The organism is Aquirufa avitistagni (assembly GCF_042715545.1).
Taxonomy (GTDB): Bacteria; Bacteroidota; Bacteroidia; order Cytophagales; family Spirosomataceae; genus Aquirufa; species Aquirufa avitistagni.
Genome location: NZ_JBBKXZ010000002.1, coordinates 461372 through 519042, shown reverse-complemented (window position 1 = coordinate 519042; position 57671 = coordinate 461372). Strand labels below are relative to the sequence as shown.

Genomic DNA, 57671 nt, shown 5'->3' with positions numbered 1-57671 from the left:
CTGGCGTGCCGTCTTTATCGGTGTCAGGAATGCCGAGTGGTTTTCTTTCCAAAAAATCCGCTAGTCCATTTCCATTGGTATCCGTGATGTCATCCAAACGGCCGTCCGTATTCAAATCTACACCCCCGCGGAAGTTTTCTGTCGCCTCGTTGGTATCTGGAATTCCATCGCCGTCGGAGTCTAAATCACGTAGGTTAGGTATACCGTCGTTATCTGTGTCATACAGCAATTCGGTTCTGTCTAGAATCCCGTCATTATCCGTATCCAAATCTAGGTAGTTGGCATCGCCATCGCCATCCGTATCTACGTTACGTTCCGTCGAATCAAGTAAGCCATCGCCATCTGAATCGGTATCGACGTAATTCGCTAATCCGTCCCCATCAAAATCAGTACAAGTAGCTGAGCTGCCAAAGCATTCCATCGAGTTTGGAATACCATCGCTATCATTGTCTGCTACAGCAAAGAAGTTCGTATAGGCTCTCGTGCCAATCGTAGGAATTACGCCAGCAATACCGCCCACGGCATAATTCAGTGGGTTGGTGTCTACGCCGTTTGGCCTGCCGTCGCCGTCGCAGTCCCAAGCAAGCCAGGCAGCGCTGACATTCGCTCTAACCTGGGAAGCTGGCACGTAGTCGCAAGGTTCGTAAGGGTTTGTGTTGTCGATTAACTCCTGGGTATCGGTGACACCGTCGCCGTCCGTGTCAACAATCACAATTGCATTCGAAGCCGTACTAGCAGCTCCTGTACCTTGGGAGTTGGTCGCTGTGACTGTGAAGGTATAATTCGTGTTAAAGCTTAATCCCGAAACCGTGATTGGGCTTGAAGTGCCACTAGACGTCAGGCCTCCAGGAGAAGATGTAACCGTGTAGCCCGTAATCGCTGAGCCGCCGTTGTTGGCAGGGGCTGTGAAGGAAACCAAAGCGCTAGTTTGGTTGGTGATCGAAGCAGAAACACTAGTGGGGGTGGCGGGAACAGTGGCAACAATGTTGAAAGTCGCATTCTTTGTCCCTGAATAGAAGCCTAAACCCGTAATGCTAACTGTTGCAATCCCCGAATTTGTATTATTAGAGTAAGCTACGGAATAATCAGTACCAAGTGCCAAGATTGTTGGGCCGTCCTTGACTACAATCGAAGGAGACAAAGCTGATCCCGTATAATTTTGGTTTGCGATGGGATCAATCATCAGCCTGTTGACAGTAGGACTTGAAGTCATGACTCTATTGCCGACTCCGCTTCTCGAAATGGCTACAAAAATACTATTTCCATAAGTAATCCCACTCCATTGATTATCTAAAGCGGATGTCCGTGTGGACCAAGTTATCCCATCTGGGCTAGTCATTACTCGATTACCTGTACCCGTGAGAGCGACAGCAACAAATAACCCATTTCCATACGAGACGCCGTACCAAGCATTATCTGCAGATGAAGTTCGAGCAGTCCAAGTAATCCCATCGGGGCTAGTCATGACACGATCTCCTGTTCCTGTAGAAGAGACAGCAACAAATAATCCATTATTATAAATTACACTTCTCCAATCATTATTCGAAGCTGATACTTGAGAAGTCCAAGTTATCCCATCAGGACTTGTCATGACTCGATTTCCTATTCCGCTTGTGGAGACTGCTACAAATCTCTCTTGCCCAGTAGGCCCCCCATAGGTTACACTTTGCCACTCATTATCCGCAGCTGATACTTGAGCAGTCCAAGTTATCCCATCAGGACTTGTCATGACTCGATTTCCTGTACCTGTTATAGCGACAGCAACAAATAATCCATTTCCATAGGTTACACTTTGCCAGGCATTATTTCCAGCTGGTGTTTGAGAAGTCCAGGTAATTCCATCTGGGCTAGTGCTAACCTTGTTTACTCCTAAGGATACGAATACCCCATTCCCATAGGTAACGCCTCTACCAACATCTAACATTTGAGTAGTCCAAGTGATGCCATCTGGACTGGTCATTGCTCGATTAGCTCCTCCATCAGTAGATACAGCAACAAATAACCCACTTCCATACGTTACACTATTCCAAGTATTATCTGCTGCTGAAGTTTGAGCAGTCCAGTTTATTTGGGCAATACTTTGAAAGGAAAATAAGAAACAAGAAAATGAAAACAGCATTTTACCTAACAAAGAAATTAGGCACTTTTTAAAGTGAGGGGAGTATAATAGATGCATGTGAAATATTTTCAGAACTGATTAATTGATTAAAATTAAAGCCATCATTCTAAAAATCCTAATTAATAAATGGTCTGGCTTGCCATAACCACTTAATAAACAATAGTTTACACGCATAAAACAAAAAAAAGACGCGAATAGATCGCGTCTCATTTGTTTTGTATAGTCGCAATACGTTGCGTCTTAATATAAATAGACGCGAGGTATCGCGTCTCTACTGTATATTACTTTCCGAACGAGTAACGCAACGCAATCTCATGCGACTGCACACTCACGCGGCTCAATTGGGACGTTGGCATCTCGAATACATAGCCTAAATAGATATTCTTAGTTCCTTGGATACCTGCACGTATTCCCCAGCTGTCTTGATTACGGTAGTTGGCACCAATGTCAAACCTCCCCGCCAAGTTCACTAACAAGTTCGCATCCCAGCTCAAAGGTACACCTGATGCCGTACGTACTAAAGCACTTGGGTAGATTGTTACGTTTTGGTTCGCCTTAATCTTTGTTCCCACCATTCCGTAGAAATAGGCTGCATCTTTAAAGCCGCTGCCTAAGTCATACTTCAATAAACGAGGTTGTGATACACTCACAAAGAAGCCGTCTCCTTTAGCAATCTTTAAGCCCCAACCGGTATTGAATTTCATCGCGGAGCGATTCACGAAGGTTGGGTCACCTTGATGCACTAAATTCGTCTCATCAAAGTTCAAGGCTAAATTCGCTAGTCCCGCACGGATACCTCCTGAGAATGACCACTCTTCGGATAGTTTGGTGTGGTAGGCATAGTCTGCACTGAAGGTCGTGATCTTCATCGGGCCTGCTTGGTCTAGCATGGCATTCACGCCTAGTCCGCTTTGCGCGCCGTACTTGAAGTTTCCTGAAAACACGTAGGTCTTCGGTGCTCCTTCGATGCCAAGCCATTGTTGGCGATTCATCAAGGTCACATCACTCGTGGCAGTGCTTCCTGAATGTGCCGGTGAAAGAACTTGTGGGTTGAAACGGTACATCGAATAACCTGCTTCCAGCTGGCCATACGTAGTTGTTGCTGCCAATACAAGCAGGGATACAAGAGCCACAAGGCCCTTGCTCCACTTGAATTGATCTACTCTCTGTTTAAAATCTATGTTGTTTTTCATGTCTGTGTTGCTTTTGATTTGCGTGATAAAACGTCAAATTATTTATCTAAACGGTTGATGTATAAATACGATTTCAAATTCGTTTTACGGCCTTTGTAATCGATAATATAGTAATAGGTACCATCTGGTAGATCACCACCGTTCCAATCATTTAAATAGTTTTCTTTCTCGTAAACCAAATTACCCATACGGTTGTACACATACAAGGTATATGGTGGAGGTGTCGCTAATAAACCAGGAATGATTAAGAAATCATTTCTACCATCGCCGTTAGGTGAAATTCCTTGAGGTGCAAACACAGGACATGCATCCGCATCTATACGGTTTGGAATACCATCGCCATCGCAATCTGCTAAACCACCTAGGTTAATGTTGTCTTCATTTAAATCTGACGTGCCATCATTATCCGCGTCAACATCCCGGAAGTCAAAAATACCATCTTTGTCCGTATCTAAAGGTGATTTTGGATCGTTTCCAGCCTCTAATTTATCTGTGTAGCTATCGTTATCTGAATCCAAATCACGGTAATCTGGTGTTCTGTCTACGTCTGTGTCAACTGGATTTTTACCATCTTTACCAGCCTCAATCGAGTCTGGAATACCATCGCCATCCGAATCTGTATCACGGTAATCCGCAAGGCCATCTCCATCCGTGTCAACTGGCTTCGTTAATGTGATTGCTTCAACAGCATCTGGAATTGTATCATTATCTGAATCTAATTCGCGGAAATCAAAGATTCCATCCGCATCTGCATCAGCAGGTTTTGTTGGATCAGTCCCTACTTCAATTCTATCCGTCAAGCCATCGCCATCTGAATCCAAATCACGGAAGTCGGCAACGCCATCCTTATCTGTATCCACTGGGTTCACGGCATCTCTACCAGCCTCGATCGTATCGGAAATACTATCACCATCTGAATCCAAATCGCGGAAATCGAAGATTCCATCAGCATCTGTATCAACTGGAGCCTTCGCATCTTTTCCGGCTTCAACCGCATCAGAGATGCCATCATTATCTGAATCTAAATCTTTCGTATCTGGGGTGCCATCTTTATCTGTATCTACCGGATTTTGAGGATTAGCTCCCGCCTCAATTGAATCAGGGATACCATCATTGTCAATATCAATGTCACGGTAATCTGGATCACCGTCATTGTCTGTATCAACAGGTTTTGTCGGATCGGGACCTGCTTCTACTGCATCTGGCACCGTATCATTATCTGAATCCTTATCACGGAAGTCAAAAATGCCATCTCCATCCGAATCTAATGGCTTTGTTGCGTCTTTACCTGCTTCAAATGCATCTGGAATTTTATCTCCATCTGAATCCAAATCACGGTAATCTGGCGAATCATCTCCATCTGTATCCACTGGCTTCGTAGGATCAGCACCTGCTTCAATCGCATCTGAGATTCCATCACCATCAGAATCTAAATCTTCATAATCAGCACCTATTTCTGAACCATCATTATCTGTGTTAACTGGAGTTCCACATGTAACGGCCTCCACAGCATCTGGAATGGTGTCACCATCCGAATCCAAATCACGGAAGTTAGCAATGCCATCTTTATCTCCATCGCGACCTGATTCAATCGCATCTGGAATACAGTCGGCATCTGAATCTAAATCCAAGAAATCTGGTGTACCATCTTTATCTGTATCGATTGGTGCAGGAGAATTGAATTGCTTCCGGTCATCAAAACCATCCGCATTGGCATCTTGTAGGGTATTACAAGCAGCACATTTGTCAGCTCCCTCCCACGAATCTACAATACCATCTCCATCGGAGTCCGCGTCTAAGTAATTTGGCACACGGTCGCCATCGTTATCATTTGTTCCTTCATACCCATCAGCAACCCAGTCTCCATCAGCATCCAAATCACGATAGTTGGCAATATTATCACCATCCGGATCTCCTGCTCCTTCCACTGAATCTAAAATACCGTCGCCATCTGCATCACGGTCTAAGTAATCTGGCTGTCCATCGCGATCTGTATCTGGCACACCAAAAGGTAAACCACCTGCACGTGGGTCAATTCCATCGCCTAGTCCATTGGCATTAGCATCTGAAGTAGCTCCATCCAAAAGACCATCTCCGTTTCGGTCAAAACTTGCGCGGAAATTTTCCATTCCTTCGATAACGTCAAAAATACCGTCACCATCTGAATCTAAGTCTCTATAATTAGGGACTCCATCACCATCCATATCGCCTACTTTCTCGCGAATGTCTGTAATTCCATCATTATCTGAATCTAAATCTAAATAATCCGCATCCCCATCGCGATCCGAATCAACTGCCTTTTCAAAACTATCGTTGATGCCATCTTGATCTGAATCAATATCGAACATATTTAAGACCCCATCAAAATCGAAATCTGCATTGTTTGTCCCTCCGTTAGTCTCTAATAAGTTAGAAATACCATCCCGATCACAGTCTTCTGCTTTCCAAGCATCGCTTACCAGTGATATATTTTGAGAACTTAACTTAAAATCACAACCACTGTTAACGTTAGTTCCATCGATTACCTCTTGTGTGAACATCACACCATCGCCATCATAATCCGTATCAAAAACGACGTTATCAAAACGATGGTTAAATCGCGCACCCGAAGGAATGGTAATAATGACGCGATCAACATTCTTAAACGCATTGCTGAACGTTTCAGATGGACTATCTGGGTTAGGATATTTGGTTAATGAGCCCGAAGCAATATCTGCAATGGATACTTGAGCTACTTGAACGCCGGCTCTGAAAGCCGTAAATTGTAAAACGGTACCAAATCCAGCACTATTCTTTGGAACAAATTCTAGCGATTTAAAATCAAATTGTGCGCCATAGCGATCAACAATCGTTAATGTGTCTGGAGCTCCACTCGAAGCAGAGACAATATCTAACACATCAAGATTAGGCGAAGGTGCCGTTGCAAATGTCATAGCATTGGCACTGTTGAATCTAAAAGTGTAATTTCGATTTCCAACCCCACCATAGGCATGGAATTCAGAACCAGGAACTGAGATGAACTTGCCATCGAATAAGATTTTGCCTTGTGCAAAACCATTTTGCCCACTAAAAAGGCCAAGGATTAGCAAGAAACAAGATAGTACTTGCCCTATTTTAAATCGCTTCATAAAATATTGTTTAAGAGTAGGTCGCTAAATTATAAAATAAAAATGAAAACAAAGTGATAATAATCAGGTTGTTAGCGATAATATCTAGTAAGTGGTTGATAATTACCACTTAATAAACGATATGGCAAAAAAATTATACGCTATTTTTGATGTAAAGTTGGTGTAAAGGCGGATTAAGCAATTTTAAACATATAGATTAGACTTAGTATGATTCCCGGTAGGTGAGACTTAGCCTGCCAATTGAGATCTGAATTAGGCTATCCCACAACAAACCATATTCGAACTTGTAAATTTATTCGAAGTGGCTTATCCAAGCTATTCCATCATTCAGTACTTTTACACTACTTCTGACAAACTCTAAAATGAAACATAGTATCATCGTTTGCTTGTTGTTGACTTTAACCTCACATGCCTGGGGACAAAAAGTCATTCGCGGGCCCTATTTACAAATGGCGGGGCCCTCCACGATGACGATTCGCTTTCGAACCGACGGCCCCGTGAATGCGGAAGTAGGCATTGGTACGGATGCTAAAACATTCAATCGAACAAAAAAAACGGGGACCGCAAGTACAGAACACACCATTCTGATCGACTCCCTCACAGCGAGCAGAACCTATTATTATCGAGTTAGAACCGGCACGAATACACTAGGCGATTCCACGTACTTCTTTAAAACGGCTCCAGCCGTAGGTTCTTCTGAAAAATTTCGTTTTTGGTCCTTAGGGGATATGTTCCCCGGAGTGGTCCAAGAGCGCGTGTATGAAGCCTTTTTAAAATATAATGGTGCCAACTATACGAATTTCCTAATGACCGTAGGCGACAATACCTACAACGGTGGTGCAGATGGCGGCTTCCAAAGCAACTTCTTTGATGTGTATCAAAAAGGAACTTTTATGCGCCAAAGTGCCCTTTTTATGGGCATTGGCAATCATGATTACGGTGGATATCCACATGTACAGGACCTCCCCGACATGGGCTATTATCAAATATTTAACCTGCCAGCAAAAGGGGAATTAGGCGGAATTCCATCTGGGTCTGAGGCATACTATTCATTTGACTACGGGAGTACTCACTTCATTAGTCTCGATTCTTTTGCCCGGGGACGCGATGGGAAATTACTCACGGATCCAGGTTCTGAGCAACTAGAATGGCTAATCAAAGATCTGCAAAACACCAAGCAACGCTGGAAGATTGTCTATTTCCACCATCCTCCCTATACGAAAGGCACCTATGATTCAGATGTGTGGGCAAACCTAACACAACCGCGATTAGTTGTCACTCCAATACTGGAAAAATATGGTGTAGATGTCGTTTTAAATGGCCATAGCCACGTGTATGAGCGCTCAAAGCCAATCAAAGGGTTTACTGGAGTTGCTTCCGAATTTAATCCCGCTGTTCATTTTACGCAGACAAGTTCCGGGAAATATAATGCAACGGCCAACTCGTGTCCATACCTATTTACGACCAATCAAGCCTCTAATGGCGTTATTTACGTAGTAAATGGAGTAGGTGGAGCTACGGGTGCCATGCGTGCCAATGCGCCACATCCGGTGATGGAGACGAGCCAACCGGGCATCGGGGGATCCATGATTTTTGAAATTGAGGGCGGACGGCTCGATGCCAAATTCCTAACGGAGAATGGAGCTATCACGGATCAATTTACCATTTTCAAAGATTTAAACGTGACCGATCCTGCCGCAGTCACAGTAAACTACCAAGGTTTGGTGAGCTTAACTGCTCCATGGCAAGGCGAATATATTTGGAATACAGGGGAAAAAACGCGGGTTATCCAGAAGAACCCGATAGAGACCCAAAAATTCACCGTTAAAGACCCTCAAAATTGCTTTCAAACAAACTATCAGGTAAATGTATTGCCCCCTTTGGGCATCAATGAGCTCCCTGATGACGCCTTTGAAAATCTAAAAATCTATGATTTCAACGGGCGATTACTGCGTGAAATTAAATCACCTGGAAAGTTGAGTCAAGTTAATTTGACTGACCTGCCCGCCGGACGTTACATACTTCATCTTCAGATAAACGGACATGACCAAATTATTAAGTTGGCTCGCTAGTTTCCTCCTATTATCCCTCCACACATTCGCTCAAGACACCACGCAACATCGGGTCGAAGGGCGAGTGAACGCGCCAGATCAGCTGTCAAAACCGTATGTAATTTTAATTTCAGCGGATGGATTTCGTTCAGATTTTGCGGATAAATATGATGCCGAGTTTTTAAAGTCCAAGCGGTCTTTGGGGGTTTTTGCCCCATCGATGATTCCTTCATATCCTACGTTGACATTTCCAAATCACTACACGCTTGTGACAGGATTATATCCGGCGCATCATGGGCTTGTAAATAATCGGTATTATGACCCGACGTCACGGCAAGAATACAGTATGGGGAATAAGAAAATGGTGAGTGAGGGGAAATGGTATGGCGGTACTCCATTGTGGGTTTTGGCAGAAAAACAAGGTATGCTCGCCGCGAGTAATTTTTGGGTAGCATCCGAAGCCGACATTCAAGGGGTGCGCCCGAGCTATTATTATGTCTACAATGAGGTCACCCCGATTGAGCAACGTATCCAATCGGTAAAGGACTGGCTAAGTCTTCCCGAAACAAAACGACCACATTTCATCACGTTTTATTTGCCTGAAGTAGACCATGATGCGCATGCATTTGGGCCGGAAGATCCACGCGTTAAGAAATCAGTGCAATTTGTAGATCAGGCCATTCGTGATTTGCAAGCGGCTTTAGATCCACTAAAATTACCGATCAATTATGTGTTTGTTTCGGATCATGGGATGCTGACGGTCGACAATAAAAATACCATGGGTCTTCCGGCTGAGATAGATACGGCGGCCTTTCGCGTTCCCTCAGGGGATGCCTTATTGCAGGTCCATGCCAAAGACCCTTCGCGCATCACTTCCACCTATGAAGCATTGAAAAAAAATCAAAATTTTGATACCTATCTAATGTCGGAGACGCCGGAACATTGGCATTTCCGCCCAACGGATGATCGTTACAATCGCTTAGGCGCCATCTTGCTCGTGCCTAAACTTCCGCGTGTTTTCAACTTAAGTCGCTATCCAACTAATCAAGGGAAACATGGTTTTGATACGCGACTACCCGAGATGCAAGCGAGTTTTCAGGCTTGGGGTCCGGCACTCAAAATAGGGAAGCGGATTCCGCCGTTTGAAAATGTGGATATTTATCCGCTTGTGGCTCAGATGTTAGGGCTTGTGTATGATCCTTCGTCGATCGATGGCCGTTTAGATACGTGGAAAAAGGTGTTAAACCTTACCTTTGCCAATCCTCCAAGGTTTGGCAAAGGTAGGGGGGAGAAGTGACTTTTCCAGCCTAAAAACTGATAAAAAACTGGCCTACAAAATAGGCTTTACCGTCTCTACATCCACCGAAATTCCCTTCGCCGAAACAACCTTAAATTCCTCTGTAGGGAAATAAATCGTCGTCATAGCCGTTAGCCCACCATCCGCAAACATTTCCGCAGACGCCACATCCGTGATCACTTGAAAATCTATAGTAGCCGATTGGCTGATTCTAGGCGCATAATCGCGACTCGAAAACTTCGAACTGAATGAAAAATCTCCAGACTGCCTACGGTCTACAAAATAACGATTAGTTGATTTTTCGTATCCCATGGTTACCTGCTCACCTTTGGCATTCGCTAGAACGATGGAAAAATCCTGAACCGCTTGCCCCTTTGCGGAAATACGCAACAAGGCGGAAGAAGCTTTCATTGATTTCCCCGCGGCTAACTTTATCGCAGACTCTACTGGTAAATCGATGGGCGTCGAGCTGATAAAATATTTTCCATTGATATTTTTTAAGGCCAAATCACGCGGCAAGGTATTGGCACTGCGCCATGACTTCGTAGGCACGACCGTGGCATAATCCCAGTTTGACATCCAACCTAAAAAAACTCTCCGCTTACCCGTTTCATGAAAAGTCACACCCGCATAATTATCCCGACCAAAATCAATCCAGCGCGTTTCCTCATCCTGTGGCACAAACTGATGCCCATCAAAATCCCCCACAAAATACTGTGTACCCGAACCGCCGTTCGGGGCACCCGGGTTTATGCTCACCAACAAAACCCATTTTTCCTTACCGTCTACTTCCATCGAAAATAAATCTGGACACTCCCAAACGCCGCCGTGCGCACCAAAACCTGCCCCAAAATCACTTTCCCGCGTCCAGGTTTTCAAGTCCTTCGATGAATAAAATGTCTCGCGGTCTTGCGTTGCCAAAGCCATAATCCACTTATTCCCTGGAGCATACCATGACACATTCGGATCTCGAAAATCTGCAATTCCGGGATTTTTCAACACAGGATTCCCGGCATATTTAGTCCACACATATCCATGATCGTTACTAAAGGCAATGCTTTGATTTTCGCGATCAATACGTCCCGCTTTTTCCCATTCCATGTTGTGCGATGTGAAAATAGCCACAACAGCATCTTTGCCAAAACCAGCCGTATTTTGACGGTCAACCACAGCAGAACCCGAAAAAATCAATCCAAGTGAATCCGGATACAAAGCAATCGGCTGGTGTTTCCATCGCAACAAATCCGTGCTTGTCGCGTGCCCCCAATGCATAGGCCCCCAAACGGTACCTTGGGGATAGTGTTGATAATACAAGTGATACGTCCCATTTTCATAGAACAAGCCATTGGGATCATTCATCCACATACTCGGCGGAGTAAAATGAAGGCGCGGGCGATGCTGTTCCTGCGCGAATGTGGAATAAGCCAGTAGGCAAAAAAGGACGATTTTTTTCATAAAAAAAGGGTGGCCCATGTGCTATGAGTCCACCCGTCAAAAATAAAGAATTTATTATAAGCTTTTCAAATACTGGATGCTCATCGGAACATATTCCAATTCTTTCTCACTTTCATCCTCAATAAAGCAATGCTCGATGCCATTTTTCTTGGCCAATTTGATAATGGCTTTCCAATTCCCCTGACCTGTTCCTACCGGAACATCATTTTCTGCAGGTGTACCACCAGTCAAATTCCCTACCACCCCTTTACGCAAATCTTTTACGTGCATTAATTTCCAGCGGTTTGGATATTTTTTCAATAATTTCACCGGCATATCCGCGCCACCGCCATGCATCGTCCAAAGCACATCCATTTCAAAAGAAACATACTCCGGATTTGTGTTTTTGATGATGTAATCCATCAAAGTCCCATCCTCATAAGCATGAAACTCATAACCGTGATCATGGTAGCAAAACGTAATGCCATTCTCCTTGAACACTTTTCCCGCTGAATTAAAAAGCGCTACCGCCTTTTGCGCATCCTCCAAGGTGAAGTCGGTGCCTTTATGCGGAATCCACGCACACATAACAAATTTTGACCCCAGGATTTTGGCACGTTCTACCGCTGCTTGTGGGTTCGCAAGTTCATTATAATCTACTCCTGTAGATGGAATGCTGATGCCACGATCCGCACATAATTGCTTGAATTGTTCTGGGGTATAGCCTTTAGTCGCACCACCTTCCAGCTCCGTAATTCCCATGTTTTTGATGATGTCTAACGTTTTTTCCGTGCTCGTTGGGAAGTGCTTTCGAAAGGTATATGCCTGAACACCAATCGGATAGGTGTATAATTTTTGCGCCAAAGTAGGCAAGCTGACCACTAGGGCCAAGAGCAACATGTTGATTTTCATAGTCGTTGGTTTTTTGTAAAAATGCGTGTTTTTTTTGAGAATCAAACCACGGCCTCCCCTGAATTTTAGTATTTTTGTCGCATGGAGAAACCGTATATCGCCGACCAAATTTTCGAAAAATGCACTTCGCTTGCCTATGGTGAATATGAACATTGCACTTTCCGTTCGTGCAATCTGGAAGGTGCCGATTTAAAGAATTTCCAGTTTGTGGATTGTCGGTTTGAGGACTGCAATCTGTCTTTGGCCAAGCTCAGCGGTACTTCTTTGCAGCAGGTGACATTTGAAGGATGCAAAATGCAAGGACTCCATTTTGAAGCATGCAACCCATTTTTATTGGAATACCAATTCACCCAATGTGTCTTGAACTTATCTTCTTTTTATCAAACGAAGAGTAAAAAAACAAGCTTCCAGAACTGCATCCTCCACGAAGTGGACTTTACCGAAGCCGATTTTTCTGAAGCGAATTTCGACGCATGTGATTTAGCTGGAGCGCTGTTTGATCGGACGGTATTGGAGAAGGCCGACTTCCGTTCGGCAATTAATTATACCATTTCCCCGGCATTGAATCGATTAAAAAAAGCCAAATTTTCACAGGATGGTTTGGCAGGTTTATTGAGCGACATCGGGATTGAGATTTCCTAGTTGATATTTTTAGGCCAAGCTATTTGATTTTATTTTTTTCCATTTAGCTTTGTTATGCCTCTGCCGATTGACAATACCGTGCGAGGACTTGCTAAACCTATGAAAAAACTAGTACTACTCTGCCTGCTGGGCATGGCTTTGCCGCGTGTTTACGCCCAAAAAATCGAACAAGCCGGCTTCATTTACGAAAACGCACCCTTCCCTTCTAGCCATGCATCTACACTCGTGGAAACACCTGATGGAATTGCTGCTGCCTGGTTTGGTGGCACACATGAGCGCCATCCCGATGTGGGCATTTGGTTTAGTTATTTTCGAAATGGCACGTGGACAAAACCGGTAGAAGTCGCAAACGGCATACAGGGGAACGGGAAACGCTATCCACTTTGGAACCCTGTATTATTCCAAATGCCGGGCAAAGAACTCATTTTGTTTTACAAAGACGGCCCCGCGCCAGACGCATGGTGGGGCATGTTAAAGCGGTCAACGGATGGCGGGAAAAGCTGGTCGGCAGCTGAACGCCTGCCCAAAGACATCTTTGGCCCAATCAAAAATAAACCAGAATTATTAGCCGATGGCACCCTATTATGTCCTTCAAGTTCTGAGGATAATAACTGGCGTATACACATGGAATTCACCAAAGACGGCGGGAAAACGTGGTCGCGCACAGCCGCATTAAATGATGGCGTTACGACTTCCGCCATCCAACCAAGTATTTTGAAATTGCCAAACGGCAAACTTCAGCTAGTTTGCAGGTCCGAAAATGACTTCATCCTCCAAAGCACCTCGGATGACAACGGCAAAAGCTGGTCGGCCTTAGCGCCAACCACCCTGCCCAATCCAAACTCGGGAATCGATGCAGTAACCTTACGCGATGGCCGACATATCATCGTCTATAACAACACGAAAAAAGGCCGCAGCCCGCTAAATGTGGCGATTTCCTCGGATGGACAAACCTGGAAAGATATCGCAGTTTTGGAAAATGAGCCGGGTGGCGAATTCTCCTATCCAGTCGTTATTGAAGCTTCTGACGGTAAGGTCCACATCACCTATACGTGGAAAAGAAAGAAAATTAAGCACGTCATCATGACCTTATAAAATGTCAAATCTGGACCTTGCGATTATTGGAATTTACCTCCTCAGCATGATTGGGGTGGGGATATATTTCTCACGAAAAAACAAAAGTTCAGAACAATTTACGACGGCTTCTGGCCAGATTCCTGGTTGGGCCCTCGGATTAAGCTTTTATGCCACATTTTTGAGTGCGATTACCTTTCTGGGCGACCCGGGAAAATCGTTTGGAAGCAACTGGAGTCCCTTCGTATTTAGTCTTTCGATCCCCTTAGCCGCCATTGTAGCCACCAAACTTTTCGTTCCATTTTACCGAAATGGAGAGGCGATTAGTGCCTATTCGCATCTAGAGGAACGTTTCGGGGCTTGGGCCCGGACGTATGCGATGGTGTGTTTTATCATGACGCAGTTGGCCCGCATGGGAACCATTTTCTATGGCCTCGCGCTGACAATTAACGCACTAACAGGCATTCAGATGGAGGGCATTATTTTGGTTTCGGGCTTGGTCATTATTTGTTATACGGTTTTGGGCGGCATGGAAGCGGTAATTTGGACCGAAGTAATTCAGGCGATTTTAAAAACTTTAGGGGCGCTTTTAATTCTAGCTATCATTACGAGTCAAATAAGTTTTTCTGATGTGCTTGCGATTGGGCAACGCGATACGAAATTCAGTTTGGGGAGCTTCTCACCAGACGTAACAACGAGTTCATTCTGGGTGATTTTGAGCTATGGATTTTTCATTAATTTGACCAATTTCGGTATAGACCAAAACTACATTCAGCGTTACCATACTGCTAAGAATACTCAGGATGCGGCCAAAAGCATTTGGCTTTGCGTATTGTATTACATCCCTGTTTCATTTTTGTTTTTCTTTATCGGCACCGCATTATACGCCTACTACGACATAAATCCAGCGCTCATTTTGGAGCTAAAACAGCAGGTGGCTTTGGAAAAAAATATGGGTATTGAGACGCTGAAAGTCACCGACTACGCCGATCGGGTATTGCCTTATTTCATGAAAACCCAAATTCCAAAAGGCCTACTTGGGCTGTTGCTTGCCGCACTTTTGTCTGCCGGAATGAGTACAATGAGTTCAGGGATGAACAGCTCCGCGACCGTATTTTTGAAGGATATTTACTTGCGTTATGTTCGGCCAGATTTGGCACCACAAAAACAGTTGCGTGTGTTACTCATTTCCACGGTGGTCATGGGATGCTTAGGCATTGTTTTTGGTATTAGCATGATTGGCGTGAAAAGCTTGTTGGATGTTTGGTGGAAATTGTCGGGCATCTTTGCTGGCGGTATGCTGGGCATATTTTTACTCGGCTTTTTAGCCAAACATGTATCCAATACCGCAGCTAAAATAGCGGCAATAGGCGGGGTTTTGGTGATTGCTTGGATGTCATTTAAAGAACTGCTTCCTGCCGATTTTCAAAGTCCACTCGATGCCAAATTAACGGTAGTCGTGGGCACATGTACCATCGTAGGCTTAGGTGTTTTCGTACAATTTTGGTTGAAAAAAAGATGAATATTCCAAAAGGATTTATACCTGTGATGCTAACGCCATTTACGCCCGAAATGGCAGTAAATGTTCCTTGTTTGCGGCAATTGACTGAGTTTTATCTCGACAATGGAGCCGTAGGGCTTTTTGCCAATTGCTTGTCGAGCGAGATGTATGAACTAAGTTCAGCAGAACGCTTATTGGTCATCGATACGGTAGTAAAACAAGCGGCAGGCCGGGTACCTGTTGTCGCCACAGGAACACTGGGTGGTAGTATTGAGGAGATGGCTGAATTTTCGAAGCAGGTATATGCGCTGGGCGTGGATGCCGTGATCATTTTAAATAATCAATTTGTTTCTGCCGAGGAGTCCGATGCGGAATTTTTAGCCCGTGTCCATGCCTGGTTGGCCTTAACTCCTGGAATTCCATTTGGCATATATGAATGTCCGGTACCATACAAACGCTTGATTAGCTTGCCGGTTTTGGAGGATTTATTGGCGACAGGCCGCCTGTGTTATCACAAGGATACCTCGCTTTCGCTCACGGATGTTCAAGCGAAAATAAATGCGGGGAAAGGACATGTTTTTGGATTATATGATGCGTATATAGAACATGCGACGGCCTCGTTGCAAGCGGGTTCCATGGGCCTCTCGTGCATACAAGGTAATTTTTTCCCAGATCTCATTGTCGAATTATGTCGCGCACCTGAACAGGGAAATCACATCCAAAAATTTATGTGTAAACATATGCAGCTGATGCACGATGTATATCCGATAAGTGCCAAATACGTATTGGCTAATATGGGATTTCCGATCGGGCTAGAGACGCGACGATTGGTAGGTGAGTTGACCCCCGAAATTCGTTCAAAACTGGATAAATTAATAGAGGAACGAAAAAATCTATTGGATTGATAGACTTTTATTTTTACTTTAAAGTGTTATTTAGTTTGTTGATGAAGTATAGTCTAAAAAACGCTGTCTGAAATTCGGATAGCGTTTTTATTTTTTCAGCAAATCCCGAACGATTTTCAAGTGATGTTCAGTATGAATCCACAAAAATTTGATGGTTTTGTCACGATTTAAATCACCAAAATATGGGTGTGGGAAAAACTGATTTGGCGCTACGCTCATGAGATTAATGATGGCCAAACTTGCCCGTTCTAGCGCTTCTTGCAGATCCATATCTGGAGTAGGCTCAACAGCTTTAGGAGCTTTTGCTTTTCCACGAGGAATATTTTTAGTGAGGAAAATAATGAATTTGGTCCAAGAAAATCTTGGCTTATAATTTACCGGGTCTGATTTCGCTATTGCTGAAGTGACTTGGTTAATGACTAAGATATTGTGGGCGAGATGCCAGCCAGCAGACGCATGGGAAATGCCCGAATTTTGGGTTTCTGCCATCGGAATCATGGATTCCATTTCAGCTAATTGTTGTGCAAGTTTTTGGATCATAAGCGCATTTGAAAGAATAATCCGTGATTTGATTTTTCGGATTTCTTTGGCCCATAGGCGTCAAAGTTAGAACCTAGCCCAAGGGTAAATTTATCAAACGTCAGTCCTACTCGGAGGCTTGTTCCGCTTCGCGCATGGACATCATTTTTAATATCTTGTACGAATAAACCTTGCAAGCGGGTATACAACCGTAATTTATCGGATAATTTTGGTTTGTATTCTGCGAGCGCCACAGTTTCTAGGGCAGGTCCGGGTTTGAAATTATACGTAGGAAAAATCACGATTAGGTAATCTGGACTGGCCTTCAGAAACTGAAAACCGACAGTTGGCACAAACCCTAATTTATAATGCCATTGTAACCCTGATGCAGCATAAAACCCTTTTCCAAGGCCATAGGTGATTGAATTATTGAGCACCATCTCGGTTTCGGATGGCGTATTTTGATAGTCGGCAGCACCCACCGTCACATTGAAAAAATTGAATTTCCCAGCTGCGTCGATAGGCCGATTGATGATAATAAGTAGGTTGGCGCGATTATTACCAGCCATCACTTCGACGGGCAGTGGAGCTTTTTGGCCTAATGCAGGGAATAGGAAGCAGGTGCAAACAAATAGGAATAGGAAATTTTTCATGGCCACAAACTTACAAAAAGGTCAATTGGCAATGCGCTTTTGCGACCAAAACGCAAAAATCGCCGCTGTAATAAACATGATGAGGCTATAAACGACGGCGGGGATGGTCATGGTCCCGTTGTGTAAAATGCTGAGGGCGATGTAAATCGCGAGAGAACCATTGTGAATTCCCACTTCCATGGAGATGGCGATGGCTTGCTTTGGCGGGAGTTTGAACAGGAGTGGGAGGCCATATCCGATACCAAGACAGCCTAGGTTAAAGAGTAGCGCGGCTCCTCCTACAATCCCAAAATCTTCCCATAAATGATCGATTTCTTTGAGGCCGGCTAAGATGATTAGTAGTGCCAAAAACGCCCCAGAGGCCATTTTTACATACTTTTCAGCTTGCAGTGCCCTTGCAGGGAAATAAAATTTTAGGGCCATACCGATGCCAATGGGCGTGACGATGAGGATAAAAACTTCGAGTAATTTTTGGAATTGAAGCGGAACATAGGCGTCTGCTTGCATGAAATAGGCCATCGAAAAATTAACGATTACTCCGATGGAGATGATGGATAAAAGACTATTGAGTGCGGTGAGTGAGACGTTTAGTGCCACGTCGCCATTAGCCATGTGGCTATAAAGATTCGCGGATGGCCCACCGGGTGCTGCGGCTAAAAGCATGAGTCCCACGGCTAGTTCTGGAGGGAGATTTGTTACAAGGGCAATCCCAAAACAGAATGCGGGCAGGACGATCATTTGGGTAATTAGGCCAACGATCATCGCTTTCGGATAAACAAAAATTCGCTTGAAATCGGCTAATGTGAGCGATAGACCTAGGCCAATCATAATTATGGCGATGGCTAAGGGCAAAAGGACGAGGGATAGAAAACTTGCTTGCATGCGGAAAATTTTGAACCTTGCTGGAAAATAAGTTAAAATTTGATTGCTATCCTAAAATTCGTGGCACGTCTTGCTTTGTGGATTTTCTGTCCGCGGGTTCGGATTGAGGGTGCGGAGTTGATGGCGGCTCGGGGAACCCTGCTGATCGTAGCTAATCATCCCGATTCATTTTTAGATGCTGTGATTTTGGGTGCATATTATCCGCGGAAGCTTCATTTTTTGGCTCGCGGGGACGTGTTTCGAAAACCACTTTATGGATTTTTATTACGATCGATCGGGATGATCCCGATTCATCGGGCACGAGAGGGGCGTGAGCATTTACATTTAAATGAGGGTACATTTCAGGAATCGGTCGAAGTGCTTCGTCGGGGCGATGGTTTATTGATATTTATTGAGGGGATCTGTTTATTAACCCACGAAATTCAACCCTTCAAAAAAGGGGCAACCCGAATATTGGAGTCGGCCCAAGCCGCGGGCATTCAGCCCATGGTACATGTGGTGGGATTAGGGTATTCGGACTTTAGGGCATTCGGGAAAGTGATTCATGTGGCAATTGAGTCGTTTTCGGAGCAAGCGGTTTTTGATCATGCGCGGCATCGTTTGGATTTTAATGCGGCGGTTCGGGAGCAAATGGTTCGTTTGGTTCGCGTGCCTGATGAGGTAGTGGTCCTTCGAAAAGGGCTGTTTTACTACTTAAACTTGCCTTTTTTTCGCTTAGTCAGCGATTATGTGTGGAGTCGTACGGCGGGAACCGTTTTTTATGATTCGGTGCTATTTGGGGTATTGCTGTTTACGTATCCAATATATTTGGTTGTACTTTCAGTTCTTTTCCATGGGCTTTTTGGCATCCCGATGGCCGTGACGATGCTGGCACTTCCGGTGGGATTTCGTTTGACTAATATGCGAGTGGTTAAAAAATAATCAATAAACGCATGAAATAGGTTTGCGTATAGGGCCCATTCCCCCTTACCTTTGCCAAACCTTGGAGGATTGGCAAAGGTAGGAAAAGAAGGGTTCGCTGACATGCGAAAATTAGCTAATTTTGACATTGCAAAATTAATCAACATGACTAAAAAGTACGATTTCCTGATTGTGGGCGCTGGATTTTTTGGCAGTATTTGTGCCCGGGAATTAACGAATCAAGGATATTCATGTTTGGTCATTGAGAAGCGCGAACACATTGGCGGTAATTGCTATACCGAAAAACGGGATGATATTCACTTACATGTGTATGGTGCGCACATTTTCCACACGTCAAATGAGCGCGTTTGGAAATGGATTAATCAATACGCGACTTTTAATCATTACACGAATCGGCCGATTGCGAATTACAAAGGGGAGCTATTCGCGCTACCTTTCAACATGTGGACATTTAACCAATTGTGGAATGTGAATACCCCTGAAGAAGCCCAAAAGATCATTGCGGAACAAGGGAAAGACATCGTGGGGGAACCACAAAATTTAGAAGAACAGGCGATCAAATTAGTAGGTAAAGACATCTACGAAAAATTGATCAAAGGTTACACAGCAAAACAGTGGATAAAAGACCCGAAGGAGTTGCCAAAAGAGATCATTAAGCGTTTACCGGTTCGTTTTACCTTTGACACAAACTATTTCAACGACCGTTTCCAAGGTATTCCAGAAGGTGGTTATACGCAGATCTTTGAGAAATTACTAGATGGAATTGAGGTGCGATTGAACGTGGATTATTTGGCGGACAAGGACGCGTATAACGCGCTTGCCAATAAAGTCATTTACACCGGCCCGATTGATTCGTATTTCGACTATCAGCACGGGGAATTAGAGTACAAGACCACGCGTTTTGACCATGTGAAAAAGGAATATCCCAATCACCAAGGGGTTGCGGTTATGAATTTTACAGATGCCGAGGTTCCATATACGCGCATTATTGAACACAAACATTTTGAGTTTAATGAGACTGAAAAAACCTGGATTAGTTACGAATATCCAGAGCCGTATGAAGCGGGAAAAACGGAGCCGTATTATCCGGTGAATGATGCCGTAAACAATGAGTTATTTAGTAAATACCAAGCACTAGCCGCTGCAGAATCGCAGGTGTATTTCGGAGGAAGACTTGGTGAATATAAGTATTACGATATGCACCAAATCATCGAGCGTGCATTAACCATGGTGGAGACTTTTACCCCTTAGTTTTCGCTACCTTTGCCAATCCTCCAAGGTTTGGCAAAGGTAAGGGGGAATGCCTACCCAAGCAAGGCCTTCATTTTTTTGCGAATGAAATTCGTCGCAAATTCAGGGGCAATTCGGCATAAAATATTCATGAATTTCGAGTCAGACCCCACAAAAACATGAAACTGATTATTTACCATACCCGCTAAAATAATCCGTGCGGCATCCGTTGCAGGCAAGGCCACCATCCCTGAAGAACCCGGAGAAGAAGGAACTTCAACCCCAGAATTACCCGTAATATTTGTCGCAATCGCACCAGGAAACACAACCGTTACGCGAACAGACGTATCCTTCAATTCTGTATAAAGTCCTTCTGAAAATAATTTGATAGCGGCTTTGGAGGCACCGTAGATGCTTTGGCCGGGAACGGGCAGAAAACCACCCATACTAGAAATATTAACTATGTGTGCTTCTGGTCGGGCCAGTAAATGTGGCAAAAATGCCTTGACGATTGCAACGGTGCCATAAAAATTAACATCCATCACGCGCTCAATCGCGTCAAAACTTAACTCATTTACCCGTACAAAAGGCTGAATGATTCCGGCATTATTGATAATTCCATCCACATGCCCAAAATGAGCAATCACCTGATCTGGTAAAGCAAGCACAGCAGCCCGATTGCTGATGTCCACTTCCAGCGTTAAAAAATTAGTGTCATCCGCCGAACAAATTTGTTTTGTCTCCAGCAGCTGGGGCAGGTGTATGTCCAATGCAGCAACTTTAGCCCCTTTGGCGATGAGCTGGTGCGCCATTTCGCGCCCCATCCCACTGCCTGCTCCTGTGAGCAAAAATACCTTTCCGGCGATTCGCATTATTCCTTCACACGAACAGCCTTCGCTTCGAACATACCCATCAAGGATCCTTTAAGATTGTCCGAATCAACTTTTGTCAACTCTAAATTCACATCGTACCCTTGAACTGTGAAATAAACAACAACTTTATCCTTGTCATCTTCCACTTTCGCAATTTGAATAGGCTCCGCTGCAGTATCACCAACAATCTTTAAAACACCAGTTAACGCGCCATCTTTACGAACCAAATCCGTAGAAAAAGTAGCATCACCATTTGGGGTGCCTAAAACTAGAAACTTCCATTTTCCAGCGAAAAAATCGGTTGGATCCGGAAGCTTAGCAAACGATGTTGCTGAACACAATGACATTAAAACAAACACTAACGCAACTAACTTTTTCATAAAAATGAGATTAAAGGGTTTATAATACAGCAAATATAGAAACAATCTTAATATTGTCTAATCTTGATACATTAAGTATATTCGGAACATGAAAACATTTTTACTCCTTCTATTGAGCCTTTCGGCTTTAGGCCAACAAACCATTAAACTCTATCCGGGCAAAGCTCCAGGCTCCGAAAATTGGAACTGGGAAGTGAAAGAATTCACGCCAATGCCTAACAACCGCATGTTGTTCAATGTCACCGAACCTACCCTAACCATTTACCCCGCAGCAAAAGGCAAAGGAAATGGGACCTCCATCATCATTGCACCAGGTGGCGCCTTCCACATTTTATCCATCGATTCAGAAGGTCACGATGTGGCCAAATGGCTAAGTGAACGAGGTATCACTGCATTCGTACTTACCTACCGTGTCGTGAAATCTAATGGTCCTAACCCATTCGCGGAGTTAATGCCACTCATGAAAGACTTCAAAAAATTGGATGAAATCAACGCTCCTGTCGTGGAAATGGCTACGCAAGATGGTATCGAAGCGATTAAATATGTGAAAGGAAACGCGAAAGTACTGGGCATAGATCCCAACAAAATGGGCTTTATGGGCTTCTCAGCCGGTGGAACACTAACGATGAACGTCTTATTAACCGCACCTCAAGAATTAAAACCAAATTTCATCGCACCCATCTACCATTATGCCGATGCCGTAACCGGAAAAGTTATGCCAAATGCAAAAACACCCGCGTTTATTGCCGTTGCCGCAGATGACAATCTAGGATTCGCTCCACACAGTATACATTTATTCGAACGCTGGACCGCCTCCAAACACCCTAGCGAATTGCACGTATATGAAAATGGGAATCACGGTTTTGGCATGCGAAAGAATAATACGTCAAGCGACAACTGGACCGTGGATTTTGAGAACTGGTTAAAGATTCGCAAGTTTTTATAAGTCCCTAGGCTGAAGCCTAGGGTTAGCATTATAACCCCAGACTGAAGTCTGGGGAATCAGATACCCAATCCCTTTTTAACCCCAGACTTTAGTCTGGGGATTGGCAAACGGCCAACTATCCTAGCCCGAATAGGGATAATCCTTCTCGTTAATTTACGTACATTCGATTTCTAAACCGATTGCATATGAAATTTGCCCAGATCTTTTGCCTGACCTTGCTAAGTCTTTCCAGCTTCGCTCAAGTCAGCCTCACCAAACTCCAAGTTGAATACCAAGATCGGCCTGTAGGAATGGACGAACCCAAACCTCGTTTCTCCTGGCAAATGCTGAGCAAAACCGCCAACCGTGGTGATAAACAGTCGGCCTATCGTGTTCTTGTCAAAGATGAGAAAGGGAAATTAGTTTGGGATAGCCAACAAGTCAATTCCGACAATTCACTTGGAATTTCCTACGCAGGGAAAGCCCTTGAAGCCCGACAAAAATACACGTGGACGGTTCAAGTTTGGGACCAAAAAAATCGAATGACCACGGCAAATTCAACATTCGAAACGGGACTCCTCCAAAGCGGCTGGCGCGACGCCCAATGGATCGGATCAAACGATTTGCCACTCTACAGCAACTACCTTTCTGTCTATAAAATTCAATACCAAATCCAACTCGACGAGTCAACTAAATCGAAAAAAGCATCCTTCGTTTTTGGGGCAAACGACCCGAGGTTACAAAATAAAAATCTGAATATTCAAGGAGTCGCGAGTGGAAAAAACGAATCTTATATCCGATTTGAATTAGACATCGCAGATACCACGCAGGCATTTTTCAATGTGTATCGGGCTGGATATGATCCGAAGGATGAGGCCAACAAACCTTTATTCCGCTTCCCGATTCCTTCCAATCTCATATCAAAAGCTAATCAATATCAAGCACACACTATTTTTGCGACATGTAATTTTGGCGTATACGATCTATATATTGACCAAGTAGACAAAGATCATAAAGTCAATCCGAGTCCAAAAAATGCGAGCCCATACGCACCATCCGGTTTTAACCTTAATCCCGTGGGCATGGGAAATAACTTCATCTCCTATCCCATGTTGGCCGAAATCGGCTTTCAAGTTCCTGCCGGCGAAACTGCCTATTTTTCCAATGTGCAGATTAAGAATTTCCGCCAACCGAGTAACGTCCTATTTGCGGCTACCGAAAAACCTGGATTATGGCCAGGATGGGATGGAAACAAGTTTCGCATAAGCGGAACTTTCACCGTAGCAAATCCAAGCCAACACGCCGCCCCGATGTTGCGAACACAATTTTCAACAAACGGCAAAGCCATTAAAAAGGCCCGAATATATGCCACAGCACGCGGGATTTACGAATTGTATTTGAATGGGAAACGCGTCGGCGATGACTACTTCAACCCAGGTTTGACACAATATAATAAGACACATCAATACCAAAGCTTTGACGTAACCTCACTCGTTACATCCGGCGAAAATGCCTGGGGAGCTTGGCTAAGCGAAGGTTGGTGGTCAGGCAACATTACGTATAGTGGCGAAAATTGGAATTATTTTGGAGATAGACAATCTCTTTTGGCCCAACTGATTATTGAATACACGGATGGGACAGAACAAGTCATCAATACAAATCCATCTCAATGGAAAACCTATGGCGACGGTCCCATTCGCATAGGAAGTTTCTTTCAGGGCGAAGTATATGATGCCCAAAAAGAAGCCGCCATTGTGGGTTGGCATACCGCTTCCTACATCGACAAAAACTGGAAACCGGCCGCCTCCATTAGTTTAGATGGAACCGCCTTTACAGATAAAATTCTCGACTACAGCCAAATGCAATTAGTTGGCCAACTCGACGATCACGTGCAAGTTCGCAAAGTCTTGCAAGCGCAATCCATACAAGAGCCTCGCAAAGGTGTTTTCGTTTATGACATGGGGCAAAATATGGTTGGCTTTCCGAAGATTTTTATTCCAAACGGTAAAGCTGGTCAGGTGATCACATTGAGATATGCCGAAATGTTATACCCGGATTTAGCCGAATATGCTTCGCAAAAAGGAATGATTATGCTGGAAAATATTCGCGCCGCTTTGGCGCAGGATATTTACGTGTTGAAAGGTGGCGATGAATATATCCAACCGCGCTTTACGTTTCATGGCTACCGATATTTGGAAATTACGGGAATTGATCAAGCCCCTACCTTGCCACAAGTTGCCGGAATTGTGCTGTCCTCAATAAGTGAAATCAGTTCTTCCTACGAGACTTCGGATCCGATGGTGAATAAATTGTGGACCAATATTACTTGGTCGATGCGCGGAAATTTCTTGTCTATTCCAACTGATACACCCGCGCGAAATGAGCGTATGGGCTGGTCGGGTGACATCAATGTTTTCTCCAAAACGGCTACTTATTTAGCGCCTGTCAACAATTTCTTACGTCGGCATTTACAGGGTATGCGGGATGTCCAACGGGCAGATGGGCGATTCACGGATGTGGCGCCGATGGGCGGAGGATTTGGTGGAACGCTTTGGGGAAGTGCGGGGATTGTGATTCCATGGGAGACGTATCAGCAATTTGGCGACAAGGCTTTATTGGCAGAACACTATGATGCCATGAAGCGTTATGTGGCTTTTTTAGAGTCCAAACAGAATCCGGAAGGCATTTTGAATGAAGGGCCACTGGGTGACTGGTTGAGCCCGGAGGGGAATAAGAATGATAATACCGCATTTTGGATGAGCTATCAAGCGTATAATTATGATATAATGTCAAAAGTGGCGCGCATTTTAGGCTTCGATTCAGACGCCGTGAATTTTGACAAAAAATCGTCGTCACGCAAGGCCTTATTTAATACCATTTACATGGATGCCTCGACCCATAAATCGGTCAAATCAGGTGTAAAAACTGCTTCCATGGGGCCACCAAACGCAGCAGCAGTTACGGGGAAAACCGACAAAGGTCAGGTGGTGGATACGCAAGCATCTTATGCAATTCCATTGGCTTTAGGCGTTTTTGATGCGGCCAACAAACCTTACGCCATTGCGGGATTGGTGGAAACGGTGAAGCGTTCGAATACAGATGATGGTGGTGTGGCGCGGCCCGGGTATTCGTTGATGACTGGATTTATTGGAACAGCTTCCATTAGTGAGGCATTATCTGCAAATGGCCAACATGCTGAGGCGTACCGTTTATTGACCCAAAAAACGTATCCGTCTTGGTTGTACTCGGTAGCGAATGGAGCCACGACGATTTGGGAGCGCTTGAATTCGTATACGGTTGAAAATGGTTTTGGCGGGAATAATAGTATGAACTCGTTTAATCATTATTCATTTGGGGCGGTTGCCGGCTGGATGTACAATTATTCGTTGGGAATCCAGCGGGATGTAAACTCCCCGGGCTTTAAGCATTTTTATTTAAGTCCTGTTCCGGATCCAACAGGGATTTTAACCTATGCCAAAGGCCATATTTCCAGTATGTACGGGAAAATTTCGAGTAGCTGGTCGGTGAAAAACGGTCGAGTTACGTATAGCGTTGAGGTGCCAGCGAATACATCGGCCCAATTGACTTTAGCGGTTAAGCAAAGTGCGAAAATCACGGAAGGTTCGCGTCATTGGGTCGCGAAGGGGGATGCGTTTATGCAGGAATTAGTGAGCGGGAAATACGTGTTTGTCGTGGAATGATTTCTGCCGACTTTGGCAAACCTCCGAAAGGGACTTCTTGCTTGAGCTTTGGCAATCCTTGGAGGTTTGCCAAAGCTAAGGGGAAAAAAGTACTTCAAGAGCATAAAAACTGATAAAATAACTACACATTCTGATGAAAAATTGGGCCCTATTCCTGCTACTTATTTTTGGACAAAATGCATTTGCCCAAATCAAACTCCCCTCTCTCGTTAGTAATGGTATGATTTTGCAGCGCGATCAAGCCACGACCCTATGGGGATGGGCAAGCCCGGATGAAAAAATTCGCGTCCAACTAGGCAAAAAAACAATCCGTACGCAAGCAGATGCTCAAGGTAATTGGCAAACGCAATTACCCGCATACCCCGCGGGGGGACCACATACCCTTAAGCTATCTGGCAAAAATGAAATCGTATTGGAAGATGTGCTATTTGGAGATGTTTGGTTATGCTCAGGGCAGTCCAACATGGTTTTGAATATGGAGCGGGTCAAAGAATTATATGCCGAGGAAATCAGGAAAGCTCAATATCCCCAGATTCGGAACTTTTTTATCCCCAATGCCATCTCCAAAGTAAACGTGCAAGCACAATTACCCGCGAGCAACTGGATTCCCGTGACTCCCGAAAACGTCTTAAAAATGGGCGCCGTGTCCTATTTCTTTGCCCGGGATTTATATGCCAAACACCAAGTGCCCATTGGCATTATCAATTCCAGCGTTGGCGGAACCCCCATCGAAGCCTGGATCAGCGAAGCCGGCCTAAAAGAATTCCCAGCCTATGTGAAGGATACCAGCAAAATCATCGCACAGCCTGCAGTGCAAAAAAAATCAGCAGACCGCGGACTTGCCGAAAAATGGGCCGACCCATCCTACCAACCCAAAGGATGGAAACGCTTTGCCATCCCCGGATATTGGGAAGACCAAGGATTAAAAGACTTAAACGGCGTTGTTTGGTTTAGACGCGAAATCGACATTCCAGCATCGCTAGCAGGTATGCCGGCCAATTTATTTTTAGGCCGAATCGTGGATGCAGACCAAGTATACGTCAATGGCGAACAAGTAGGAAATATCACCTACCAATATCCCCCGCGACGCTATACTGTGAAAACCGGACTCCTAAAAGCAGGAAAAAATCTCCTAGTTATTCGCGTAACAAACACGGCTGGGAAAGGCGGATTTGTTCCCGATAAACGCTATGAAATGCTGGTAGGTAACCAAACATTTGACCTACAAGGTGACTGGAATTATAAAGTAGGCGAAGTTTTCCCACCCCAATTTGCCCCCCCAGCTCCTAACCAATTTCCGCCAACTTCCCTTTACAATGCCATGATCGCACCTTTCACTTCCTATGGATTGAAAGGGATTGTTTGGTATCAAGGCGAATCCAATGCCGGAAAACCCGAGATCTACGAACGCCTTTTGCCAGCCTTAGCCAAAGACTGGAGAGCACAATTCAAGCAGCCCGAAATCCCCTTTTTATATGTACAGTTACCCGGTTTTCTAGATCGAAATTTTCTGCCATCCGAAAGTAATTGGGCTGTTTTGCGTGAAGGCCAACGAAAAAGTTTGACCATCCCCAAAAGTGGAATGGCAGTCACTTTGGATCTAGGCGAATGGAATGACATTCACCCGCTAACTAAAAAACCGATTGGAGAACGATTAGCCCTTGCCGCACGTAAATTAGCCTACGGAGAAAATATAATCTCGTCCGGCCCCATCTATGCCTCGCATACCATCGAAGGAAATCGCGTGAGAATTCAATTCAGCGAGAAGGGAAGTGGGCTAAGCATCAACAAGCAAGATGAAGATGAACTTACCTATTTTGCCATTGCCGGAAAAGATAAAAAATTCGTTTGGGCAAAAGCGATTATCGAGGGGGATAGCGTTGTCGTTTGGAGCGATGAAGTTTCCGAACCTTTGATGGTACGCTACGCATGGGCAGATAATCCTGAAGGGGCCAACCTAATTAACCGCGAGGGTCTGCCAGCTTCCCCTTTCCAAACAACAATTAAATAGCCCGGTATCTCCACCGGGCTATCCATCTTAACCTAATGCCTTCCGCGCCTGAGCGTCCGGATTATTGACTAGCGCACACTGATCATCTAAAATCATTGTCTCGCCATTAGCTTTGGTATACGGCTTCCAATTCGGCAAGCCTCCGCCGTTTGGATTTCCCGTTTTGACAAAATTCAAAAAGGACTTCGCCATTTTAGTTGACAAGGCCCGCGGACGTTTGCCTCCGCCGGTGTGTGTCAACATCAAGTCAGTATTGTAAAACCAAAAACAAATATCATCACAATGGAACGCGCGCATCCGGCCATCGAAAAGCGGTGGCTGCCAGCCGAACCAAGAAACATAAACAGGCGCTTTGCCTTGAGAAAATTTCGCATCCGCCGCGGCAATGGCACCCTTACGATTTGAATTAATCATCGCCCAAATTTCGACTGGTTTGGCATTCGGGAAATTCTGGTGGAATGCTTCTACAATAGCCACAGATTGATCTCCAAAACGGGGTTTGATTTTGTCAACTACCCCAGCGAGCGAAATCAATTCCAAACTCGCATCCGTCCGAGATGGACTAAACTCATGAAACGTCGTATTAATAATCAACGGTATGTCCGCCGAAAAGTGGTTTGGATCACTAAAAAACGGCTGGTCATTCATCGTCACCCCATCTGCAACCGGTGAAAAACCGCCACGTGCGATGCCCATTTTCTTAGCCTCCTCATTCATTTTTTCAACCGCCCGCGTCGTAATATCAATGTATTGACGCCAAGGGATTTGTTGGAGCTTCTCGATTTCCCCCGGTTTCAACCCGGCCTCCTCCATCACCTTTACGCCTAATTTCTCCGCATATTCTTTATTGACACCACCTAGCGAAGTTCCCGATAAGGCAACTGCTTTGTGAAACAAGCCTTTGGCAGCCGGCATATTCATAAGCGTCGTCACCTTTGCGCCACCACCCGATTGACCAATGATGGTCACATTACCTGCATCACCACCAAAGTGTGCGATGTTATTTTTCACCCATTCCAATGCCGCAACCATATCCAAATTGCCAACATTCCCAGAGGAAGGATGTCCTCCAGCAGCTTTTAGATGCGAGTAACCAAAGGGTCCTAGTCGGTGATTAATCGAAACAAAAACAACATTTCCCAAGCGAGAAATATTCTCCCCATGATACCCATCTTGCTCAATCGCATTTCCATTCGTAAATCCACCTCCATGTAACCAAACAATTACTGGACGTTTTACTGAATCTAGGGCTGGCGTCCACACATTTAAACGCAAGCAATCTTCTGAAACATCGTCATAATTCCAATGATCGACAAATGAGGCATACGCATTTGCATAACGCTTTTCCATGATTTGCGGAGCTGTATTTCCCCACCAAACGCAAGGTTTTACCTCAGACCAAGCCGCAGGTTTTTGCGGCGGCATAAACCGATTTTTACCACTCGTGTCTGCTCCATACGGAATCCCCAAAAACTGATTAATTCCACGCAAAATAAATCCGCGAACTTGACCGTATTCGGTTTGAGCCACGGCAATTTGATCCCCCACGAATAATACTTGGTCATCCGCGCTAGCGGCAACCGTGCTAGACATGTTTTTGCCTACGCTCAGCGATGCGGCACCCAGTCCCAAGGACTGAATAAAATTTCTGCGATTTGATTTCATACGATTATCTATTATTTAAGTCCATAAATTTTCACTTGGCGCATCGACCACGGAATTTCGTCTGCCACTTTCGTCAGACTCTCTCCTAATTTTAAGCGCAAATACTTCGTTTTGACTTGATCAAAACTCACCATATTATCTCCTTCTTTTCCCTTCCAATTCGCCACATGAGTGTTCCAATTAACCCCATCCACGGAAGTTTCCACATGCATAAGCCGCGGATACGTTGCGATCATGGTTGGCGCCACACCCGGCGTCGGCTTTGGTGGACGTTTGAAATTGGATGTTGATGTAAAATGGAATTCTGATAAGGTATAAGGCTGCGGAAATTCAATCTGATACCACATGTCTTTAGCTTGGGTAATACCCGTCGACCAGCCCTCGTAATTCGTCGCACTTCGTGGGGAGGCATTGCCACCCACACGTGTAGAAACGGTATTGCTTGCCGTAAATTTCCAAGCCGCATCCGCTGGGAATTCTTGCGGAACAACTTTCATCAAGGCTTCATATTTGTACATCGAGGCTTGTTTCGAAGTCTTCGCCCGAATCGCAGCAACTTGCTGAGCCGTCACAAACGACGCATCATTTGACAAGCCGTTACGGATATACGAAACGACATCAGCAATCCATTGATCCGACTGCTCTTTCATCGGTTGCATCATGCCTCCCGCATAATTTTTTCCATCTACTACGCCGTCCAAACCATGCAATAATACCCGCACCGCATATTCTGGATGTGACTGTATGCGGAAACTTCCTGCCAAAGCTGGAGCGAGTAATTTATTATTCCCCATCGATTTCCCCATACCATCATTGCCGTGGCATTGCGAGCAAAGTTCCGCGAAAACCAATTCGCCCCGTGCCAAAATTTCCTTCTGATCTTTACTCAATTCAGTCGCGTTAAACGGTCCATTTTGACGTGGTTTTGGAGGTGTGATGGTTTGGTCTCCCACCAGCTTCACCCCGCCCGTTGGATGCTTTTCTATACTCGCTTTCACATGTTCCGCTAGTTCGGGTACCTTCACAAACTTCGCAGAGAAGATGGCTTGCATCGCTACCTCAGGATCTGCTTCCAACATGCTTTTTTGATACGTAGCGGCAAACGACTTATCTCCTGCTTTGTACAATGTTTCGGAAGCTTTCAAAGCTTGGATTCGCATGCGTGGATTTGCATCTGAAACCAATTGTTGGACGGTCGGCGCTGTTAAAGCCCCCAGCCCCTCGAGCGTCCAAAGTGCATGAATTCGACCATTCATCGTCGACCCTTTCAATGCCATTTGCTTTAAAGCTGGTACGACCGATTTGTCTTTGCGCAAGACCAAAACCTGCTGCGCCATGTCCTGCCACCAGCCATTGGGGTGATTCAGATAGGTAACTAGCGTCGCGGATTTTTCATCGTACATGCGTACCGGTTTCTTATCGCGCTCTTGACCTTCATACGTAACGCGCCAAATTCGCCCGAGGCCCACCACTTTATCCAACTGATATTGATCGATTTTCAATCGCAAATAGGAGTCTTTTGGTGTCCATTGCCCTTCCTGAATAATCCCGTGGTACATATCCACAATATACATCGTCCCATCAGGCGCGGTAGCCATATCAACCGGACGGAATAAGGGATCGGTGGATTTTAAGAATTCTGTTTTTTGGTCTTGAAAGACGTTATGCAAAGTCGTCAATCCATCTTTCACTACGGGATTAATTTGACGAACGATACGAGCAACGGGCTCCCCATAAAATAGTTGGCCTCGCAACGAAGCCGGCAAACGATCACCTCGATAAATATCATTTCCAGCTGATCCGGTCACACGATTCAGTGAACCATCGGGCTGGCGAATTTCATCCATTCCACCTTGCATATCGGCTACTTTTACGGCAGCGCCCCAAGGCACTTCGAAGCCTTTGGCTAGCTCATTAGGCACATCATAATTTCCGTACTGAATTGGGAATTGGAAATGAGAAGGCACGCCTGAAGCACCACCTTGAAACCATAATTTTCCATTGTCATCTTGGGTGATTCCCCATTGCGCACGATTTGCTCCGGTCTTTTCGCGAATAATACCATTCGGCGTTTCACGAATACGGAAGGCATTTACGGTGCTGTAAAGCCAGTTGTCCATGCCATAAAACAAGAAGGCTTGTTGGTGCTCCACATTCCCCGACCGCCCATATTTCGTGGTAAATAGCTCTTTCTTGTCGGCCTTCCCATCTCCATTCGTATCCGTGTATTTGTAGATGTTATCGGTATCCGACTCCATGGTCAAAACGGCATCTTTCCCATACGGGAGTACGAAACGAGGGAAGATTAATTTGTCCACAAACGTCGTTCCGGTTTCATAAACGCCATCGTTGTTTTTATCTTCCCAACGCGAGATAACGCTGATGGGTTCGAGTTCGTTTTTGGAATCGGCGTCCAGCATGTACGAACGTAATTCCAATACATACATACGACCGTTTCCGTCAAAGACAATTTCTCCGGGTTGTTGGATCGCAGGCTCCGTCAGAACGGGTTGGATTTTATATCCGGGAGGCAGTTGGAAACGTTTGGCTTCTTCCTCAACTGATAATGGCTGAATCGGATTTTTCGGTGATAGGTCAATACCCTTCCAATTTTCATCGTTGGGATCTACGCCAGCAGGCAAGCGCAACGAATCAGCGGAGTTAATTGATGTATGATCAACATGAAAGGAGGTTAATAGGGACATCGACATGGTCCCGAGAAGACACCAGGTGGCTAATTTTTTCATGGAAATGTTTACTAGGTTTAGAATTACTGACAAGGAAATCAGAATTTCACTGAATAACAATAGGTTAGCATGAATAAGCAGGGCAGACCCGCCGAAAAATCAACGCTTTGTCAAAGGTATATTAATACGTTCCTGTCATATCTTCATCGACACAAATGATGTAGTCGGCCTTCAAAAAGTGCTCTGGAAGCAGTGAATCAATCTCTTTTTGCGTGACGGTAGCAATGGTGGCGATCTTGATATCGACTTTAGAGCGCTTCAAGTACCAGGAAATCCCTTCATGGAAATCCGAATGGTAGGAGCCATTGTAATGAATAAATAGTGTACCTGGAGTCCAGTTTGAGAAAATAAAATGAGCCATCGTCGCATCTTTCAAAGCTTGAGCTTTAGGCATATTGGGTGAGGTGTGTTCGCCCATCATGGTCAACATTTTTTGATAGCCGGGGAGATTTGCGTCATAGGCGATGGGCATAGGTGCCAACCAAGCTTTCTCTTCCGTGGGCAGATTCGATAAACTTTCAAAACCACCACGCGCGACCGAACTTGCATATTTTCGTGGGACATTGGTTGCGATGAAGGGGATATTTTTCTCTTTGGCAAAATTCACTAAAGGCGCATAATCGGTCTTATAATTTTTCCACAGCCGGGTCGATGAATCCAACCCTTTCGCTGTTATTTTACCTTGTACATAATTTGTTAAGGCTTGTTGGTTATCCTGTTCAAACATCTCTGCGCCAAGTACAATTTTTCGTTTTTCCGCGCAGGCTTGGGTTACTTCTAATTCCAGCCAATGACTAATGGGATTATTATGTAATTCACCAAAAAGCACGATGTCATGTTGGCCCAGCTGCCTGACCATTTTCGCATAAGACACCTTTTTCCCCTGTGCATTATATAAAACATACGCCGGCTTGTCTTGGGCTTGCAGGGCCATAGATAAGGCCAAAAATAGGATGAGTAATTTCATTCGAATGGGAATAGCTTTAGCTAAAGTAAGCATATTTCCAAACATTGGGCGTACCTTTGCGCTTTCAAAAATCGCCCCTCTACATGCTTACTTCTGCGAACCGGACAAAAATAATCTTAATACTAGGTATACTTTCGGCGATAGGACCGCTGTCCATCGACATGTATTTACCGGCATTTAAAAATATTGCGCATGCCTTAAACTGCTCGCAGGAGGAGATGGGCTATACCCTTTCGAGCTTCTTTTTTGGGATTTGTATGGGGCAGTTAATTAGCGGCCCGCTACTTGACCATTTTGGGCGTAAAAACGTATTGTACATCGGTCTTTCAGTGTATGTACTCAGCTCGATTGCTTGTGCATTTGCGTCAACGGTGGAAGCATTAACGATCTTTCGCTTGTTTCAAGCCTTAGGTGGTAGCGTGGGTATGGTCGCGCCTAACGCGGTGATTCGGGAAACATTTGAGGAAAAAGAGCGTCCAAAAATCATGTCCTTTATGATTTTAATTTTAGGCGTTTCTCCCATTCTGGCTCCTTCGCTTGGGAGTTTATTGTTGACATTAGCCAGTTGGAAAGCCATATTTCTTGTATTAGCAGGCATCTTATTGGTCATCATTTTCTTAATCAGATCGTGGTTGCCAGAAAAGATTAACCATGAGAAGAAGGGTCCATTTAGGATTGCGACCATTGCCAAATCGTATCGGGCACTTTTTAAAGAAAAGGAATATTTAGTTTTTGCATTTACGGGCGCGATCGGCGCAGGAAGTATTTTCACGTATGTTGGTGGCGCGCCTTTAACCTTCTTGACCTATTATGGTGTGAGTGAATCTACCTTTGGATTTTTGTTTGCCATCGTGGCATCCGGGATTATTTCGGCAAGCCAGTTGAACCGTGTAGTACTTAAAAAGTATAGCAGTTTGCAGGTGTTACGCGTGACCTTACCCACCCAATTCGCATTAGGTCTTTTGTTGTCGATTTTAGCCAAATTCGAATGGCTCACCATGGAGCTAAACATCTTCCTTTTATTTTTAATTATGGGTTGCCAAGGGTTCAATTTCCCAAACGTAGCGACCTTGGCCTTACGCCCATTCCATAAAGGTGCAGGTACGGCATCGGCGATGTTGGGTTCCATCCAAATGGCTTGGGGAGCGGTTTGTTCCATACTCGTGGGACTTTTGTTTGACGGCACACCATTCACGATGGCGGTTATAATTTTTGGTTGCGCTGCACTGGCGAATACGATACTGTTTGGTGTGGGGAGAAGGATTATTCAACCATAGACATTAGAGGTTAGAGGTAAGAGGTAAGAGGTAAGAAGTGAGGGATAAAAAACGACTGACGACTAGTGACTAGCGACTGAACTCTACATTCCCCCATTCATCTATAAAATCTACCGTTAAGTAGAAAAATGAATGCGTTTAAACGAACTCATTGTACTTTTGAGGTTCAATATATTTGAGTCCGCCTAGAGACTTTTAGAAATATGTTGAGTGATAAATAAGATAAAAAAAACGACCTATTAGGTCGTTTTTTTTTGCTAATGAGCCAGCGCTTTAAAGACTAAATCTTTTAAATACTGCTCCACGAACGTGATTGGATCTCCTGACTTCACGTCTGTCAATTTTGGTAAGTGGGCGGAAAAGAATAATTGAGAGTGAGCTGTCTCGATCAGTGTAGTACTTAACGAATGTGGGAACAAATAGGCGGGGTGATACGCTTTTATCAATTCCGATACGCGCGAACACAAATCTTTATAGGGCTTAAATACCTCATTTTTGTTTATTTCATTCACCTCTTTGATTAGGTAAACCTTGCTGCTTTCTGAAATCACAATTTGATGCAAGACATTCCTGTTGTAATCTGGAAGTCCCGGTAGCTCAGGCAACTCGCGGGTAAACAATTCAACGAGCCGCTCAATTTTTGCCCCTAAATCTTGGATTGGATCCAACTGCACCACAACTAAATACTCCATGTAAGACCAATACCAATTTAAAATATAGAGTAGCAAACGGTGCTTATTCGTAAAATACCGATAGATTGACGCCTCGGTCGTATTCATTTCATGCGCCAATTTTTTAAACGTAAAATGCTCAAATCCCAGCTTATGAATTAATTCGATTGCGTGCTTCACAATCTGTTTGCCAAGTTCCGTGCCCTCCGGATCTCGCAAATAGATGTTTTCATTCCCTTTAAAATTCAACGAATAATCCACAATTTCTTGCTTTTGTATAAAAAATTAACGCGATACGAACACTTTTAAAAACAAATTTAAATGTTATGTGTAATAGTAATACTATAATTACAAAAAGTACATATTTTTGTCCGACTAATACATAACCATGACACCATCCAATCCGTTAAATCGAATTGCCCAACTTGTCAAATTGCATAAAAAGGAGGTTGTTTCTATTTACCTCTTCTCGATGTTAAGTGGTCTCATCAACTTAAGTTTGCCTTTAGGCGTCCAAACGATCATTGGCCTCGTTATGGGTGCCACCATGGTCAGCTCCATCTATGTCCTTATTTTCTTTGTCGTATTGGGTGTCTTTTTAGTAGGCCTACTACAACTCAACCAGATGAAGATTATCGAAACGATACAACAACGCGTCTTCGCAAGTTATGCCTACACCTTTGCGGACACCATCCCCCGCATGGATTTGAAAAAAATGGATCACTATTTCATTCCAGAAAAAGTGAATCGGTTTTTCGATACGGTTAATATCCAAAAGGGATTTGCCAAATTATTGTTAGACATCCCCATTGCCTCAGTGCAAATTGTTTTTGGCATTCTATTACTAGCCTTATATCACCCACTGTTTATCATTTTAGGCATTTTTCTGATCATTCTGCTATTCCTCATTTTTAACATGACAAGCAGAAGAGGAATTGCGACCAGTATCCAAGAATCAAATTACAAATACGAAGTAGTAGGTTTTTTCAATGAAATTGGAAGAACCCTGAAGTCCTTTAAATTTAGTCAAGGTTCCGACTTGAATTTAGAAAAAACAAACGCCCACACACGCGGGTATTTGGAAGCGCGAACGCAACATTTTCACGTCTTATTGTTTCAATATAAAACATTGATTTTCTTCAAGGTTAGTTTGACCGTGCTCATGTTGACATTGGGTACCTACTTATTAATCGAACAACAATTAAACATTGGCGAATTTATTGCTGCCGAAATCGTTATCTTAATGGTCATCGGCGCAGTAGAAAAGCTCATCACAAGTTTAGATAGTGCATACGATGTGATCACAGGTCTAGAGAAAATTGCCAGTGTGACAGAAAGCCCATTGGAACATTCAGGAACGATGGACTTGAATACCAACAAAGGCTTAGAGATTCAATTGGCCGATTTCAGTTTCTCTTTCGACGATGATAAAAAAGTGCTGGATTCGATTAACCTACAGCTATTGCCAGGACAAAAAATAAGTATCACCGGTCCAGAAGGTTCAGGCAAGTCGATGTTATTGCGAATCCTAACGGGTAATTACCAAGACTTTCATGGAAGTTTTCAAATTAACCACTTCCCCATTCACAACTACAGCCTAAAAAGCCTTCGCAAACATACAGGCATACTACTTCACGGTCAAGAGATATTTGGCGGTAGTCTTTGGGAGAACATTAGCTTAGGCCAAAAAGAAATTACCGGTGAAGTGATTCTCCAGAAAGCAAATGAACTCGGATTTGATGATTTATTAAATCATTTCCCTTCGGGATTTGAGACCATTATTGAACCTATTGGCAAGAAAACACCACAAACGATTGTTCGGAAAATACTCTTACTCCGTGCGCTATGTGGGAATAAAAAACTACTTCTACTCGAGGAACCTTGGGCAGGATTAGAAAGCCAAAATAAGGAAACGATTAAAAAATACCTTTTGAATTTACCTGCTGACACGACGATCGTTGTCGTTTCAGATGATGCCGATTTTAACCGATTGACAGACCAACAAATTAACATGCGCCATGGAAAAATTTAATGCGTTTGACCACATCTACCAAGAAAGGAAGAGCACAGAGATTAAGCCTTGGCTTGTTTCGCTGCTGATCATTACGCTTTTGCTCATTTTTTTACCTTGGACTCAAAATATCCGTAGCAAAGGAAATATTACCAGTATTTACCAAGAACAAAAACCGCAAAAAATTTATAGCCCCATTGCTGGAAAAATTAGCAAATGGTGGGTGCGCGAAGGTGATACGGTACGCGCAGGGGACACGCTCGCTAAAATCACCGAGATTAAAGGAGAATATCTAGATCCAAACCTGATCTCGCGAACGCAACAACAGCTTACCGCGAAAGAGGGTTCGCTTAGATTTTACGAGCAAAAAGTACAAGCAACGAACGATCAAATTCAAAACCTGAAACGCTCATTAACGTTGAAGCAAAATCAGGTTGACAATAAAATCAAGCAATTGCAACAAAAAATTACGGGTGAAAGAGCCGAGCTAGAGGCGGCACAGAATGATTATAACCTTTCCAAGGACCAATTCGAACGTAATCAAAAAATGTATCGCGAAGGTTTGATATCGCAAACACAGTACCAACAACGCAATGTCGCGATGCAAAATTCGTTAGCGAAAAAGACAACGGCAGAGAATAAAGTAAATCAAACCTTGCAAGACATAGCGAACGCTCAAATTGAACTTCGGGGTGTCGATCAAGAGTACAGTGAGAAAATCAATAAAGCTGATGGAGAACGATTCCAAAGCTTAAGTGAAGTCGAAAGCAATAAAGGAGACATTGCAAAACTTGAAAATCTCGTGACAAATTACACCATCCGGAATGGGATGTACTTCATCATTGCCCCGCAATCAGGACAAATTATCAAAGCAACGAAATCCGGTTTAGGTGAAATTATTAAGGAGGGCGAAGATTTATTAACCATCGTTCCCGATAATAACAATGTGGCTGTCGAGATTTTTGTGCGCCCCGTGGATCTACCACTTATCCATGCTGGGGAAGAAGTTCGCTTAATTTTCGATGGGTATCCCGTGATCTTATTCGCGGGTGGTTGGCCCAATCAGAGTTTTGGTACCTTCCCAGGTAAAATTCGTGCCGTAGAAAATACCATTAATGATGAAGGTCTTTTCCGGGTTATTGTGGAAGAAGATTTCAAGGGAAAAAGATGGCCAAAGCAACTGCGCATCGGTTCAGGTGCACAAGGAATTGCCCTATTAAACGATGTGCCGGTATGGTATGAATTATGGCGAAATATCAACGGATTCCCACCTGATTACTACCGAGGAAAACCAGCAAAAAAGGATAAGAATGAAAAATAAAGCCTTGCTTTTACTGCTGATTTTTAACGTAAGTTTTGGCCAGCAAAAAACGTTGAGCTCCACCGAGTATTGGCAAATTGTTCAAAATTTTCATCCGATCGTTAAGCAAACTTTGATTGAAATTAAACAATCAAATGCCTCCCTGACGATTGCGCGTGGTGCTTTTGATCCAATTTTGGAACATTATAGTACGCAAAAAACATTGGATGGAAAAAATTACATCGATTACCATGCGCCATCCCTAAGCATTCCTACCTGGTACGGCATCGAGTTCAATGCGGGTATAGAAAATATTAGAGGTTCGCGGCTTGATATAAGCCAAACGCAAGGTCAAACAAGTTACCTCGGCATTCAAATTCCATTAGCCAAAAACCTATTAATGGACAAGCGGAGAGCCGTTCTTCAGCAAGCCAAAATTTTGCAAAAAATGGCCATTCAAGATCAGCGCACCGAGCTGAATAAGTTATTGTTGGATGCCATGGAAAGCTATATTTCTTGGGTTAGAAGCTACCAAGCATTTCAGCTGGTGCAAGCTAATTACATCAATGCGTCCAAGCGTTTAGAATTTGTTAAAAAGAGTGTTGAGTTTGGTGACCGTCCAGCCATTGATACCCTAGAAGCATTGACTCAAAAACAAACGTTTGAGAATATGTTGACCGGCAAAGTGTTAGACGTAGCCAAAGCGCGCATCGGTCTATCTGCCTACCTTTGGAATGCCGATAACAATCCGGTAGATCTAGCTGAAGATGTAATTCCTACGCCAAACGATGAAGTTAATTTACTCGCAAATGCCGACCTGAATCTTCAAAGTCTGATTGAGAAGGCGATGCAAAATCATCCGGAGTTAAATAACTACCGGAATAAATTAGCCGTATTGGGTATTGAGAAGAAGTTGAAGTTCCAAAGTTTACTACCTAAACTTGACCTAAGCTATAACCATTTGTCGAGAGGCGGCCCATCGCTATATGGTGCTTCATTCTTAGAAAATAATTATAAGTATGGGGTTAAATTTGAATTGCCATTGCGACTTTCAGAGGGGCGCGGTGCCTATCAAGCGACCAAGTTAAAAATCGAAAATGAGCAACTTAATTTGAATCAAAAACAGGTTCAAATTGAGATCAAAATTCGTAATTACTTCAACGAATTCGAAGCCTTACAAAAACAAATTCGGACGCAGCAATCTGCCTACACTAATTTTCAATCGCTTGTTAAAGCAGAGGAACAACGATTTGATAATGGAGAATCTTCCTTATTTTTAATCAATAGTCGGGAAATGAAATCCCTTGAGGCAGCAGAAAAGTTGGTGGACCTAAAAGCCTACCTACAAAAAACGACCTTTGCCATGCAGGCGAGTGCCGGTATATTATACGAAAACTAGACTTTTCGGCTTTTCACTAGATCAAACGCATCATCGTAATCTGTGCGTAAAGTTCCCATCACGCGGTCCCAAAACAGGGTATATAATCCGTAATTCCCCTTGAAATATTTGTGATGCTGGTTGTGCGCAACAGAGGTATTCACCCAGCGACCGATGGCCGTCCGACTGAATCCTTTTGGATAAAGTTCCCATCCCAAATGCCCATAAATGTTGTACACGATTGAAAAGAAGAAAAAAATCGGCACATGAGACACATGCATGGGTAAAGTAAAATAAAAAATCAAGATGATTCCATTTTCTAAAATCGCCTCCAACGGGTGAAAAGCATACGCCGCCCAAGGTGATGGATTCGTCGATTTATGGTGGACTAAATGAAACCATTTGAATAACGATGGATGATGCATGATCCGATGTATCCAATAAAAATATGTGTCATGCATGACAAACATAATCGGGAAAGCCAATAAATAATAAGCCCATCCAAAATCAGCGATATCTTTGTAAATCGTCGTGAATGGCCTGACCGCTGGGTCAAAAACTACGGCCGTGACAATTACAGCAAATATCACCATACTAGAAAAGGAGTAAATTACCTCCCGCAAATAGTCTTTGGAAGCAGGGAAAGATAGCTGGATTTTTAAGCGAGCAATGCGTGGCCGAAGTATATAATAAAAGAGCAAGAAAATAAATCCGGCCACGATAAAATAGCGGATGCTTACTTTGCTAAATATTTCAACAAACTTATCAGCTGAGAAAAACATGCGAGCAATTTACGATTAAAATCTATTTTTTTCGCCCCCACCAATTCGCTAATACAGAAGCCGTTATGTTCTGCATCGAACCGAAAATACCCGGCACTAGACCCATCGTTGCCATAAAGCCCATTTTAGCCGCAATTCCCGTAGCTAACCCGGCATTTTGGAGCCCTACTTCAAAGGCAATCGTCCGGGAATCTTGTTCATTAATCCCCATCCATTGACTAATCTTATACCCAAAAAAATAGCCTAGTAAATTGTGAATGAGCACGATTAAGATCAAAAGCCAACCAATAGACATGAGCGTGTTATGGCCCGCGGAAACTGTCAATGCTACAATGAAAATAATCGAAGCCATCGATAATATAGGCAACAAGTCATCCAACCATTTCAACCTTCCATAGGCATATTTATTATACACCAACCCAGCTAATACCGGGAAAATTACAATCTCCAAAATATGCCAAAACATGTCCAAGAAGTTGATAGGAACCAACTGGTTCGCCAATAACTGCATCAATAATGGTGTAACTAACGGAGCCAACAAGGTTGAAATGGCAGTCACAGTCACCGACAAGGCTAAATTCCCACCCGAAATATAGGCCATCACATTAGACGCCACGCCACTTGGGGAGCAGCCAACCAGAATAATCCCCGCAGCAATTTCAGGAGGCAAGTTGGTCGTCATCGCCAAAGCCACACCGATGCCCGGCATGATTAAATAATGGCAAACGATACCAGCAAAAATGGGTTTGGGGGATTGGGCAATTTCTACAAAACGCGTCAAATTCATGTGTATTCCCATGCCAAACATGGTTAATACAAGCAAAGGCGTAACCAATTTCTTTAATGGAAACCCTTGAAAATCGACCAAATTTTCTGGGAAATTTAAGGCATACGTTGATGCCGCAAAAATGAAAAACGTGTATGAAAACCCTTTTAAAATTGGATACCCCTGGAAGCCTATGGCAAAGGATACAAAACAAAGCATGAAAGCCATGGCAGCACCTGATATACCAAATAACAAACAACTTGCTGCCGCTAGTGCTGCAACAAAACCAAGACCCAAACAGGCCTGGAAAAAAACGTGCTTCATAACTTTCAGAATTAGCTAGCACCAAAAATACTAAAAAAAACCACTTAGCAGTCTCTAGTGCTAAAAAAAGGCGCTCTTGCGAGCGCCTTAAACTTATTTTAATTTCATATTCACTGGATCCCACTGAATAATTTTCTTGCTGAAATAACTCTCATTACAAGCTAGCGCAGGAGCTGCGGCTCTAAATCCAAAGGTCGCATCTTCGACAACTTGCTTTCCTGTACGTATCGCATCAAAGAAATTGGTGAAGTGATCCACATGTTCATCGTAACCCGCAGGCGCTCTGAAAATCACATCTTCTTTGATTGGGCGTTTGCGTTGTGCATCTGTCCAACGCGCATTGTATTCCTTCGTCATTTCTTCCTGCATACTTTTCGAGAATGTAAATACCGAATCATATCCACCAAAACCTGGCGCTTCTGGCATAATGCTATGCTTCACCGAAATCGTATTGCCTTTCACATCCATCACCCCTTCCGAGCCGATTAAACGGATCACTTCCTGACCACCTGTTCCGCTGACAAAGTTTACCTGTAAAGTTAATTGGAAGGCAGGATGTTGCTCCGTATTTCCATATTGCATGACGCCCGACATTACATCAGGTAAGTTCCGGCCATCATTCCAATGGCTGAATTGACCCGTTGAGAAAATCGTTTCTGGACCATTTGAATTCGTCATGAAGTGTGTTCCGCTCAATAAGTGAATGAATAAATCCCCCGCTACGCCGGTTCCCACTTCTTTAAACGCACGCCACCAGAAGAATTTCTTGGCATCAAATTCCATTTTGGCAGTTGCCTCAATGAAACGATTCCAGTCACAGGTAGATGCATCTGCGTCTTTTGGAATGGTGTATTCCCAAGCACCTATGGAGCTTTGACGATCATATACGGCGTTCACCATGTTGAGCTTTCCAATTTCGCCTTTGGCCAACATCTCTTTCGCTTTCGCTAATCCGATGCTACTGACGCGTTGGGAACCTACTTGCAACACCTTATTGTATTTCTTTTGCGCATCGATGACGCGTTGTCCTTCACTGATTTTATAAACCATTGGCTTCTCCACGTAGACGTGTTTGCCTTTCGCTAGAGCGTCGATGGTGATGCGTGCATGCCAAACGTCATGTGTCGCAATAATAACCGCGTCGATATCCGGGCGATCTAATAATTCTTTGTAGTTACGGGTGGTATATAAATCCTTGCCATAAAGTTCTTTGGCATTTTCGATACGACCTGTGTATAAATCACAAATTCCGGCTAATTCCACACCTGGAACTTTTAGAGCAGATGCCAAATCGAAATGGCCTTGAACGCCAAAACCGATGACACCTAGGCGAATTTTGTCGCCAACTGAAATCGGTTTTTCGTAACGTAAAATACGCTCTTCTGCTTTTTGCTGTGCTGCGAATGATTGCAAAGGTGCCGCGGCGGCTACCATACTTGTTGCACCGATTTGCTGCAGGAATCTTCTGCGTGATGCGGAACTGTTATCTTTCATAATAGGTTATTTTTTCGATTGCTAATTTACAAATCTTCTAATGCGTAACGCACATAGGCGAACTTTTTTCCATCAGGACTCCAAGAAGGAACGTTGATGGTTCCCTGTCCGCCATAAAACTCCTCCGTCAAATCCTTTATTTTCTTTGTTTTTAAATCCAACAAGCGCAATTTAATTTGTCGGCCAAATGGATGTGCCTGCGCCTGATCTTCCATGTAAGTTATGATGGTCGCCACTTTATTATTGGGGGCGATGTGTGCAAACCAATTCGAGTAATTATCAAATGTCATTTGTTCCGGCTCAGATCCATCGGGTTTGATTCGCCAAATCTGCATCATGCCTGAACGGTACGAATTGATGTAAATATATTTGCCATCGGGCGAATATTCAGGGCCATCATCCAAGCCTTCTGTGCTTGTCAAACGGATTTCTTCCCCGCCATTCGTCGACATGGCGTATATGTCAAAATTGCCATTTCTTACCGCACAATAGACCATCGTTTTTGCGTCCGGCGAAACACCATGCCAATACGATGGAGTCAAAGGCGTTAATTGGACCGGCTCTCCACCCGCTTCGCTCACTTTATAAATGAAGGAAGACCCGCCTTTAATTTCTGGTTTGCCACTGGAGATAAAAAGCGTTTTTCCATCAAAAGTATAGCCATGATCATTGTTGGCCTTCTGCACCGTCCCCGTATTCAGCTCGCCTAATTTCTCCCCTTTTGGCGAGACTTTTTCGAGTTTTCCATAGGCGTTGATTAAAAGAAATTTCCCATCCCGCGACCAGTTGGGTGCCTCGAAATGTCGTTTTTCTTCTAAGATTTTCTCGGATTTACCGGACTTAAGATCGTATATGTACAACGAACTGATGACTTTTTTGCCTGCGGGCACCTGTGCCGAAAGCGTGCTGGCGAGGAGCGCCAGGGCGAGGATTTTTTTCATGGTAGGTCTAGAGATTCACGTAAGTTTACACAGAATCAGATTAGATTCCTATCCTGACTTCCCCCCTTAGCCCTCTCTCTTACCTTTGGCAATCCTCCAAGGTTTGCCAAAGGTAGGGGGATGCAGATAAAATAGATTCGAAAAAACTGATAATCTAAATCAGTTTACTGGAAAGAAAATACCAGCGGAAAAACAAAACTTACGATCGCTGCCCACAGCGCATAATAGGGTAAAAACTGGGTCATACTTGCCTCCACATCGCTGAGATTTTTTTGACCTTTGAGCAAGCCAAGCAATTGACGTGCGACAAAAATAAGATTCAACAAAACCAGGACATTACTACCCAAAACAGCCAAGCGATTAGGTGTAATACCCAATTCATACAATCGAAAGGCGATGGCTGAAAGCGCAATCCCATTATTGATAATGGCCAGACAGGCTAAGGCCAACAATGCAAAACGTTGAAATGACGAGGCTGAATCTTTCGTCGCTTCGCTGACCGAGAATAACAACAAAGCCATCACCCCGATCAAAATCCCATTAAAAATTAGCAGAAACTCGCGATCGTTGTAAGGATCTTTCCCTGTGTAAATGAATGCGGCGAGGAAAATCACCAACATCCCCGTAACTAATGGCGTGAAGATCCGCGCAATCACGGGGGAAATTCTGCTAACTAGCGTAGGGTTTTGTTGGACGACTAATGTGGCCAACAAAGGCACCGATGGAAGCGCGGAAAGGACTAAATAGCGGAAGTAAAAATCCTCGATTTTGATGTCGATCAAATTGAAAAGGTTGATCGTCAAAGCAGTGAATAAGCCGCCAGCCAAAACAATCACGGCACACATCACCAACAAGTCGCCATGAAATCGCAAGAATTCGATACGCTTTGAGGTGATAGACAAATTTGCCCCGCTGTAAATAAAACCAACCACCATCCACAGTAAAATTGGCAAATGAATACACGTTAAAACCAAGGTATCACTTACCGGACCGACAGGCAATACATTGATAAATACCATCGAGAAAAGCAGTATCCCGAATGGAACAATGAGAGATTTAAATGGCAAGCCTTGTTTATATGTCAAATACGCAGCCATCCCCGGCATCACAATAAAGGCCATGTTACGTGGAAAATAGACATCATGTGAGATGGAAAGTAGATCCGGTAGCTGCATAAAAAACGCCACAATAAGCGCGATCACACCCACAAAACTCCAATCTTTTAATCCTCCCCAAGTGATTTCATCTTGCGTATTTCGAAGGCGTTCATGCCATATTTGAGCCGTTAATTCCGTCTGAATTTCAGGATAAACTGCAAAAAAAGTACGCTTAAAATCAGCAGGATTTGACCGATATAAATTCTCCAAAAAAGCTGCTTGGCCCAAATTGTTTTTAATAAGATTTTCCATGCCTTATGATTGTATCTGTTTGATAAGTTTTTCCAAAGTGACTAAATGAGCGGCAAAAGCTTTGCGCCCCAGCTCCGTTGCCGCATATTGGGTATTTGGCTTGCGGCCAATGAACTGTTTGCGAACTTCGACGTATCCCAACTTTTCAAGGGCCTGCATATGACTAGCCAAATTGCCATCGCTGAGTTGCAAAGAATCCTTCAAGCGTGCAAAATCTAATGCTTCCTCCACAACTAAAAGGGACATCATGCCCAAGCGGACCCGACTTTCGAAGGCTTTATTCAGATCGTCTAGGAAATTAGGCACGTTCGTATTTGACATAAATAATGAAACCATATATCACATGCAGAAGCCCAAAGCCCAACGTCCAAATCAATAACCCATACGCCAAAAAGTACGTGGCCAAAAGACCTAAAAAGATAAAAAGTAGGCCAACCGTCCGAACGGCATCTAATGTATATTTACTCGCACTCACGAGACCCATCCCATAAAATAACAATGTAGCAGGAGCAGCGATGGCTATTAATCCAAAACGAGCTAAAAGCATTGAAAAGATTCCCCCGGCGAAAACCGGAATCGCTAAACTAAATGCAAGGCGTTTTGCCGCATTGTCCCAGGCAGATTTACCCGATAGATTTGCATTGCGCATCGCTAAATAAAACCCGATTCCAATGCAAATAATCAATAAACTGATAAAACAAAGGATCAAAGCTTGGGATGACATTAGCCACATGCGATCTAACGCTTCCGATTCGAAAGGTGAAATACCTGTTACTAGATATATAGTATATGTACAAATAAAAGTCAAAATTCCAGCTAGTATGCCCGATAAACCACTGATTGATTTAAAGCGTGTTGCTTGATCCATCATATCGCGCATCTCTTGAATTGCGGCTAATTGTTCTTCATGTTTTTCCATAATAAAAAGTACTTTGTGTTGCAAAGTTAATATGGAAACCGACAAAAACAAATATTATTTCAAATGCCCACTGTGACTAGTTCAGAGATTTCTTCTTGTAAACGCCGAATAATATTCCATTTGGCATACGGACGGTAGTAACAAATACTCACCTCCCGCCTCAAGGATCCATCGATAATATTCAGTAAGTGTTGCTTCCGCGATTCGCTCAACTGCCGCACATACAATGAAGGCAGCAAGGTCATACCCTGAAACGTATCGACCAGATTCAGTAAGGTATCAAAGGTGTTCGACTCAACAGACAAATTCGCAGGTAAAGATTTATTCTTCTTCAAATCGCACAATTGAATAATTTGATCACGTAAACAATGACCCTCCTGAAGTAAAAATATGCGTTGCTGGCTCAAGGCCAATTTACTTATTTGCTTCTCCCCACCATTCATGTAACCATACAATAGCAAATCTTCCACATACAACAATGAGGTCTCCAAATCCGAGGCCGATATGGGCGTACTTAAAATCCCGACGTCCAATTTTCCCTCCCGTAAATCTTTCACCAACTGATTTGTCGTCACCTCGTGAATCTCCAAATGTAACAGCGGATATTTTTCCACCAATGGTTTCATGATTAAAGGCAAAACCGAACTGGCGATGGTTGGGATAATTCCCAACTTCACCTTCCCCTCAATTTTCTGATTAATAGCTTTGGATGAAGAAAGTAGCGCATTGGCATGTGCAACTACTTGTTGGGCCTGCACCAACACCTCCCGCCCATTTTCCGTCGTCGCAATCGGATTCGCCTTCCGGTCAAAAATCACGATATCCAGCTGCTCCTCCAGCTTTTTCACCATCGCGCTCAAGGTCGCTTGCGTAACATGACAATAATCAGCTGCTTTGGAGAAGCTTTTTAATTGGTCTACCGCCAGTATGTACTCTAATTGCTGTATATTCAACGGTATAGATTTTATCTATGCCAAATATAGAAAATTTCAGTTTTCTCTATCAATTATTTACCACTAATTTCATTCCACTAAATATCAAGAATCATGAAAAAACTACTTATCCTTTGCGGCTTGTTAGCTTCCACTGCTACCATTGCCCAAGACTACGCTAACCCACACGGTGGAGCAGCTGCTAATCCTCATGGAGCTAACCCGCATGCGGCAGGTGGCGCTAATCCACACGCAGGAATCAATCCTCACACAGGCATGAAGCCATCGGCAACCACAAATAAAGACTGGTGGCCTAATCAATTGAACGTAGGCATGCTTCGCCAAAACTCAGAGAAGTCAAACCCAATGGGCCCAGACTTCAATTACATCAAAGCATTTAAGAGTCTTGACTACTTTGCCTTGAAAAAAGACATCGCAGCGGTTTTGACAAAATCACAAGATTGGTGGCCAGCTGATTTCGGTAACTATGGTCCACTTTTCATTCGTATGGCTTGGCACAGCGCAGGTACGTATCGTACTGGCGATGGCCGTGGCGGTTCTCGCGCGGGTCAACAACGTTTCTCTCCATTGAACTCTTGGCCAGATAACACGAACCTAGATAAGGCACGTCGTTTATTATGGCCAATCAAACAAAAATATGGTGATAAAATTTCTTGGGCTGACTTAATGGTCTTAACAGGAAACGTGTCGCTAGAGCAAATGGGCTTCAAGACATTTGGTTTTGCAGGTGGACGTACAGACGTATGGGAGCCAGAAGCAAACGTATATTGGGGATCTGAGAAGAAATGGTTAGACGACAAAAACCGTTATTCTGAAGGTCGCAAATTAGAGAATCCATTAGCAGCGGTTCAAATGGGCTTAATTTATGTGAACCCAGAAGGACCTAATGGTGTACCAGATCCAGCCGCATCAGCAAAAGATATCCGTGAGACATTTGGTCGTATGGGTATGAATGATGAAGAAACAGTAGCGTTAATCGCGGGTGGTCACACATTCGGTAAAACACACGGTGCAGGTCCTGCAACAAACGTGGGTGCAGATCCAGAATCAGCGAGCATTGAGAAGCAAGGAATGGGATGGGAGAGCACCTACAAATCAGGTAAAGGTAAAGATGCGATTACGTCTGGTTTAGAGGTAACTTGGACATCAACACCTACACAATGGGGTATCGGATACTTGCATTTATTGTTCAACAATGAGTGGTCTTTAGAGAAAAGCCCAGCAGGTGCGAACCAATGGATTGCGAAAAATAGCGCGAACATTATTCCAGATGCGTTTGACAAAAATGTCTTCCACAAGCCTACCATGTTAACGACGGATATCGCTTTGCGCGTAGATCCAGCGTATGAGAAAATCTCTCGTAACTTCTTAGATAACCCAGAAGTTTATGCGAAAGCATTCGCAAAAGCATGGTTCAAATTAACACACCGTGACATGGGTCCTAGTTCTACTTACTTAGGACCAGAGGTTCCTAAGGAGCAATTGGTTTGGCAAGATCCAATTCCGGCATTGAATCATGAAGTAATCAATGCAGCGGACATCGCAGCTCTAAAAGTTAAATTGTTGAACTCCGGTTTATCAATCAGCGAATTAGTTTCGACAGCTTGGGCGTCTGCATCAACATACCGTCACTCAGATCGCCGTGGCGGTGCAAACGGAGCGCGTATCCGCCTTCAACCACAACGCAGCTGGGAAGTGAACAACCCAAAGCAATTGGAAAAAGTGTTAGCGGTTTTGGAAAAAATCCAACAAGATTTCAATGCTAAATCAGGTAAGAAAAAAGTATCTATCGCTGATTTAATCGTATTAGGTGGTTCTGCAGCGGTAGAAAAAGCAGCGGCAAATGCTGGTGTTAAGACTACTGTATCCTTTATCCCAGGTCGCATGGATGCAACACAAGAGCAGACAGACGTAGCTTCAGTAGGTTTATTAGAGCCAATGGCAGATGGTTTCCGTAACTACTTGAAAACACAATACACCTTATCGACAGAGGAATTGTTCATAGATAAAGCGCAATTATTAACCTTGACAGCGCCAGAAATGACGGTATTAACAGGTGGTATGCGTGCCTTGAATACGAACTACAATGGTTCGAAGCACGGTATTTTCACTACGAAGAAAGATGCGTTAACAAACGATTTCTTTGTGAACTTATTAGAGATGGGAACGACTTGGAAGCCAGCGAACGCAACGAAAGAAGAGTTCGCAGGAACGAATACAAAGACAGGTGCAGCAGTTGCGACAGCAACACGTGCCGACTTGATTTTCGGTTCGAACTCGGAGCTTCGTGCCTTAGCTGAAGTCTATGCAACGAAAGATTCGCAAACAAAATTTGTGAAGGATTTCGTAGCCGCTTGGACAAAGGTGATGAACCTCGATCGCTTCGATGTAACTTTTAAATAGATTGTTTTAACGTTTGAAGAAAGGCCGGCTCATTGAGTCGGCTTTTTTTATTTCCGCTTCGCTTTCATCTCCGCCGCTTTGGCTTTCGGTATTCCATAAACTTTCCCTGCCGCCGCATCATTTAAAAAGCGATCGATGTAGCCATTGCTAATGGTACTATTGTCTTTGTATTTCAAACGAAGCGCATCCAATTGCTTATGCAAGGTCTTACGAATCGAAGCATATTCCGGGTCATCGTATACGTTTTTTAACTCCAAAGGATCTTTTTCGCGGTCGATGAGCTCCCAAGTGTCTGCCGAAAAATAATAATGAATCAACTTATATTTCTTCGTCACAATCGCATAATGGCGGTTCACCATATGCTCAGCTGGATATTCATAATAGTGATAATATACCGCATCGCGTTTCCACGATTTGCCTGTCATCAAAGGGATTAAACTTTGGCCTTGCATGTCTTTGGGAGAAGGAATGCCCGCTGCATCCAAGAATGTTTGCGCGAAATCTAAGTTTTGCACTAGAGCATCTGATTTTTGGCCTGCTTTAATTTGGCCAGGCCAAGACACCATTAATGGAGTCTTGAAGGATTCGTCATAGACAAATCGCTTATCAAACCAGCCATGTTCGCCCAAGTAAAAACCTTGGTCAGAGGTGTAAACGATCATCGTATTCTCCATCAAATTGTTTGCTTCCAAATAGTCCAACAAACGTCCCACATTTTCATCTACCGCCCGTAAGGTTCCCAAATAATCTTGCATATAGCGCTGAAATTTCCAACGCATTTTATCTTGCTCAGACATACTTGGATATGCCTTGATGAACTCCGCGTTAATGCGATCATATACGCGATCGAAATTCGCCTTTTGACTTGGAGTTAACCTACCCATTTCGGCTACAAAGCGACGTTTATCAATACCAATTTCAGGAATCTTCAACGAATCCATGGTAGCTGGATAAATCTTATTATCTCCGGCCCAACCCATACTTGACAAAATATTCATTTCCGCTTCCTTAGCTGGAGAAGTCCGGCCAGCATAATCATCGAAAAGCGTCTTCGGTTCTGGATATGTTTTTCGCGTCATTTCATCCAAATGCCGCTCGGCCATCAACCATGAACGGTGTGGCGCTTTGTGCAAATACATGAGCATGAAAGGTTTTTCTGAAGACCGCTCTTTTTTAAGCCAATCCAACGTCATGTCCGTAATGATGTCGGTCACATAGCCATTGACTTTAATATTCCCCTCGTTTTTCGTTATGAAATCTGGGTTGTAATAATTGCCTTGATCCGGAAGGATTTTAAATTGGTCAAAGCCTTTGGGTTTGTTGCCAAAATGCAGCTTCCCAAACATCGCGGTTTGATATCCATTTGCTTGCAAAATCTGAGGAAAAGTAATGTTTGTCGTGTCGAACGGGAAATGGTTGTCGACCTTCCCATTCAGATGCGAATGCTTCCCTGTCAGGATGGTCGCTCGACTAGGTGCACAGATGGAATTAGTCACCGAAGCATTGGTAAACAGTATCCCGCTTTTCGCAATGCGATCGATATTAGGGGTCGAAAGTAGTCGCTGATCATAGGCCGAAATGGCTTGGTAAGCATGATCATCCGACATGATGAAAATGATATTAGGTCGCTTCGGGGCCTGAGCCACGCTGTCCGACAGGCTCACGCAAAACAAGAAACAAAGCAGGTAATTTTTCATGTTTATAGGTTTAACTCGCCCAAATTAGGGAATAAAACCTAAAGCCCAAACTATTGCTTCGCCTTCAACTTGTCGTATTCGCTTTGCTCTAAGGATTCACTAATCGGGTGGTATGCTTTAAAGTATTGAATCACTAATCCAATGCCCCAGCCCAACATAGGCCAAATAGGCCATGGTATAGGATTTTGGTGGGGAAATGAGTTATAAGGAAAATACCAAATAGCCCATAAAACAGGAATGACAAGTAAATAAGAGCCAAGGCTCCGCTTAAATTTGGCACGCATACGCGCAAGCTGCCATAATTGTTGGTCTGTACTTTCCATGATATTTCGTTTTTCGGTTTCATCATCTGGAGCATACAACAAGGTCAAATTCACACCGAGGACTTCACCAATCGAGTTCATCGAATACAAACTAGGCTTGCCTTCATTACGTTCCATGCGTTGCACGGTGCGTAGGGCGATGCCTGACTTTTCCGATAATTCGTTTTGCGTAAGGCCCTTCGATGTGCGGATTTCCTTGAGTTGTTCTCCAAAATTCATGGGCCAAAATTGAGGTTTAAAATGGTATTAACAAACGCCTTTTATATGACTTCTTTGCGTCATCGCTTAAAATTTTCGATGGCTTTATGTGAACCATCGCAACTAGGTTTGCGCTTACTTAAACCACAGATACAATCTGTCAAACCAACTCCTCTCAAGATATATTTTTCATTTTTCTCGATACGTGCGGTGCGTGTCGCCGACTGCTTGCCGTCGGAAAAATGCATGAGATAGGCGCGCTGCCTACCGGGGGTGAGTTTTTCAAAAGCCGTTTTTACAGCAGGGCTTTTATCAAAAAAAGCTGTTAATTCTTCAGGATAAGGGATTTCTTGCGGCTTTTCCATTTTCAATCCCAGTTTCTCTACCTCAATGGATTCGTAGACATAGGCTTTGATGAATTCCTCTTTTTCCAAAATCTCCTCCACCGAACTAAACTTCATCCAGCGACCTGACTGCGTATGCTCGCCCGGCTTTATTAACAGATTGTCCTCGTCTTGAAGTAGCGCTCCGTTGAAAAAGCTCAAGGCGCAATGTCCCTTTAAACTTCCAATGGCAATGATATTTTTCGTGCCTACCATATACACCGGTGTCCGCCACTTAAAGGTTTCTATCAGCAAACAGTCGAGCAAAATGCGTCGCAAACAAGCCATTTCTGCAGACCACTTGTCGGCACTTAGGATGAATTCGTCTACATTCGGGTCTTTCATATGATTAGAATTGGCTACAGATATACTTTAACCTACAAAGAAATAAAAAACCCATGAAATCACGAATGCTTATTGCGCTGCTTTTTGCTTCTAGTTCGATACTAGCCCAAACGCAGCCTGTCCTTGTCGCCATGAAAACACCTACGCTTCGTGTAGGAAAATTGTCATTTAAAGATCTTAACAAGAACAATAAACTTGACAAATACGAAGACTGGCGTTTGCCCGTAGAGGCGCGTATTAAAGATTTGGTATCCCAAATGACGCTTGAAGAAAAGGTGGGATTTATGCTCATCAGTACGACCCGCATGGGAGGAGATCAAGTCTTCAATAATGGGGTTCAAGGTGGCGGTGGTCCAAGACCTAAAATCACGGAAGGGTTTAATGAGGAAGATTTGGTTCAAAACACCAACATGTTTACCCGCAAACCGCTGGACGCACCCAATATGTCGGCAGCCGGTACGACCAAAGGCGTATCTCAATTTCACTTACGTCACTTCATTTTACGGGCAAGTGCTTCTCCAGAAATTATGGCCAAGTGGTCAAATAACTTACAGGAACTTTGCGAAAGTACTCGATTAGGAATCCCTGCCATTGTTGCCTCGAATCCACGTAATCATGTGACGACCGATGCATCGGTGGGATTGAGCGTGGGCCTAACGGCATTTTCAAAATGGCCAGGCGAATTAGGTTTGGCGGCGATGCGCGACTTTGATTTAACGCGTAAGTTTGCGGAAACAGCCGCAGCTGAATGGCGCTCGGTCGGATTACGAAAAGGCTATATGTACATGGCAGATTTGGCCACGGAACCTCGCTGGGGACGTGTAGAAGGAACATTCGGAGAAGATGCGGATTTAGCTTCGAAAATGATCACTCAAATCGTGTTAGGTTTCCAAGGAAATAAACTTTCAAACACCTCAGTGGCGATGACCACGAAACACTTTCCAGGTGGTGGGCCGCAAGTAGACGGGCAGGATTCCCATTTTGATTGGGGAAAATTCGCACACTATCCGGGTGGCATGTTTGACTACCATGTGAAACCATTTAAAGCAGCGATTGCGGCTGGTACATCGGCGATTATGCCATACTATTCCGCACCGAAAGGCAAGGAATTTGAGGAGGTGGGTTTCTCTTATAACAAGGCGATGATTGGTGATTTATTGCAAGGCAAATTAGGTTTCAGTGGAATCATTAATTCGGATACAGGTCCAATCGAAATGATGCCATGGGGAGTGGAAAGTATGAGCATTCCTGCGCGCTACCAAAAAGCATTACAAGCAGGCGTGGACATATTCTCTGGTGCGGCAGATCCGACCACCTTGATTGACGTAGTGAAAAAAGGCCTAGTTTCAGAGGCGCGCATTGATCAATCTGTGTCAAAATTATTAAAAGAGAAATTTGATTTAGGCCTATTTGAGAATCCGTATGTCAATGTCGAGGAAGCGGTGAAAACGGTGGGTAATAAGGAGGCAGTTGCGGCGGCTGATTTGGCCTTGCGGAAATCAATTGTGCTATTACGCAATGATGAAAAGCGTTTGCCATTAGCCAAGAAAACAAAGGTTTATTTTGAAACCTACTTCCAATCCGGGCGTAATGCAGGAGAGGCCATCAAAGTTTCGAAACCAGAATATCCGGGTCTCGAGTTTGTGTCAACAAAAGAGGAGGCCGATGTCGTTTTACTGTGGCTAGTTCCTACAGCCGGTGGTTTATTCAGTTCCCAAGGTTCAAAAATCGACCTGAATTTGTCTAAAAACCGCATTGATGTGAATCATGTTAATGAAGTTTTAAATGCTAAGCCAACGGTCATTGCGATTAATTACACGAATCCATGGGTGATTGAGGAAATCGACAAGGGTAAAGCTTCATCCATTATTGCGACTTTTGGTACGACACAAGAAGCTTTGTTGGACATCGTGACGGGGGCCTACAAGCCATCAGGCAAGATGCCATTCACAACGCCGATTAACCAAGCGGCTGTTGAGGCGAATAAATCCGACGTTCCAGGTCACATGGAAGGCCCAGGATATGGTTTGTTTGCCTTTGGGCATGGGTTAACTTACTAATGAAAAAGGGAGCAAATGCTCCCTTTTTTTATAGGTTATATTTCAAACCCACAGTACCAATCACCTGGCCATCCGTGATGGTATAATTGCCAAAGGCTTTGGCCTGAAAATGTTTGTTGATGTCATAAGAAATCGTCTCTGCAACACCAGTTAACTCACCCACCGACAAATAATATCCTTGTGAGAAAAAATTCCATTTCTTGTGATGGTAGTTTGCATTCCCCGACACCAGCGTCACCTTAAAATCCGTATTTCGCGCATTTCCATTTAGAATAAAAGAGCCCACATTCCAGGATGCGTTTACCGGGTAGGATAACGTTAAGTCCCGGCCAAAGAAACTCGTTACTTTATACTGATCAGTCATTTGAAATGCCGGCATATGAATCCCCGCCGTTGCTTTAAATTTCTTATCAATAAATCGATAACGCGTAAAAAGAACCACCGTGGTGGGCGTCAAACTCTTCATTCGCATCATGTACATCAATGATCCGGTCAGCCTTCTTTTCGGATTCGTACTCGCATTGATAATCATATTGGGTTCCTTAGACGTAAACGCAGGAATAAATGAGAAACCACCGGTACTCATTTCAATACTTCCGGTTTGTGCGCTCATCGTAAACGAGGCTAACATAAGACAGGTGGCTATCAATTGTTTCATTTTGATACATTAGGGAATTTGAAGTCACAAAAGTAGTGCTTTTCCATTCTGAAAACAACCGAAGGCATTTGCAGTTTATGCTATATGCCCAAATCTCCCATCAATATCGTCTGGTTTAAACGTGATCTCCGATTTACGGACCACGAGCCGTTGTACCGGGCATTGGAGGAAGATATTCCGGTATTGTTGATCTATTTTTTCGAACCTTCCTTACTCGCATTCCCGGATAGCGATGTGCGTCACTGGCGATTTGTGCATGAATCACTTGTTGAAATGCAGGGGCGTTTGGAAGACCGAAATGGTATTTTGTATCTCTTTCATTCCGAAGTACTGCCTGTATTTCAGGCGCTTTCAGCGCAATATACTATTCACCAAATATTCTCTCACGAAGAAATCGGAAACGATTTAAGTTATCGGCGAGACAAAGAGGTTACGGCTTTTTGCAAGCGCGAAAAAATTGCATGGAAAGAGACGCCAACGGGCGGCGTGATTCGCCGTTTGAAATCACGTAAAACGTGGCAACAACGCTGGGAAGAAACGATGCGGCACGAACCCTATTTAGTTCGCGAGGATAACTGGAATTTGCTGCGTTTACCGTCTGAATTTTACACGGCTTTTAAAGGTCCCGAACTTCCCCTTGAATTCAAAACGCGTAACCCTGTTTTCCAAGAAGGGGGCGAATATTGGGGTTGGAAATACTTGAAAAGTTTCATTGAAACCCGGCATCCCGCGTACAGTTCATCCATCAGCAAGCCGGAGGCCAGTCGGCGCGCATGCAGTCGCATTTCGCCGTACTTAACCTATGGAAATATCAGCATGCGGATGGCCTATACGTTCACGATGCAGCATTATAAAACGGCGGCCAACAAACGGGCGCTTTCAAATTTTACATCACGCCTACACTGGCAGGGGCATTTCATGCAAAAGTTTGAGGATGAATCACGGATGGAATTTGAACATGTGAATAAGGCCTATCAAGGCCTTGAAAAACAGCGCGATGAGTCGTTGATAAATGCTTGGCAAAACGGCCAAACCGGCGTTCCGCTTATTGATGCCTGCATGCGTTGCGTGGTTGCGACGGGCTATTTGAACTTCCGTATGCGAGCGATGGTGGTGTCGTTTTTCGTATTTAATTTATGGCAGGATTGGCGAGATTTGGCACATTTTCTGGCACGTCAATTTCTAGATTACGAACCAGGAATTCATTATCCACAAATCCAAATGCAAGCCGGCGTCACTGGTATTAATACGATCCGGATTTATAACCCAATCAAGAATTCTTATGCCCACGATCCGGAAGGTGTCTTCATTAAAAAGTGGGTGCCTGAATTAGCGGCAGTCCCTTCAACTTTAATTCATGAACCTTGGAAATTGAGTGACATGGAGCAGACCTTGTACGGCGTAAAAATTGGGTTTGATTATCCTGCTCCGGTGGTGGATTTGAGTGCCACACGCAAAACGGCATCGGACCAAGTTTGGGCGATGCGGAAAACAAAAAAGGCACGACAAGAGGGGGCGCGAATCCTTGAAAAACACGTGAATAAATGAGCGCATTCCTGATTTTCCCGAACCAATTATTTGAAGAAACCCTAGCTCAGGAAGCAGACGTTTTCTATGTAGTGGAATCAACTCTTTTCTTCAAACAATACG

Annotated in this window: 45 protein-coding genes (2 of these 45 running past the window's edge); 19 read left to right on the top strand and 26 right to left on the bottom strand. The window is 43.9% G+C overall.

From position 1 onward, the window contains the following. From U0R10_RS08010 to U0R10_RS08000, 3 genes are all read right to left on the bottom strand, one after another. Positions 1-2176, bottom strand: the 5' portion of a protein-coding gene (locus U0R10_RS08010) for a T9SS type B sorting domain-containing protein (protein WP_377983442.1). 1721 nt of this gene lie to the left of the window's left edge; only the first 2176 of its 3897 coding nucleotides appear in the window; it begins with the start codon at positions 2174-2176; the stop codon falls past the left edge of the window. Between the two features lie 224 nt (positions 2177-2400). Further along, positions 2401-3312 carry a PorP/SprF family type IX secretion system membrane protein gene (locus tag U0R10_RS08005; protein WP_377983441.1) on the bottom strand — a complete coding sequence of 304 codons (912 nt, stop codon included), beginning with the start codon at positions 3310-3312 and terminating at the stop codon, positions 2401-2403. A gap of 38 nt (positions 3313-3350) precedes the next feature. Continuing rightward, positions 3351-6440 carry a T9SS type B sorting domain-containing protein gene (locus U0R10_RS08000; protein ID WP_377983440.1) on the bottom strand — a complete coding sequence of 1030 codons (3090 nt, stop codon included), beginning with the start codon at positions 6438-6440 and terminating at the stop codon, positions 3351-3353. A gap of 362 nt (positions 6441-6802) precedes the next feature. On the opposite strand from U0R10_RS08000, the gene U0R10_RS07995 reads away from it, so the two are divergent. Both U0R10_RS07995 and U0R10_RS07990 read left to right on the top strand, forming a co-directional pair. Further along, positions 6803-8512: a metallophosphoesterase gene (locus tag U0R10_RS07995; protein WP_377983439.1), complete on the top strand. Its 1710-nt coding sequence runs from the start codon at positions 6803-6805 to the stop codon at positions 8510-8512. Beyond that, positions 8484-9788 (top strand): alkaline phosphatase family protein, encoded by a 1305-nt coding sequence (locus U0R10_RS07990; protein WP_377983438.1) that lies wholly within the window; start codon positions 8484-8486, stop codon positions 9786-9788. Before U0R10_RS07995 ends, U0R10_RS07990 begins: the two co-directional genes overlap by 29 nt. A 33-nt stretch (positions 9789-9821) precedes the next feature. On the opposite strand, the gene U0R10_RS07985 is transcribed toward U0R10_RS07990, so the two are convergent. Together U0R10_RS07985 and U0R10_RS07980 are read right to left on the bottom strand one after the other, a co-directional pair. Next, the gene (locus U0R10_RS07985; protein WP_377983437.1) at positions 9822-11243 is read right to left on the bottom strand and encodes a glycoside hydrolase family 32 protein; all 1422 of its coding nucleotides are present in this window, start codon (positions 11241-11243) and stop codon (positions 9822-9824) included. 54 nt (positions 11244-11297) lie between these two features. Further along, complete coding sequence (locus U0R10_RS07980) at positions 11298-12134, bottom strand: sugar phosphate isomerase/epimerase family protein (protein ID WP_377983436.1); 837 nt, start codon at positions 12132-12134, stop codon at positions 11298-11300. Between the two features lie 81 nt (positions 12135-12215). Between U0R10_RS07980 and U0R10_RS07975 the strand changes: the two genes are divergently transcribed. The 4 genes from U0R10_RS07975 (at position 12216) to U0R10_RS07960 (ending at position 16256) form a co-directional block, all read left to right on the top strand. After that, entirely contained in the window at positions 12216-12776 is a 561-nt protein-coding gene (locus U0R10_RS07975) for a pentapeptide repeat-containing protein (RefSeq protein WP_377983435.1), read from the top strand. Between the two features lie 99 nt (positions 12777-12875). Then, positions 12876-13871 carry a sialidase family protein gene (locus U0R10_RS07970; RefSeq protein WP_377983434.1) on the top strand — a complete coding sequence of 332 codons (996 nt, stop codon included), beginning with the start codon at positions 12876-12878 and terminating at the stop codon, positions 13869-13871. Position 13872: 1 nt separating this feature from the next. Further along, positions 13873-15372: a sodium:solute symporter family protein gene (locus U0R10_RS07965; RefSeq protein WP_377983433.1), complete on the top strand. Its 1500-nt coding sequence runs from the start codon at positions 13873-13875 to the stop codon at positions 15370-15372. Further along, positions 15369-16256, top strand: coding sequence for a dihydrodipicolinate synthase family protein (locus tag U0R10_RS07960; protein ID WP_377983432.1), 888 nt, complete (start codon positions 15369-15371; stop codon positions 16254-16256). Before U0R10_RS07965 ends, U0R10_RS07960 begins: the two co-directional genes overlap by 4 nt. Positions 16257-16343: 87 nt before the next feature. On the opposite strand, the gene U0R10_RS07955 is transcribed toward U0R10_RS07960, so the two are convergent. Genes U0R10_RS07955 through U0R10_RS07945 form a run of 3 tightly spaced genes read right to left on the bottom strand, consistent with a single transcriptional unit; the run spans position 16344 to position 18310 of the window. Then, positions 16344-16796, bottom strand: coding sequence for a DUF1569 domain-containing protein (locus U0R10_RS07955; protein ID WP_377983431.1), 453 nt, complete (start codon positions 16794-16796; stop codon positions 16344-16346). After that, the gene (locus U0R10_RS07950) at positions 16793-17428 is read right to left on the bottom strand and encodes a hypothetical protein (RefSeq protein WP_377983430.1); all 636 of its coding nucleotides are present in this window, start codon (positions 17426-17428) and stop codon (positions 16793-16795) included. The genes U0R10_RS07955 and U0R10_RS07950 overlap by 4 nt, the downstream gene beginning before the upstream one ends. Positions 17429-17449: 21 nt before the next feature. Beyond that, complete coding sequence (locus tag U0R10_RS07945; protein ID WP_377983429.1) at positions 17450-18310, bottom strand: bile acid:sodium symporter family protein; 861 nt, start codon at positions 18308-18310, stop codon at positions 17450-17452. A 60-nt stretch (positions 18311-18370) separates the two neighbouring features. Between U0R10_RS07945 and U0R10_RS07940 the strand changes: the two genes are divergently transcribed. Together U0R10_RS07940 and glf are read left to right on the top strand one after the other, a co-directional pair. Then, positions 18371-19231 (top strand): 1-acyl-sn-glycerol-3-phosphate acyltransferase, encoded by an 861-nt coding sequence (locus U0R10_RS07940; RefSeq protein ID WP_377983428.1) that lies wholly within the window; start codon positions 18371-18373, stop codon positions 19229-19231. A 144-nt stretch (positions 19232-19375) separates the two neighbouring features. Beyond that, the gene (gene glf, locus U0R10_RS07935) at positions 19376-20482 is read left to right on the top strand and encodes a UDP-galactopyranose mutase (protein ID WP_377983427.1); all 1107 of its coding nucleotides are present in this window, start codon (positions 19376-19378) and stop codon (positions 20480-20482) included. Between the two features lie 53 nt (positions 20483-20535). Here the strand turns inward: glf and U0R10_RS07930 are convergent, their stop codons facing one another. Together U0R10_RS07930 and U0R10_RS07925 are read right to left on the bottom strand one after the other, a co-directional pair. Next, on the bottom strand, positions 20536-21333 hold the full coding sequence (locus U0R10_RS07930) for an SDR family NAD(P)-dependent oxidoreductase (RefSeq protein ID WP_377983426.1): 798 nt from the start codon (positions 21331-21333) through the stop codon (positions 20536-20538). Then, the gene (locus U0R10_RS07925; RefSeq protein ID WP_377983425.1) at positions 21333-21713 is read right to left on the bottom strand and encodes a hypothetical protein; all 381 of its coding nucleotides are present in this window, start codon (positions 21711-21713) and stop codon (positions 21333-21335) included. The genes U0R10_RS07930 and U0R10_RS07925 overlap by 1 nt, the downstream gene beginning before the upstream one ends. Before the next feature lie 88 nt (positions 21714-21801). Here U0R10_RS07925 and U0R10_RS07920 point away from each other — a divergent pair, with 88 nt between their 5' ends. The 3 genes from U0R10_RS07920 (at position 21802) to U0R10_RS07910 (ending at position 28350) form a co-directional block, all read left to right on the top strand. Continuing rightward, positions 21802-22659, top strand: a complete 858-nt coding sequence (locus tag U0R10_RS07920; RefSeq protein WP_377983424.1) for an alpha/beta hydrolase — start codon at positions 21802-21804, stop codon at positions 22657-22659. A gap of 185 nt (positions 22660-22844) precedes the next feature. Next, entirely contained in the window at positions 22845-26339 is a 3495-nt protein-coding gene (locus U0R10_RS07915) for a family 78 glycoside hydrolase catalytic domain (protein WP_377983423.1), read from the top strand. A 133-nt stretch (positions 26340-26472) separates the two neighbouring features. Beyond that, positions 26473-28350: a sialate O-acetylesterase gene (locus U0R10_RS07910; RefSeq protein ID WP_377983422.1), complete on the top strand. Its 1878-nt coding sequence runs from the start codon at positions 26473-26475 to the stop codon at positions 28348-28350. Between the two features lie 27 nt (positions 28351-28377). On the opposite strand, the gene U0R10_RS07905 is transcribed toward U0R10_RS07910, so the two are convergent. The 3 genes from U0R10_RS07905 to U0R10_RS07895 form a co-directional block, all read right to left on the bottom strand. Further along, positions 28378-30015, bottom strand: a complete 1638-nt coding sequence (locus tag U0R10_RS07905; protein WP_377983421.1) for a carboxylesterase/lipase family protein — start codon at positions 30013-30015, stop codon at positions 28378-28380. Positions 30016-30026: 11 nt separating this feature from the next. After that, positions 30027-32762 (bottom strand): DUF7133 domain-containing protein, encoded by a 2736-nt coding sequence (locus U0R10_RS07900; RefSeq protein ID WP_377983420.1) that lies wholly within the window; start codon positions 32760-32762, stop codon positions 30027-30029. Positions 32763-32883: 121 nt separating this feature from the next. Then, positions 32884-33729: a ChaN family lipoprotein gene (locus tag U0R10_RS07895; RefSeq protein ID WP_377983419.1), complete on the bottom strand. Its 846-nt coding sequence runs from the start codon at positions 33727-33729 to the stop codon at positions 32884-32886. An 83-nt stretch (positions 33730-33812) separates the two neighbouring features. Here U0R10_RS07895 and U0R10_RS07890 point away from each other — a divergent pair, with 83 nt between their 5' ends. After that, positions 33813-35006 carry a multidrug effflux MFS transporter gene (locus U0R10_RS07890; protein ID WP_377983418.1) on the top strand — a complete coding sequence of 398 codons (1194 nt, stop codon included), beginning with the start codon at positions 33813-33815 and terminating at the stop codon, positions 35004-35006. Between the two features lie 257 nt (positions 35007-35263). Here the strand turns inward: U0R10_RS07890 and U0R10_RS07885 are convergent, their stop codons facing one another. Continuing rightward, positions 35264-35938, bottom strand: coding sequence for a TetR/AcrR family transcriptional regulator (locus tag U0R10_RS07885; RefSeq protein WP_377983417.1), 675 nt, complete (start codon positions 35936-35938; stop codon positions 35264-35266). Positions 35939-36065: 127 nt separating this feature from the next. Between U0R10_RS07885 and U0R10_RS07880 the strand changes: the two genes are divergently transcribed. From U0R10_RS07880 to U0R10_RS07870, 3 genes are read left to right on the top strand one after another with little or no spacing between them, the layout of a single operon-like run. Next, on the top strand, positions 36066-37709 hold the full coding sequence (locus U0R10_RS07880; protein WP_377983416.1) for a peptidase domain-containing ABC transporter: 1644 nt from the start codon (positions 36066-36068) through the stop codon (positions 37707-37709). Continuing rightward, complete coding sequence (locus U0R10_RS07875) at positions 37696-39009, top strand: HlyD family secretion protein (RefSeq protein ID WP_377983415.1); 1314 nt, start codon at positions 37696-37698, stop codon at positions 39007-39009. The genes U0R10_RS07880 and U0R10_RS07875 overlap by 14 nt, the downstream gene beginning before the upstream one ends. Continuing rightward, the gene (locus tag U0R10_RS07870) at positions 38999-40387 is read left to right on the top strand and encodes a TolC family protein (protein WP_377983414.1); all 1389 of its coding nucleotides are present in this window, start codon (positions 38999-39001) and stop codon (positions 40385-40387) included. Before U0R10_RS07875 ends, U0R10_RS07870 begins: the two co-directional genes overlap by 11 nt. Here U0R10_RS07870 and U0R10_RS07865 read toward each other — a convergent pair. From U0R10_RS07865 to U0R10_RS07830, 8 genes are all read right to left on the bottom strand, one after another. Continuing rightward, positions 40384-41148, bottom strand: a complete 765-nt coding sequence (locus U0R10_RS07865) for a sterol desaturase family protein (RefSeq protein ID WP_377983413.1) — start codon at positions 41146-41148, stop codon at positions 40384-40386. The genes U0R10_RS07870 and U0R10_RS07865 overlap by 4 nt on opposite strands. Before the next feature lie 22 nt (positions 41149-41170). Beyond that, positions 41171-42238 (bottom strand): bile acid:sodium symporter family protein, encoded by a 1068-nt coding sequence (locus tag U0R10_RS07860; protein ID WP_377983412.1) that lies wholly within the window; start codon positions 42236-42238, stop codon positions 41171-41173. A gap of 93 nt (positions 42239-42331) precedes the next feature. Further along, the gene (locus U0R10_RS07855; protein WP_377983411.1) at positions 42332-43732 is read right to left on the bottom strand and encodes a Gfo/Idh/MocA family protein; all 1401 of its coding nucleotides are present in this window, start codon (positions 43730-43732) and stop codon (positions 42332-42334) included. Between the two features lie 26 nt (positions 43733-43758). Continuing rightward, the gene (locus U0R10_RS07850; RefSeq protein WP_377983410.1) at positions 43759-44673 is read right to left on the bottom strand and encodes a TolB family protein; all 915 of its coding nucleotides are present in this window, start codon (positions 44671-44673) and stop codon (positions 43759-43761) included. Between the two features lie 164 nt (positions 44674-44837). Further along, complete coding sequence (locus U0R10_RS07845; RefSeq protein WP_377983409.1) at positions 44838-46082, bottom strand: hypothetical protein; 1245 nt, start codon at positions 46080-46082, stop codon at positions 44838-44840. A gap of 3 nt (positions 46083-46085) precedes the next feature. Beyond that, positions 46086-46403, bottom strand: a complete 318-nt coding sequence (locus U0R10_RS07840; protein WP_377983408.1) for a winged helix-turn-helix domain-containing protein — start codon at positions 46401-46403, stop codon at positions 46086-46088. Beyond that, a complete protein-coding gene (locus U0R10_RS07835; RefSeq protein ID WP_377983407.1) occupies positions 46381-47001 on the bottom strand; it encodes a hypothetical protein in 621 nt (206 codons plus the stop codon). The genes U0R10_RS07840 and U0R10_RS07835 overlap by 23 nt, the downstream gene beginning before the upstream one ends. A 59-nt stretch (positions 47002-47060) precedes the next feature. Further along, positions 47061-47954 (bottom strand): LysR family transcriptional regulator, encoded by an 894-nt coding sequence (locus U0R10_RS07830; protein ID WP_377983406.1) that lies wholly within the window; start codon positions 47952-47954, stop codon positions 47061-47063. 255 nt (positions 47955-48209) lie between these two features. On the opposite strand from U0R10_RS07830, the gene katG reads away from it, so the two are divergent. Further along, entirely contained in the window at positions 48210-50357 is a 2148-nt protein-coding gene (gene katG / locus U0R10_RS07825) for a catalase/peroxidase HPI (protein ID WP_377983527.1), read from the top strand. A 47-nt stretch (positions 50358-50404) separates the two neighbouring features. On the opposite strand, the gene U0R10_RS07820 is transcribed toward katG, so the two are convergent. The 3 genes from U0R10_RS07820 to U0R10_RS07810 are packed head-to-tail and all read right to left on the bottom strand — an operon-like array spanning position 50405 to position 53303. Next, positions 50405-52054: a sulfatase family protein gene (locus U0R10_RS07820; protein WP_377983405.1), complete on the bottom strand. Its 1650-nt coding sequence runs from the start codon at positions 52052-52054 to the stop codon at positions 50405-50407. A 50-nt stretch (positions 52055-52104) separates the two neighbouring features. After that, the gene (locus U0R10_RS07815; RefSeq protein WP_377983404.1) at positions 52105-52596 is read right to left on the bottom strand and encodes a 2TM domain-containing protein; all 492 of its coding nucleotides are present in this window, start codon (positions 52594-52596) and stop codon (positions 52105-52107) included. A 59-nt stretch (positions 52597-52655) separates the two neighbouring features. Then, the gene (locus U0R10_RS07810; RefSeq protein WP_377983403.1) at positions 52656-53303 is read right to left on the bottom strand and encodes a DUF1801 domain-containing protein; all 648 of its coding nucleotides are present in this window, start codon (positions 53301-53303) and stop codon (positions 52656-52658) included. 53 nt (positions 53304-53356) lie between these two features. Between U0R10_RS07810 and U0R10_RS07805 the strand changes: the two genes are divergently transcribed. Next, entirely contained in the window at positions 53357-55363 is a 2007-nt protein-coding gene (locus tag U0R10_RS07805; RefSeq protein WP_377983402.1) for a glycoside hydrolase family 3 protein, read from the top strand. A gap of 28 nt (positions 55364-55391) precedes the next feature. Here U0R10_RS07805 and U0R10_RS07800 read toward each other — a convergent pair whose 3' ends face one another. Continuing rightward, positions 55392-56021, bottom strand: coding sequence for a hypothetical protein (locus U0R10_RS07800; protein ID WP_377983401.1), 630 nt, complete (start codon positions 56019-56021; stop codon positions 55392-55394). An 84-nt stretch (positions 56022-56105) separates the two neighbouring features. Between U0R10_RS07800 and U0R10_RS07795 the strand changes: the two genes are divergently transcribed. After that, a complete protein-coding gene (locus U0R10_RS07795) occupies positions 56106-57569 on the top strand; it encodes a cryptochrome/deoxyribodipyrimidine photo-lyase family protein (RefSeq protein ID WP_377983400.1) in 1464 nt (487 codons plus the stop codon). Next, a protein-coding gene (locus U0R10_RS07790; RefSeq protein ID WP_377983399.1) for a cryptochrome/photolyase family protein crosses the window boundary here: on the top strand, positions 57566-57671 show its beginning. It continues 1334 nt past the right edge of the window; 106 of the gene's 1440 nt are visible here — the first part of the coding sequence; its start codon is at positions 57566-57568; the stop codon falls past the right edge of the window. The genes U0R10_RS07795 and U0R10_RS07790 overlap by 4 nt, the downstream gene beginning before the upstream one ends.

Excerpts from the sequence above, each read along its gene's own strand:
- U0R10_RS08005 (WP_377983441.1), bottom strand. The coding sequence starts at position 3,312 with ATGAAAAACAACATAGATTTTAAACAGAGAGTAGATCAATTCAAGTGG.
- U0R10_RS08000 (WP_377983440.1), bottom strand. The coding sequence starts at position 6,440 with ATGAAGCGATTTAAAATAGGGCAAGTACTATCTTGTTTCTTGCTAATC.
- U0R10_RS07995 (WP_377983439.1), top strand. The coding sequence starts at position 6,803 with ATGAAACATAGTATCATCGTTTGCTTGTTGTTGACTTTAACCTCACAT.
- U0R10_RS07990 (WP_377983438.1), top strand. The coding sequence starts at position 8,484 with ATGACCAAATTATTAAGTTGGCTCGCTAGTTTCCTCCTATTATCCCTC.
- U0R10_RS07985 (WP_377983437.1), bottom strand. The coding sequence starts at position 11,243 with ATGAAAAAAATCGTCCTTTTTTGCCTACTGGCTTATTCCACATTCGCG.
- U0R10_RS07980 (WP_377983436.1), bottom strand. The coding sequence starts at position 12,134 with ATGAAAATCAACATGTTGCTCTTGGCCCTAGTGGTCAGCTTGCCTACT.
- U0R10_RS07975 (WP_377983435.1), top strand. The coding sequence starts at position 12,216 with ATGGAGAAACCGTATATCGCCGACCAAATTTTCGAAAAATGCACTTCG.
- U0R10_RS07970 (WP_377983434.1), top strand. The coding sequence starts at position 12,876 with ATGAAAAAACTAGTACTACTCTGCCTGCTGGGCATGGCTTTGCCGCGT.
- U0R10_RS07965 (WP_377983433.1), top strand. The coding sequence starts at position 13,873 with ATGTCAAATCTGGACCTTGCGATTATTGGAATTTACCTCCTCAGCATG.
- U0R10_RS07960 (WP_377983432.1), top strand. The coding sequence starts at position 15,369 with ATGAATATTCCAAAAGGATTTATACCTGTGATGCTAACGCCATTTACG.
- U0R10_RS07955 (WP_377983431.1), bottom strand. The coding sequence starts at position 16,796 with ATGATCCAAAAACTTGCACAACAATTAGCTGAAATGGAATCCATGATT.
- U0R10_RS07950 (WP_377983430.1), bottom strand. The coding sequence starts at position 17,428 with ATGAAAAATTTCCTATTCCTATTTGTTTGCACCTGCTTCCTATTCCCT.
- U0R10_RS07945 (WP_377983429.1), bottom strand. The coding sequence starts at position 18,310 with ATGCAAGCAAGTTTTCTATCCCTCGTCCTTTTGCCCTTAGCCATCGCC.
- glf (WP_377983427.1), top strand. The coding sequence starts at position 19,376 with ATGACTAAAAAGTACGATTTCCTGATTGTGGGCGCTGGATTTTTTGGC.
- U0R10_RS07930 (WP_377983426.1), bottom strand. The coding sequence starts at position 21,333 with ATGCGAATCGCCGGAAAGGTATTTTTGCTCACAGGAGCAGGCAGTGGG.
- U0R10_RS07925 (WP_377983425.1), bottom strand. The coding sequence starts at position 21,713 with ATGAAAAAGTTAGTTGCGTTAGTGTTTGTTTTAATGTCATTGTGTTCA.
- U0R10_RS07920 (WP_377983424.1), top strand. The coding sequence starts at position 21,802 with ATGAAAACATTTTTACTCCTTCTATTGAGCCTTTCGGCTTTAGGCCAA.
- U0R10_RS07915 (WP_377983423.1), top strand. The coding sequence starts at position 22,845 with ATGAAATTTGCCCAGATCTTTTGCCTGACCTTGCTAAGTCTTTCCAGC.
- U0R10_RS07910 (WP_377983422.1), top strand. The coding sequence starts at position 26,473 with ATGAAAAATTGGGCCCTATTCCTGCTACTTATTTTTGGACAAAATGCA.
- U0R10_RS07905 (WP_377983421.1), bottom strand. The coding sequence starts at position 30,015 with ATGAAATCAAATCGCAGAAATTTTATTCAGTCCTTGGGACTGGGTGCC.
- U0R10_RS07900 (WP_377983420.1), bottom strand. The coding sequence starts at position 32,762 with ATGAAAAAATTAGCCACCTGGTGTCTTCTCGGGACCATGTCGATGTCC.
- U0R10_RS07895 (WP_377983419.1), bottom strand. The coding sequence starts at position 33,729 with ATGAAATTACTCATCCTATTTTTGGCCTTATCTATGGCCCTGCAAGCC.
- U0R10_RS07890 (WP_377983418.1), top strand. The coding sequence starts at position 33,813 with ATGCTTACTTCTGCGAACCGGACAAAAATAATCTTAATACTAGGTATA.
- U0R10_RS07880 (WP_377983416.1), top strand. The coding sequence starts at position 36,066 with ATGACACCATCCAATCCGTTAAATCGAATTGCCCAACTTGTCAAATTG.
- U0R10_RS07875 (WP_377983415.1), top strand. The coding sequence starts at position 37,696 with ATGGAAAAATTTAATGCGTTTGACCACATCTACCAAGAAAGGAAGAGC.
- U0R10_RS07870 (WP_377983414.1), top strand. The coding sequence starts at position 38,999 with ATGAAAAATAAAGCCTTGCTTTTACTGCTGATTTTTAACGTAAGTTTT.
- U0R10_RS07865 (WP_377983413.1), bottom strand. The coding sequence starts at position 41,148 with ATGTTTTTCTCAGCTGATAAGTTTGTTGAAATATTTAGCAAAGTAAGC.
- U0R10_RS07860 (WP_377983412.1), bottom strand. The coding sequence starts at position 42,238 with ATGAAGCACGTTTTTTTCCAGGCCTGTTTGGGTCTTGGTTTTGTTGCA.
- U0R10_RS07855 (WP_377983411.1), bottom strand. The coding sequence starts at position 43,732 with ATGAAAGATAACAGTTCCGCATCACGCAGAAGATTCCTGCAGCAAATC.
- U0R10_RS07850 (WP_377983410.1), bottom strand. The coding sequence starts at position 44,673 with ATGAAAAAAATCCTCGCCCTGGCGCTCCTCGCCAGCACGCTTTCGGCA.
- U0R10_RS07845 (WP_377983409.1), bottom strand. The coding sequence starts at position 46,082 with ATGGAAAATCTTATTAAAAACAATTTGGGCCAAGCAGCTTTTTTGGAG.
- U0R10_RS07840 (WP_377983408.1), bottom strand. The coding sequence starts at position 46,403 with ATGTCAAATACGAACGTGCCTAATTTCCTAGACGATCTGAATAAAGCC.
- U0R10_RS07835 (WP_377983407.1), bottom strand. The coding sequence starts at position 47,001 with ATGGAAAAACATGAAGAACAATTAGCCGCAATTCAAGAGATGCGCGAT.
- katG (WP_377983527.1), top strand. The coding sequence starts at position 48,210 with ATGAAGCCATCGGCAACCACAAATAAAGACTGGTGGCCTAATCAATTG.
- U0R10_RS07820 (WP_377983405.1), bottom strand. The coding sequence starts at position 52,054 with ATGAAAAATTACCTGCTTTGTTTCTTGTTTTGCGTGAGCCTGTCGGAC.
- U0R10_RS07815 (WP_377983404.1), bottom strand. The coding sequence starts at position 52,596 with ATGAATTTTGGAGAACAACTCAAGGAAATCCGCACATCGAAGGGCCTT.
- U0R10_RS07810 (WP_377983403.1), bottom strand. The coding sequence starts at position 53,303 with ATGAAAGACCCGAATGTAGACGAATTCATCCTAAGTGCCGACAAGTGG.
- U0R10_RS07805 (WP_377983402.1), top strand. The coding sequence starts at position 53,357 with ATGAAATCACGAATGCTTATTGCGCTGCTTTTTGCTTCTAGTTCGATA.
- U0R10_RS07800 (WP_377983401.1), bottom strand. The coding sequence starts at position 56,021 with ATGAAACAATTGATAGCCACCTGTCTTATGTTAGCCTCGTTTACGATG.
- U0R10_RS07795 (WP_377983400.1), top strand. The coding sequence starts at position 56,106 with ATGCCCAAATCTCCCATCAATATCGTCTGGTTTAAACGTGATCTCCGA.